39 protein-coding genes, 1 pseudogene and 2 riboswitches are annotated in these 47,971 nt (G+C 69.1%); of the genes and pseudogenes, 16 read left to right on the top strand and 24 right to left on the bottom strand.

Annotated elements, in window-relative coordinates; all coding sequences use genetic code 11:
* Positions 1-83: 83 nt before the first annotated feature.
* The 3 genes from AC3WQY_RS21060 to AC3WQY_RS21050 are packed head-to-tail and all read right to left on the bottom strand — an operon-like array spanning position 84 to position 3,511.
* On the bottom strand, positions 84-1,022 hold the full coding sequence (locus AC3WQY_RS21060) for an MBL fold metallo-hydrolase (protein ID WP_492710501.1): 939 nt from the start codon (positions 1,020-1,022) through the stop codon (positions 84-86).
* Between the two features lie 2 nt (positions 1,023-1,024).
* On the bottom strand, positions 1,025-2,719 hold the full coding sequence (locus AC3WQY_RS21055; protein ID WP_492710500.1) for a long-chain-fatty-acid--CoA ligase: 1,695 nt from the start codon (positions 2,717-2,719) through the stop codon (positions 1,025-1,027).
* A 60-nt stretch (positions 2,720-2,779) separates the two neighbouring features.
* Positions 2,780-3,511: a DUF8198 family protein gene (locus AC3WQY_RS21050; protein ID WP_492710499.1), complete on the bottom strand. Its 732-nt coding sequence runs from the start codon at positions 3,509-3,511 to the stop codon at positions 2,780-2,782.
* A gap of 81 nt (positions 3,512-3,592) precedes the next feature.
* Here AC3WQY_RS21050 and AC3WQY_RS21045 point away from each other — a divergent pair, with 81 nt between their 5' ends.
* Complete coding sequence (locus AC3WQY_RS21045; RefSeq protein WP_492710497.1) at positions 3,593-4,516, top strand: esterase/lipase family protein; 924 nt, start codon at positions 3,593-3,595, stop codon at positions 4,514-4,516.
* A 45-nt stretch (positions 4,517-4,561) separates the two neighbouring features.
* Here the strand turns inward: AC3WQY_RS21045 and hppD are convergent, their stop codons facing one another.
* Complete coding sequence (gene hppD, locus AC3WQY_RS21040) at positions 4,562-5,692, bottom strand: 4-hydroxyphenylpyruvate dioxygenase (protein WP_492710495.1); 1,131 nt, start codon at positions 5,690-5,692, stop codon at positions 4,562-4,564.
* A 122-nt stretch (positions 5,693-5,814) separates the two neighbouring features.
* On the opposite strand from hppD, the gene AC3WQY_RS21035 reads away from it, so the two are divergent.
* Positions 5,815-6,297, top strand: coding sequence for an Lrp/AsnC family transcriptional regulator (locus AC3WQY_RS21035; protein WP_285233903.1), 483 nt, complete (start codon positions 5,815-5,817; stop codon positions 6,295-6,297).
* Between the two features lie 15 nt (positions 6,298-6,312).
* On the opposite strand, the gene AC3WQY_RS21030 is transcribed toward AC3WQY_RS21035, so the two are convergent.
* The 8 genes from AC3WQY_RS21030 to AC3WQY_RS20995 form a co-directional block, all read right to left on the bottom strand.
* Positions 6,313-6,930 carry a methyltransferase domain-containing protein gene (locus tag AC3WQY_RS21030; protein WP_492710494.1) on the bottom strand — a complete coding sequence of 206 codons (618 nt, stop codon included), beginning with the start codon at positions 6,928-6,930 and terminating at the stop codon, positions 6,313-6,315.
* A gap of 9 nt (positions 6,931-6,939) precedes the next feature.
* Positions 6,940-7,779, bottom strand: coding sequence for an HDOD domain-containing protein (locus AC3WQY_RS21025; RefSeq protein WP_285233901.1), 840 nt, complete (start codon positions 7,777-7,779; stop codon positions 6,940-6,942).
* A gap of 130 nt (positions 7,780-7,909) precedes the next feature.
* On the bottom strand, positions 7,910-8,116 hold the full coding sequence (locus AC3WQY_RS21020) for a hypothetical protein (protein WP_492710493.1): 207 nt from the start codon (positions 8,114-8,116) through the stop codon (positions 7,910-7,912).
* Positions 8,097-8,375 carry a hypothetical protein gene (locus tag AC3WQY_RS21015; protein ID WP_285233899.1) on the bottom strand — a complete coding sequence of 93 codons (279 nt, stop codon included), beginning with the start codon at positions 8,373-8,375 and terminating at the stop codon, positions 8,097-8,099. Before AC3WQY_RS21015 ends, AC3WQY_RS21020 begins: the two co-directional genes overlap by 20 nt.
* Before the next feature lie 48 nt (positions 8,376-8,423).
* Entirely contained in the window at positions 8,424-8,606 is a 183-nt protein-coding gene (locus AC3WQY_RS21010; RefSeq protein WP_492710492.1) for a hypothetical protein, read from the bottom strand.
* 378 nt (positions 8,607-8,984) lie between these two features.
* Positions 8,985-9,539 carry a hypothetical protein gene (locus AC3WQY_RS21005; RefSeq protein ID WP_285233897.1) on the bottom strand — a complete coding sequence of 185 codons (555 nt, stop codon included), beginning with the start codon at positions 9,537-9,539 and terminating at the stop codon, positions 8,985-8,987.
* Positions 9,540-9,657: 118 nt separating this feature from the next.
* On the bottom strand, positions 9,658-11,748 hold the full coding sequence (gene fusA / locus AC3WQY_RS21000) for an elongation factor G (RefSeq protein ID WP_492710502.1): 2,091 nt from the start codon (positions 11,746-11,748) through the stop codon (positions 9,658-9,660).
* Positions 11,749-11,870: 122 nt separating this feature from the next.
* The gene (locus tag AC3WQY_RS20995) at positions 11,871-13,163 is read right to left on the bottom strand and encodes a D-amino acid dehydrogenase (protein WP_492710491.1); all 1,293 of its coding nucleotides are present in this window, start codon (positions 13,161-13,163) and stop codon (positions 11,871-11,873) included.
* A gap of 84 nt (positions 13,164-13,247) precedes the next feature.
* A riboswitch (glycine riboswitch) is annotated at positions 13,248-13,361 on the bottom strand.
* Position 13,362: 1 nt separating this feature from the next.
* A riboswitch (glycine riboswitch) is annotated at positions 13,363-13,455 on the bottom strand.
* Positions 13,456-13,528: 73 nt separating this feature from the next.
* Here AC3WQY_RS20995 and AC3WQY_RS20990 point away from each other — a divergent pair.
* Entirely contained in the window at positions 13,529-14,326 is a 798-nt protein-coding gene (locus AC3WQY_RS20990; protein WP_492710490.1) for an alpha/beta hydrolase, read from the top strand.
* A gap of 1 nt (position 14,327) precedes the next feature.
* Here AC3WQY_RS20990 and AC3WQY_RS20985 read toward each other — a convergent pair whose 3' ends face one another.
* Positions 14,328-15,980, bottom strand: a complete 1,653-nt coding sequence (locus AC3WQY_RS20985) for an isovaleryl-CoA dehydrogenase (protein ID WP_492710489.1) — start codon at positions 15,978-15,980, stop codon at positions 14,328-14,330.
* 168 nt (positions 15,981-16,148) lie between these two features.
* Between AC3WQY_RS20985 and AC3WQY_RS20980 the strand changes: the two genes are divergently transcribed.
* The 4 genes from AC3WQY_RS20980 to AC3WQY_RS20965 all read left to right on the top strand — a co-directional run bounded on the left by AC3WQY_RS20980 (position 16,149) and on the right by AC3WQY_RS20965 (position 18,433).
* Entirely contained in the window at positions 16,149-16,361 is a 213-nt protein-coding gene (locus AC3WQY_RS20980; protein ID WP_285233893.1) for a YgaP family membrane protein, read from the top strand.
* Positions 16,362-16,367: 6 nt separating this feature from the next.
* Positions 16,368-16,970, top strand: a complete 603-nt coding sequence (locus tag AC3WQY_RS20975) for an RNA polymerase sigma factor (RefSeq protein WP_492710488.1) — start codon at positions 16,368-16,370, stop codon at positions 16,968-16,970.
* Positions 16,960-17,115, top strand: a complete 156-nt coding sequence (locus AC3WQY_RS20970) for a hypothetical protein (RefSeq protein ID WP_492710487.1) — start codon at positions 16,960-16,962, stop codon at positions 17,113-17,115. The genes AC3WQY_RS20975 and AC3WQY_RS20970 overlap by 11 nt, the downstream gene beginning before the upstream one ends.
* Positions 17,116-17,251: 136 nt before the next feature.
* Complete coding sequence (locus tag AC3WQY_RS20965; protein WP_492710486.1) at positions 17,252-18,433, top strand: serine hydrolase domain-containing protein; 1,182 nt, start codon at positions 17,252-17,254, stop codon at positions 18,431-18,433.
* Between the two features lie 21 nt (positions 18,434-18,454).
* Here AC3WQY_RS20965 and AC3WQY_RS20960 read toward each other — a convergent pair whose 3' ends face one another.
* Positions 18,455-19,447: a GNAT family N-acetyltransferase gene (locus tag AC3WQY_RS20960; protein ID WP_492710485.1), complete on the bottom strand. Its 993-nt coding sequence runs from the start codon at positions 19,445-19,447 to the stop codon at positions 18,455-18,457.
* A gap of 46 nt (positions 19,448-19,493) precedes the next feature.
* Between AC3WQY_RS20960 and AC3WQY_RS20955 the strand changes: the two are divergent.
* Positions 19,494-19,871 (top strand): annotated as a pseudogene (locus tag AC3WQY_RS20955) (helix-turn-helix domain-containing protein); the annotation flags it as partial.
* Positions 19,872-19,884: 13 nt separating this feature from the next.
* Here the strand turns inward: AC3WQY_RS20955 and AC3WQY_RS20950 are convergent.
* Together AC3WQY_RS20950 and AC3WQY_RS20945 are read right to left on the bottom strand one after the other, a co-directional pair.
* Complete coding sequence (locus tag AC3WQY_RS20950) at positions 19,885-20,439, bottom strand: TPM domain-containing protein (protein WP_492710484.1); 555 nt, start codon at positions 20,437-20,439, stop codon at positions 19,885-19,887.
* A gap of 18 nt (positions 20,440-20,457) precedes the next feature.
* Positions 20,458-21,075 (bottom strand): LemA family protein, encoded by a 618-nt coding sequence (locus AC3WQY_RS20945; protein WP_492710483.1) that lies wholly within the window; start codon positions 21,073-21,075, stop codon positions 20,458-20,460.
* Positions 21,076-21,171: 96 nt separating this feature from the next.
* On the opposite strand from AC3WQY_RS20945, the gene hemE reads away from it, so the two are divergent.
* Positions 21,172-22,254 carry a uroporphyrinogen decarboxylase gene (hemE, locus tag AC3WQY_RS20940; RefSeq protein ID WP_492710482.1) on the top strand — a complete coding sequence of 361 codons (1,083 nt, stop codon included), beginning with the start codon at positions 21,172-21,174 and terminating at the stop codon, positions 22,252-22,254.
* A gap of 286 nt (positions 22,255-22,540) precedes the next feature.
* A complete protein-coding gene (locus AC3WQY_RS20935) occupies positions 22,541-24,682 on the top strand; it encodes a primosomal protein N' (RefSeq protein ID WP_492710481.1) in 2,142 nt (713 codons plus the stop codon).
* On the opposite strand, the gene AC3WQY_RS20930 is transcribed toward AC3WQY_RS20935, so the two are convergent.
* Both AC3WQY_RS20930 and AC3WQY_RS20925 read right to left on the bottom strand, forming a co-directional pair.
* The gene (locus tag AC3WQY_RS20930) at positions 24,683-27,103 is read right to left on the bottom strand and encodes an alpha/beta hydrolase family protein (RefSeq protein WP_492710480.1); all 2,421 of its coding nucleotides are present in this window, start codon (positions 27,101-27,103) and stop codon (positions 24,683-24,685) included.
* Positions 27,104-27,118: 15 nt separating this feature from the next.
* Positions 27,119-28,075, bottom strand: a complete 957-nt coding sequence (locus tag AC3WQY_RS20925; protein WP_492710479.1) for an AEC family transporter — start codon at positions 28,073-28,075, stop codon at positions 27,119-27,121.
* An 89-nt stretch (positions 28,076-28,164) separates the two neighbouring features.
* On the opposite strand from AC3WQY_RS20925, the gene AC3WQY_RS20920 reads away from it, so the two are divergent.
* Positions 28,165-29,328, top strand: a complete 1,164-nt coding sequence (locus AC3WQY_RS20920) for a serine/threonine-protein kinase (RefSeq protein ID WP_492710478.1) — start codon at positions 28,165-28,167, stop codon at positions 29,326-29,328.
* Between the two features lie 4 nt (positions 29,329-29,332).
* Here AC3WQY_RS20920 and AC3WQY_RS20915 read toward each other — a convergent pair whose 3' ends face one another.
* Complete coding sequence (locus tag AC3WQY_RS20915; RefSeq protein WP_492710477.1) at positions 29,333-30,856, bottom strand: alkaline phosphatase D family protein; 1,524 nt, start codon at positions 30,854-30,856, stop codon at positions 29,333-29,335.
* A 94-nt stretch (positions 30,857-30,950) separates the two neighbouring features.
* Here AC3WQY_RS20915 and AC3WQY_RS20910 point away from each other — a divergent pair, with 94 nt between their 5' ends.
* From AC3WQY_RS20910 to AC3WQY_RS20890, 5 genes are all read left to right on the top strand, one after another.
* Positions 30,951-33,404 (top strand): hypothetical protein, encoded by a 2,454-nt coding sequence (locus AC3WQY_RS20910; RefSeq protein ID WP_492710476.1) that lies wholly within the window; start codon positions 30,951-30,953, stop codon positions 33,402-33,404.
* A gap of 22 nt (positions 33,405-33,426) precedes the next feature.
* A complete protein-coding gene (locus AC3WQY_RS20905; RefSeq protein WP_492710475.1) occupies positions 33,427-35,487 on the top strand; it encodes an ATP-dependent helicase in 2,061 nt (686 codons plus the stop codon).
* An 85-nt stretch (positions 35,488-35,572) separates the two neighbouring features.
* Positions 35,573-37,534 (top strand): TonB-dependent receptor plug domain-containing protein, encoded by a 1,962-nt coding sequence (locus tag AC3WQY_RS20900; RefSeq protein ID WP_492710474.1) that lies wholly within the window; start codon positions 35,573-35,575, stop codon positions 37,532-37,534.
* A 3-nt stretch (positions 37,535-37,537) separates the two neighbouring features.
* On the top strand, positions 37,538-38,083 hold the full coding sequence (locus AC3WQY_RS20895) for a YfiR family protein (RefSeq protein ID WP_492710473.1): 546 nt from the start codon (positions 37,538-37,540) through the stop codon (positions 38,081-38,083).
* An 8-nt stretch (positions 38,084-38,091) separates the two neighbouring features.
* Positions 38,092-39,984 carry a putative bifunctional diguanylate cyclase/phosphodiesterase gene (locus AC3WQY_RS20890; RefSeq protein WP_492710472.1) on the top strand — a complete coding sequence of 631 codons (1,893 nt, stop codon included), beginning with the start codon at positions 38,092-38,094 and terminating at the stop codon, positions 39,982-39,984.
* A 5-nt stretch (positions 39,985-39,989) separates the two neighbouring features.
* Here the strand turns inward: AC3WQY_RS20890 and AC3WQY_RS20885 are convergent, their stop codons facing one another.
* From AC3WQY_RS20885 to AC3WQY_RS20865, 5 genes are all read right to left on the bottom strand, one after another.
* On the bottom strand, positions 39,990-40,202 hold the full coding sequence (locus tag AC3WQY_RS20885) for a type II toxin-antitoxin system antitoxin (protein WP_285234956.1): 213 nt from the start codon (positions 40,200-40,202) through the stop codon (positions 39,990-39,992).
* A 16-nt stretch (positions 40,203-40,218) separates the two neighbouring features.
* The gene (locus tag AC3WQY_RS20880) at positions 40,219-41,115 is read right to left on the bottom strand and encodes an SPFH domain-containing protein (RefSeq protein WP_339601337.1); all 897 of its coding nucleotides are present in this window, start codon (positions 41,113-41,115) and stop codon (positions 40,219-40,221) included.
* A gap of 58 nt (positions 41,116-41,173) precedes the next feature.
* On the bottom strand, positions 41,174-44,761 hold the full coding sequence (locus AC3WQY_RS20875; protein WP_492710471.1) for an ABC transporter permease/M1 family aminopeptidase: 3,588 nt from the start codon (positions 44,759-44,761) through the stop codon (positions 41,174-41,176).
* Between the two features lie 10 nt (positions 44,762-44,771).
* Positions 44,772-45,662, bottom strand: a complete 891-nt coding sequence (locus tag AC3WQY_RS20870; protein ID WP_492710470.1) for an ABC transporter ATP-binding protein — start codon at positions 45,660-45,662, stop codon at positions 44,772-44,774.
* Between the two features lie 135 nt (positions 45,663-45,797).
* Positions 45,798-47,971 (bottom strand): alkaline phosphatase D family protein (locus AC3WQY_RS20865; RefSeq protein ID WP_492710469.1); only part of this gene is annotated, 2,174 nt, incomplete at its 5' end.

The following is a 47,971-nucleotide window of genomic DNA, read 5'->3' as shown; positions in this document are numbered from 1 at the left end:
GTCATCGTCAGGCTAATATCCAAAGCAAACCCTCCGCCTCCTATGAGTCGGAGGGTTTTTGCTTTTAAGGGCCGCAAATTCGATCAAGCGATCGACAGCCGCTCCTGCTCATCCATGGCCAATACGCCACCCGCCAGCAGCTCGGCAATCACGCGGTCGCACCATGCCTGCATCTGCTGTTCGGAGAAATAGCGCTCCCACATAAGGCGCTGGATCGGGTTTTCTTGCAGCCAGGCCAGCAGATCGGGACGAGACTGCGCGCGCACTTCCAGCATATGGAACATGATCAAGGCCTTGGATGCGTGCTTGGCATGCCGGGCCGGCTCCTTGCGGAAAAAGGCGAGCTTCGAGCGGGCCTCGCTCAGGGCCGCACTCACGTTCTCGAAGACGGCGCCATGGCCGGGTATCACAACGCGGGGATTCAGCTCCTCGATCAGCGTCAACGTGGCGTCCACTTCGTCGAAGGCGCCCTCACCCTCGATTTCCGGGAAGACGATGCCGAAGCCGTGCTCCCACAAGGCGTCGGCCGAAACAAGGGTGCGCGAGTGCTGCTCGAACAGAAGCAGGGAATGCGGGTCATGTCCGGGCGCCGCATGGACCTGCCAGCGCAGCCCCGCGTGCTCGATCAAGGCGCCGGGCTCCAGCATGGCCGTGGGCGTGAAGCGGGGGCATTGCTGGCCGGTGGGGCGATAGCTGAGCTGCGCCTCGTCCCAGTCCAGCGCCGCCTGGTAGTGGCCGGGCGGGATCCAGGCCGGGCAGCCATAGACCGCCATCAGGGCTGCGTTGCCGCCGCAGTGATCGGAGTGCAGATGGGTGTTGATGATGCGACTCAGGCCGCGCGCTTCACCGGCAATCGCCTCGGCGACCAGCGCCAGCGTCTGCTGGGCATGGCTGGCGTAGCCGGTGTCGATCAGGATGGGCCCGGCGCTTGGGTCGCCCAAGAGCAGGATCGAGTTGGACGACAGCCAGCCCCGCTCCAGCACGCGTACTTGGGGCGGTAGCAAGGCGTGCGCGGCCGCCATCGTCAGCTGCGCAATTCGCGCCGCAGTATCTTGCCGACGTTGCTCTTGGGTAGCTCGTCGCGGAACTCGATGTATTTGGGGCGCTTGTAGGCGGTGAGCTGGTCATGGCAGAAGGCGCTGAGGTCTTCCTCCGCCAGGGCGGGGTCGCTCTTCACGACATAGAGCTTGACGGTCTCGCCCGAGCGGGCGTCCGGGATGCCCACGGCGGCGCATTCCAGCACGCCCGGATGCATGTTCACAACCTGCTCGATCTCGGTGGGATAGACGTTGAAGCCGGAGACCAGAATCATGTCCTTCTTGCGGTCGACGATGCGGATGAAGCCCGCGGCGTCCATCACGCCGATGTCGCCGCTCTTGAAGAAGCCGTCCGCATACATGACGTTGGCGGTCTCGTCAGGGCGGTTCCAGTAGCCCGCCATCACCTGCGGGCCGCGGATGCAGATTTCGCCGCGCTCGCCCTGCGGCACGTCCTGCCCGGCGTCGTCGCGGATCGCGATCTCGGTGCTGGGCACGGGCAGGCCGATCGAGCCATTGAAGTCGTGCAGGTCGAGCCGGTTGATGGTGGCGACGGGGGCGGTTTCCGACAGGCCGTAGCCCTCCACCACGGGGCAGCCCGTGATGCTGAGCCACTTCTCCGCCGTGGCCTGTTGCACCGCCATGCCGCCGCCGTTGGAGATCACCAGCTCGCTGAAATCCAGGCGCGCGAACGAGGGCTCGTTGGCCAGGGCGTTGAAGAGCGTGTTGACCGCCGGGAACATATTGACGCGGTACTGCTGCAGCGTCGCGATGAAGCCGGGGATGTCGCGCGGATTGGGGATCAGCAGGTTCATCATGCCCAGCCGCGCGCCCAGCATGTAGCAGGCCGTGAGCGCGAAGATGTGATACAGGGGCAGGGCGCAGACGGTGGTGAGCTGCTTGTTGCCGATGCGGGCCAGCATGGGCCCGAACCAGGCCTCGCTTTGCAGGATGTTGGCCACCACGTTGCGATGTAGCAGCGTGGCGCCCTTGGAGATCCCGGTGGTGCCGCCGGTGTACTGCAGGAAGGCCACGTCGTCGGGGCCCACCTCCACCGGCTTCATGCGCATGCCGCGGCCCTCGTCGAGCGCCTTGTTGAAGCGCGTCACGCTGTGGCCGGCACCGGTGGGCAGGCGGAACTCCGGCACCATCTTGCGCACATGGCGCACCGCGAAATTGATCAGCGGGCCGCGCCACCAGCCCAGCAGGTCGCCCAGCGAGGCCAGCACCACATGCTTGATATCGGTGTGGGCAATCGCCTCTTCCAGCGTGGCGGCAAAGTTCTCCAGCACGATGATGGCTTCGGCCCCCGAGTCCTTCAGCTGGTGCTCCAGCTCGCGCGGCGTGTAGAGCGGATTGACGTTCACCACCACATAGCCGGCGCGCAGGATGGCGGCGATGGCGACCATGTACTGCAGCACATTGGGCATCATGATGGCGACGCGCGCGCCGCGCGCCAGCCCCTTGCCCTGCAGCCAGGCGGCCAGCGCCTGCGACATTTCGTCCACCTCGCCAAAGCTCAGGCGCTGCTCCATGCAGGCGGCCGCGTCGCGCTTGGCATGCTTGCGGAAGGCTTCTTCCAGCAACTGCACCAGTGAACGGTAGGTGTCGGTGCGGATCTCCGCCGGAACGCCCTCGGGGTAGCTCTTCAACCAGGGCTTGTCTGCGAGTACTGCGGCCATGTCTCCTCGTCTTGTAGTCGGCGGCGATCTCCGATGGTCAGCGTTGCAGGCCCTGCGCAGCTAGGGGAGTTGCCCTAGTGGATCGTCACCTGTGGGACAAGCGGGGCGAGATAGTTCGAGCGCGCCCGCGTCGGCAGCGAACAAGGCCCGCGCAAACGCCTCTTCGCGCTTGCGCACGCAGGCCAGGAATTCGCCCGAGCCCTTCATGGCCTTGAAGGTGTCGAAGCCGGTCTCCAGAAAATGCTGCAGCGCCGAGAGGCCGGCCGCGCTGGCCGGGCCCCGCATCATGCGCAAGGCCTGGCGCAGCAGCGGCTTGCGCGTGTAGCCATCCAGGGCCGCGCCGATCGCCATGGTGAGGTCGATCTGCTGCTGCCGGTAGCGCGGCTGGGCCACCGCCTGCCAGGCCCTCACATAGCCCTGGGCCGAGAGCTGGGGCGCGGCCAGCTGGCCCGCCATCGCGCTGTCCAGCTGCTCCGAGATGGCGTGCAGTTCGGCGAGCAGGCGCACCGTCTTCACCACCTCGGCGGGGAACAGCCGCGTCAGCGCCGGCACCACGCGCGCGAACTGCGCATCGCGCTCGCTGAAATCGCCCGGGCCGTAGAGTTCCTCAAGAAAGAAGCGCGCGGCGCCGGCATAGCGCGTGCTGGCCAGCAGGTCGGCATAGCTGCGCGAAAAGCGCGCCTGCTGATAGCTCTTGACGGCCTGCACCCGGGCCTCGAGGGCCGGGTCGGCCGCGCGGCGCAGGCGCTCCGCCTCCACTTGCTGCAGGAAACCCAGGATCTCGGCTTGCATCGACCACCTTCAGAGTCTGGACTCAAATTGTGCCGCTGCCGGCGGCCTACACTGGCTCGCAGCTTAGAGGAGGGCGTCGAGATGGCGGGAGTGAATGCGCGCTGGCAACGCCTGCATCTGGGCTTGCGCCTCATGCTTGCCGCGGCGGCGCTGGCCTGGGCGCTGCCGCGCTGGGGCGTCTGGCAGGGGCTCGGCCTGGCCCTTGCGACCTTGATGCTGCAACAGATCGCGCTGCTGCCGGTGTTCTTCTGGCTGCGCGGCTTGCCGCTTGCCGCGGGCGTGCCGCGCCTGGGGCGCTGGCAGGCCATCGCCGCCTGGTGGCGCGAATGCGGCGCGCTGGAGCGCGTGTTCAGCTGGCAGCAGCCCTTTGCCGACCGGGCCGAGCCCGACCATCTGCCCACCCACAGCGCGCAGCGCGGCGTGCTGCTGCTGCACGGCTTCACCTGCAACCGCGGACTCTGGAATCCCTGGATGCGCCAGTTGCGCGAGCGTGGCCAGCCCTTCATGGCGCTCACGCTGGAGCCGGCGTTCGGCAGCATCGATGCCTATGTGCCGGCCATCGACGCGGCGCTGCGGCGGCTTGAGGCCTGCAGCGGCCGTGCGCCCATCATCGTGGCGCACAGCATGGGTGGGCTGGCCGCACGTGCCTGGTGGCGCCATGCGGGGCATGACGGCAGCCGCGTGCACCGCATCGTCACCCTGGGCTCGCCGCATGCGGGCACGCTGATGGCGCGCTTCTCATCGGCGGCCAATGCCCGACAGATGCGCCGCGACTCGCCGTGGCTGGCGACGCTGGCGCAGCTGGAGCAGGCGCAGCACTACCAGCGCTTCGACTGCTTCTTCAGTCATGCCGACCAGATCGTCTGCCCGGCCGGCACCGCCGCCTTGCCGGGCGCGCGCAATCATCACGTGCAGGCCTGCGGCCATCTCGACCTGCTGTTTCACTCCGGCCTGCGCGCCGCAGTGATGGCCTTGCTGCAGGACGCACAAGAAAAAACGCCTTGAGCGCAGGCCTCAAGGCGTTTCGCGGCGCGGCTCGATCGCCGGCGCTCAGATGGGCTCGTCGACCTTCAGCACGCCACGACGGATCTGGTCCAGCTCGATGCTCTCGAACAGGGCCTTGAAGTTGCCCTCGCCAAAGCCCTCATTGCCCTTGCGCTGGATCAGCTCGAAGAAGATCGGCCCGATCACTTCCTTGGTGAAGATCTGCAGCAGCAGCTCGTGCGGCGCACCTTCGTGAGCGGCGCCGTCGATCAGGATGCGCAGGCGCTTGAGCTCCTCGAGGTTCTCGCCATGCTGGGGCAGGCGCTCGTTCACCAGGTCGTAGTAGGTGGCGATGGTGTCCTGGAACACCACACCGGTCGCCTTCATGCCTTCCACCGTAGCGTAGATGTTGTCGGTGCCCAGCGCCACGTGCTGGATGCCCTCACCATGGTAGAGGTCCAGGTACTCGGCGATCTGGCTCTTGTCGTCGCTGCTCTCGTTGATGGGGATGCGGATCTTGCCGCAGGGGCTGGTCATGGCCTTGGACTTCAGGCCGGTCAGCTTGCCCTCGATGTCGAAGTAGCGCACCTCGCGGAAGTTGAAGAAGCGCTCGTAGAACTCGGCCCATTCCTTCATGCGGCCGCGGAACACGTTGTGCGTCAGGTGGTCGATATAGGTTAGGCCGTGGCCCACCGGCTTGGACGGGACCGGCTTGCCTTCGGCATCCAGCAGGGGCACGAAGTCCACGTCGTAGATGCTGATGTTGCCGATCGCGCCGGCGGGCGCGTCGTTCTTGCCCTGCCAACGGTCGACGAAATAGATCAGCGAATCGCCGATGCCCTTGATGGCCGGGATGTTCAGCTCCATCGGGCCGGCCTTGTTGTCAAAGCCCCAGGCGCCGAGCTCCAGCGCGCGCTGGTAGGCGAAGGCGGCGTCCTTGACGCGGAAGGCGATGGCACAGATCGAGGGGCCGTGCAGGCGCGCAAAGCGCTGGGCAAACGAGTCGCCCTCGGCATTGATGATGAAGTTCACCTCGCCCTGGCGGTACAGGGTCACGTTCTTGTGGCGGTGCTTGGCCACGGCTGTGAAGCCCATGGTTTCGAACAGCTTGCCCAGCGCGGCCGGATCGGGCGCGGCGAACTCGATGAACTCGAAGCCGTCGGTGCCCATTGGGTTGTCCCAGGGGGTGAATGCCATGTTGTCTCCTGCAGCGGATGTCTTGCGATGGGTCAAGACTGTAGGTCCAGGGGCCTGCAGGATTCATGCGATTGGCGCGCGACTTTTGTTTTGGTGCGCAGGAAAACTGCAAAAATGCAGAAATGGACAAGGAAACCCAGCTCGATGCCATTGATAAGCGCATTTTGAGGGCGTTGCAGCTCGACGGGCGCGTGACCTATGACGCCCTCGCGGCGCAGGTCAATCTCTCCGCCTCGGCGGTGCTGCGGCGCGTGCGGCGGCTCGAAGAGGCGGGCGTGATCGCGGCCTATGTGGCCCTGGTGAGCCCCGAGCATGTCGGCCTGGGGCTGACGGCCTATATCAATGTGCGGCTGGAAAAGCACACCGAGAGCCACAAGCGCAACCCCATGGACCTGTTCCGCGCCGCGGTGCAGACCTGGCCTGAGGTGGTGGAATGCGCGGCCCTCACCGGCGAGATGGACTATCTGCTGCGCGTACTGGTGCAGGACATGCAGCATTACTCCCGCTTCATCACCGAGACCCTGCTCAAGCACCCCAGCGTGCAGGACTGCAAGACCAGCTTTGTGCTGGACCGCCTGAAGAACACCACGGCCGTGCCGATCTGAGGCCGGCCGCCGGGCTCAATCGGGGCGGCGCGTCAGCACCACCGCCAGTTCCTGCCAGCCCTGCCCATGGCCCACCGCCGCATAGGGCGGTGCCGGCCAATCCCACAGCGCCTGCGGGAACAGCGCGCGCATCGCGTTGATGTCGCAGTGATAGGGCGGGCCCTCCACCACCCCCTGCGCCGCGCTGTCACGCCGGGCCTGCATGAAGAGCGCGAACAGCCGGCCGCCCGGCTTGACCCAGTGCCGCAGCTGCGCCGCGTAGCGCTGCCAGTGATCGGGATGCAGGGCGCACAGGCAGGTCTGCTCGTAGACGGCATCGACCGGGGCTTCCGGCTGCCACAGCAGCACATCGGCCTGCTCCACGCGGCCGGCAAGCCCGCGTGCGGCGAGGGCCTCGCGGGCCAGCGTCACCGCCGCGGGGGCATAGTCCAGGCCGGTGGCGGTGATGCCCGCCGCGGCCAGCGCCAGCAACTCGTGGCCGCGGCCGCAACCGGGCACCAGCAGCGCCTCGCCGGCCTGCCAGCGGCCTTCGGCCAGCCATTGCAGCAATTGGGGATGTGCGGCGCCGCGATCCCAGGGCGTCTGCCCGGATTCAAAGCGCTGCTGCCAAAACTCGAGGGTGGGTCCTGCCATGGCGCAGGATCATAGTTCGCCGTCGAGTTCCTGCAGCAGCTTGAGCGTGTGGTCCGGGCCCAGATTCAGCAGGCTGCCGATCTCGCGCAGATCGTCGGGCACGGCCGGGTTCTCCCAGCTCTCGGAGGTATGCCGGGCCAGGCGCACGGCCAGCTTGGCGCATTGCACCTGCGGATCGTTGCCGCGCTTGTCGTTGGTGATGTGGGCCAGCAACTCGGGCAGGCGCCAGGCCTGCATCAGCGCCTGTTCCAGATCGCCCAGCTCGATGTTCAGCACGGCGCGCTGCGCCACCGCGCTGCGCAGCGCGGGGTCGAGGCGCTGGCGTTGCTGGATCTCCAGCGCCAGGTCGGGCGCATAGCACCACAGCAGCATCTCGGCGAAGTCATGCAAGAGCGCGGCGCTGTGTATCACCGCCGCATCTGGATCGGTGCGGTGCACGGCAAAGCCCAGCGCAAAGCGCGCGGCACGCTCGGCGCGCCTGAGTACGCGCTGCAGGCCGGCCATCGCATCGGGCCGGTCAGCCAGGCGCTGCTCCACCGTGGGCTGAGGGCCGAAGGCGTTGAAGAAGGGCGTGATGCCCATCAGCACCAGGGCCGCGGTGACGGTTTCGGCATCCGCCAGCAGGCGCGCGGAGCGATGCGCCGAGGCGTAGGCCAGCACTTTCAGCGTCATGAGGGGATCGCAAGCGATCTCCTCGCCCAGGCTGTTGGCGTCCACATCGTCCTCGTTGGCACGCCAGAACTCCAGCTGCTCGGCGCTGCGGGCCAGCACGGGGATTTCCTCGCCACGAAAATGCGCGGTCCAACGTGCCAGGTCCGGCAGGGGCTGGGTGAGCGGCGCGTAGTTCATGGCAGCGACATGTCGATATGAGGTGGCAAGCGCGCCCGCGACATCGCGAGGTTTGCGTTCATCGTATATCGACAGCCCAGTCGCCGGCTTGAGTCCGGGCGTCGGCGCGCCCGGACTCCGGCGACATTCGTCACAGTCTGCGCACCCCGGTGAGCATGCCAACGCGCTGGCCGTTCACAAACAAGGTGCCGCCCTCGGCGCCGCGCTCGGCATGGAACTCCACGATGCTGCGTTCCGGCCTCGGCCGCACCTGCGCCAGGCGCAGTGCGGTACGGGTCAGCAGGGCGCTGCCGCGCAGCAGCAGCCGGGTAGTGGGCTCACGCCAATCCGCGTACATGCTGCCTCCGCGTCTTGCTGCGCTGTCGGGCGCCTGGGTCCTTGGATAGAAGCGGCACCACCAGGGCGCCTTCGGGCGCTGCGGCCTCGGCGTACAACTCCAGCTCGGGCTGGCAATAGGCCGCTTTCACACGGGCCAGCCGGCGCGCGGTGCGCAGCAAGGCGGCGCTGCTCCATTGCAGCAAGGGGGCGAGGCGCTGGCGCCAGGCTTCGTAACTCTGAGCGGCATCTTGCGGGCCGCGCAATTCGGTCAATCTCATGGTGGATCTCCAACCCGACCAGCCTTCTTCAGAGGCTTGCCGGTGAATTCAGGGGCTGCTATCGCTGCTGGCGAGTTGCAGCAGCTGCTTGTGCAGATCGCGGCGTTGGGCCTGGCGCTGATGGCCCAGCGCATGGCGTCCGGCCTGGCGCAGCAGGCTGGGCGCGACGATCGGATTGCGCGGCTTGTTCAGGCGCAGGTTCATGGGGCGCGGTGAGGTGAACTGGGTCATGGGTGCAAAACTCCTGGGCAATGCGGCGGCGCCACTGCGGCGCTGCAGCGTCAACGGGGAACACAAGGGCGATGCCAAGCGCAGCGGCCGGACGGACCACCGGGGCGTCAACTGGGAACGAGAGCACTCAGCCTGGCGCTGAGTTCGGTTTGGGCGCTAGCGTCGCGCGGAGCTGCGGCACATGCGGGGCACGGCGGGCCGGTTCGGACCCGCGGGCGGCATGGTGAGCTCTGGCGAGCGGCACCCGGTCAAGGCGTCAATGGAAAGAGGGGCCTCGCCGCGGTGAACCATCCGCGACTTGCGCAAATGATAAACGATTGATTATCTTGCGCAAGTGTTATTTATCGGATCTGATAAACAAATTAGGGGTCAGCGTTATCAGCGCTTTTTGGGCTTGAGCGGCGCGATGCCTTGCTGCAGGCGGCGCCAGGCGTCCAGCTCATCCGCCGGGCTGGGGGCAGGCACGGGTTTGGGACCCGGCAGGGCCGCCGGCTTGAGACCCGCCACGGGCTTGCCGGCACTGGCCGCGCCGAGCGGTGCCGGCTCGGGCGTCAGCACCTCGCCCAGCAGATCCAGCAAGCGCGTGCGCGCGCGCTGCGGATGGCGGCGGTAATAGGTGAGCACCAGGCCGACGATGAAGCGCTCGTCATCATCCTGCGGCACGCTGGGCGTGCTGTCCTGCGGCGCCGGGCCGGCGGCAGCGGGCTGGCCATGGGCGCCATGCTCCTGGTCCATCCAGCCCTGCGGCTTGTGGCACAAGAGCTCGAACTGGCGCGCCAGGCGTTCGCCGATCTGGCGCGAGCGACCCTTGATCTGGCTCCAATAGCTGGGTTGGATCTGCAAGCGCTCCGCGAAACGCCGCTCCAGACCGCGCAGGGCGGCGGCATCGGCGTGTTTGACGGTGGCGGCAACGAACTCTTCAAACAGGAGCATCGCGTTGTCCAAGCGGATCTGGGCGACGTCCCGGGCAGCGGAACACATTTGCGTATGATAAAGCCGGCTTCACCCCAGTTGCCCAGGGTGAGCAAGATAGTGTCGCGCCAGACCCTGTCTACTCCTCGTCGCTGACCTTGTGCGCCGCCATCAGCTGCGCCTGGGTGTTGGGCGGCACCGCCTCGTAGTGCGAGAGCGCCAGGCTGTAGCGCCCCTGGCCGCTGGTCATGGCATTGAGCCGGCTCTGATAGCTGGCAAGTTCGGCCAGCGGGGCCAGGCCCTGCACGGTGATCAGCCCCGGCACCGCGCTGCGCGTGCCGTTCACCTGGCCGCGGCGCGCCGCCAGGTCGCCGGTGATGTCGCCCATCGCGCTTTCCGGGGTGACGATCTCCACATGCACGATGGGCTCCAGCACCAGGGGCCGGGCCTCCTGCACCGCGGCGATCAGGGCCTTGCGGCCGGCGGTCACGAAGGCCACCTCCTTGGAGTCCACGCTATGGTGCTTGCCGTCGAACACCACCACGCGCAGATCCACCAGCGGATAGCCGGCCACCACGCCGCTGGCCAGGGCCTGGCGCACGCCCTTCTCCACCGCCGGCATGAACTGGCCGGGGATGGTGCCGCCCTTGACCTCGTCGCGGAACTCGAAGCCGGCGCCGCGTTCCAGCGGCTCGATGCGCAGATAGACCTCGCCGAACTGGCCGGCGCCGCCGCTCTGCTTCTTGTGGCGGAAATGGCCCTCGGCCGGGGCCGAGACGGTCTCGCGGTAGGCGATGCGCGGTGGCTGGGTTTTGACCTCGAACTTGTAGCTGTCGCGCAGCCGGTCCAGCAGCATGCGCAGATGCAACTCGCCCAGGCCGTAGACCAGGGTCTCGTTGGTGAGGCCCACATGCTCGACCTTCAGGCAGGGGTCCTCGTCCACCAACCGGCTGAGGATTTCCCACAGGCGCTGCTCGTCGCCATGGCGCGAGGGGCTGATGGCCAGGCCGTGCACGGGGGTGGGGAAGTCCAGCGGCGCGAGGTGGATGTGCTCGTCTTCCTGCGCGTCGTGCAGCACCGCGTCGAAGTGCAGCTCCTCGACCTTGGCGATCGCCACCAGATCACCCGGGATGGCCTGGTCCACCTCCACATGCTCCTTGCCCTGCAGCATGAACAGGTGCGAGACGCGGAAGGGCTTGCGCGCGTGGCCCACGAAGAGCTGGCTGTTGCGTGTCAGCGTGCCCTGGTGCACGCGCAGCACGCCCATCTTGCCGAGGTAGGGGTCGGCATTGATCTTGAAGACATGGGCGATCACATGCTTGCCGGCATCGGGCTCGGCCTGCAGCGGCTTGGCGTCGGCGCCTTCGCCCTCCAGGAACTTGGGCGGATTGGCCTCGAAGGGGTTGGGCAGCAGCTTGGCCACCACATCCAGCAGTTCGCTGATGCCGAGGTCGGACTTCGCGGCGGTAAAGCACACCGGGATCAGATGGCCCTCGCGCAGCGCCTGCTCCAGTGGCGCATGCAGCTCGCTGGCGTCCACGTCGCCCTCGTTCAGATAGCGGTCGACGAAGGCGCTGTCCACCTCCACCACCTGCTCCACCAGGGCGCGGTGCGCGGCTTCCACCGAGCCGAAATCCGACTCCCCCGCGCGGTTGAAGAAGCAGTCGACGATGCGGGTGCCGCCGCCGGCCGGCAGATTGAGCGGCAGGCATTCGCGCCCGAAGGCGGCCTGCAGCTGTTCCAGCAGGGCCGGCAGATTGACGCCGGGGGCGTCGATCTTGTTCACCACGATCATGCGCGTGAGGCCGCGCTGCGCCGCCGCCTCCATCATGCGCGAGGCCATCAGCTCGATGCCGTTCTGCGCATTGATCACCAGTACCGCGCTCTCCACCGCCTCCAGCGCCGGCAGCGCCAGGCCCACGAAGTCGGGTGCGCCGGGGGTGTCGATGGCGTGGATGCGCAGGCCCTGGTGCTTCATGTGCACCAGCGAGGCATAGAGCGAATGCTGCATGCGCTTTTCAAGCACATCGTGGTCGCTGACCGTGTTGCCCTTTTCCACTGAGCCCGGCGCCGTGATGACGCCGCAGTGGTGCAAGAGCGCCTCGATCAGGCTGGTCTTGCCCGCGCCGGCGGGGCCCAGCAGGGCCAGGGTCCGGATCTTGGCGATCTCGGCCTGGGCCGCCGGCCCCCCGGCGCCCCCTCGACTACCGTTGGGGCTGTCGGAGGCCATCGCGCCTCCGTCGTTGTGCATCGATGGGCTCGGGGACATGGCATCCTCCTTCTGGGATGGCCCCAGCGTAGAGGATGCGCTGCCCGGCGGCAAGGGGTCAGATCAAAGCCGCCACATTGTTGTCAGGCGGCCACCGCCTGCAACTGCCGTGGCCTGCATGTCGCGGCGGTGAAGGCGTAATCCAGCGCTGGCTGTCGGCCGCTGACGATGTCGGCGATGGCCGCGCCGGAGCCGCAGGCATGGGTCCAGCCCAGCGTGCCATGGCCCGTGTTGAGGTACAGGCCGGCCACCTTGCTGGCGCCGATATAGGGCAGGTTGGAGGGCGTGGCCGGGCGCAGGCCGGTCCAGTACTGGGCGCCCTGGCCATCGGTCATGTGCGGGAAGAGCTCGCGCGTGCGGCGCACGATGGCCTCGCAGCGCACCAGATTGAGCTCGGTGCTGTAGCCGTTCAGCTCGGCCGTGCCGGCGATGCGCAGGCGGTCGCCCAGGCGCGAAAACACCAGCTTGTACTCGTCGTCGGTGAGCGAGACCTGGTAGCTGTGCGCCGGCGCGATCACCGGCAGCGTGACCGAGTAGCCCTTGGCGGGATAGATGTTGAGCGAGACGCCAAGCTCGCGCGCCAGCTGGCGGCTGAAGGAACCCATGCAGAGCACGAAGCGGTCGGCGCTGCGCCGGCTCACCACGCCCGCGGCGTTGGCGACGATGACGCGCTCCACGCCCTGCCGGCCCTGTTCCAGGCCGAGGATGCGGGTCTCGTACTCGAATCGCACGCCGGCCGCCGCGCAGCGCGCCGCCAGCGCCTGGGTGAAGGCATGGGCATCGCCCGATTCGTCGCTGGGCGTCATGCTGCCGCCGACGATCTTGCCGCGGCATTGCGCCAGCGCCGGCTCGATGGCCACGCAATCGTCGGGCGTCTTCATGTCCAGCTCGCAGCCCTGCTCACGCATGATGCGCGCCGGCTCCTGCGCCGCCTCGAACTCGGCCTCGCTGGTGTAGAAGTGCAGGATGCCCTGGCTGCGCTGGTCGTATTGCAGGCCCAGCTCCTGGCGCAGGCTCTGCAGCTTGGCGCGGCTGTAGAGACCCAGGCTGACGATGTTGCGGATGTTGTGGGCGGTGCGGCCGGGCGTGCATTCGCGCAGGAACTGCAGGCCCCAACGCCATTGCGCGGCGTCGGCGCGCAGGCGGAACAGCAGCGGCGCGTCCTCCTTCATCAGCCATTTCAGGACCTTCAGCGGCGCGCCCGGATTGGCCCAGGGCTCGGCGTGCGAGACCGAGATCTGGCCGCCATTGGCATAGCTGGTTTCCAGGCCAGCGGCGCGCTGGCGTTCGATCACGGTGACCTCATGGCCGGCCGCGCGCAGATACCAGGCGGTGGTGATGCCGGTGACGCCGGCGCCCAGGACGATGACATGCATTGCGAATACTCCGTTCGGGTTGAACGCGCAGGCGTGCAGTCTCTGGCGGAAGTGATGCCAAAAGGGATGCGTGCGCCTGGGCGCGCCGCTCCCGCTGTCCTTGGTGCCTGAGAGATTCGGCGCCGGGCTTGCGGCCCGCGCCTTGCTCCTTCGGCGGCCCCATGCATTGCACATGAGGCACTCTCCAGCATTCGGCTTGAAAGCGGATCCAGTACGGGGCCTGAGCGAGTATGGGAGCTTGCGCCTTCGGCGGCGGCTCGCAGGGCGGGCCGCACTCTCCTGAATCCGGGAGCCAGTGTAGCCCAGGTCTTGCATCCGGCAGGCCGCCGCCTGCGTAGACTGCGGGCAAGCGTGGAGGATGCTGCATGCGCAAGACCATTCTGGGGGCCGGCCTGATGCTGCTGCTGGCCTATGGCGCCGCCATGGCCTGGCTGTACTGGCGCCAGGAGCAGCTGCTGTTCCAGCCCGAGCCGCTGGCCGCCGGCCATCGCTTCGAGCTCGGCGCCGATGTGCAGGACCTGCGGCTGAACGTGCCCGGAGCCACGCTCTCGGCCCTGCATCTGCGCCTGCCCCGGCCCAAGGGCCTGGTGTTCTTTCTGCACGGCAACGCCGGCAATCTGCAGACCTGGTTCGTCAACGCCGATTTCTATCGCCGCGCCGGCTACGACCTCTTCATGCTGGACTACCGCGGCTATGGCAAGAGCAGCGGCCATATCGAGAGCGAGGCGCAGCTGCGCGCCGATGTGCGCGCCGCCTGGGACGCCGTAGCGCCGCAGTACCGCGGGCTCAAGCATGTGATCTATGGGCGCTCGCTGGGCACGGGCCTAGCGGCGGGGCTGGCCGCGGAGGTCGGGCCGGAGCTGACCGTGCTGGTATCGCCCTACGCCAGCATGTCGGCGCTGATGCGCGAGCACTTTCCCTGGGTGCCACCGGGCCTGCTGCGCTACCCGCTGGACACCGGCGCCGACGTGGCCCGGCTGCGCACGCCGCTGCTGCTGGTGCATGGCGGGCAGGACAGCCTCATCGCACCCCAGCACAGCGAGGCCTTGTTGCGGCAGCAAGGGCTGGCCAGGCTGGTGCTGGTGCCCGGTGCGGCGCACAACGACCTGCAGCGCTTCGAGCAATACCAGCAGACCCTGCGCGAGGCGCTCGCCGCGCTCTGACTCAGATCGGCAGCGCGCGCGCCAGCAGCGCATCGATGGCGATGCCGCGCGTGTCCAGCGCACCGAACACGCGCCCGCTCTGCGCGTCCAGCAGGCGGCTGGCGATGAAGGCCTCGGCCACCTCGCCGGGGGCATGCTGGCTCATCAGGCAGGCCTGGGCCAGCAGCACCAGGCGCTGCGCGAACTGGCGCCCCAGGGCCTCGAAGTCGGCGGCCGGGGTGCGCGTGAGCAGGTCGCGCAGGGCGGCGAGTTCGCTGCGCAGCGGCGCGCTGTCGCCGGCGAGCTGCTGCAGCTCGTCCAGCAGGGCATGGGCGGCCTGCGGCTCGCGTGCGATGCCGCGCAGCACGTCCAGGCACATCACATTGCCCGAGCCTTCCCAGATCGAATTCACCGGCGCCTCGCGGTACAGGCGCGCCAGCACGCCTTCCTCCACATAGCCGTTGCCGCCCAGCACCTCCATCGCCTCGCCGCTCAGTTCGACGGCGCGCTTGCAGACCCAGAACTTGGCGGCCGGCGTCATGATGCGCTGCCAGGCGCGCTCGGCGGGAGCGTCGGCGCCGCGCTCGAAGGCCTGGGCCAGCCGCATCATCAGGAGCGCCGCGGCCTCGCTTTCCAGCGCCAGATCGGCCAGCACGCTGCGCATCAGTGGCTGCTCGGCCAGGCGCTTGCCGAAGGCCATGCGCTCGCGCGCATAGTGCAGGGCCTGCACCAGCGCCTGCCGCATGATGCCGGCGCTGCCGATCACGCAGTTCAGCCGCGTGTAGCCGGCCATCTCGATGATGGTGGGAATGCCGCGCCCATCCTCGCCCAGCATCAGGCCCCAGGCATCGGCAAACTCGACCTCGCTGCTGCTGTTGCTGCGGTTGCCCAGCTTGGACTTGAGGCGCTGGATGTGGATGGGGTTCTTCGTGCCATCGGGCCGCCAGCGCGGCACCCAGAAGCAGCTAGGCCCGGCCTCGGTGCGCGCCAGCACCAGATGCGCGTCGCACATCGGCGCGGAGAAGAACCATTTGTGGCCGCGCAGGCTGTACTCGCCGCCGCGGCCGCCCGCGCCCAGGGGGGTGGCCAGCGTGGTGTTGGCGCGCAGGTCCGAGCCGCCCTGTTTCTCGGTCATGCCCATGCCCACCCAGAGGCTGGTCTTCTGTTCCAGCGGCAGGTCGCGCGGGTCGTAGGCGCGGCTGTAGAGCTGGCCACGCAGGCGCTCGAACAGCGCCGCTTCCTTCTGTAGCACCGGGATGCAGGCCTGCGTCATGGTGGCGGGGCAGAGGCTGCCGGCCTCGATCTGGCCATGCAGGTAGAAGCCGGCGGCAAAGGCGCTCCAGCGCCCGCGGCGCTCGGTCTCGAAGGCAAGGCTCACCAGGCCCTGGCCGCGGTACTGCGCCAGGAACTCATGCCAGGCCGGGTGGAACTCCACCTGGTCGACGCGCCGGCCGCGCGCATCATGGCTCCTCAGCTCGGGGCCGTGGCGGTTGGCCAGCTCGGCCTGGGCATAGCTCTCGCGCCGGCCCAGCTGCGCGCCGAAATCGAGCAGGGCCGTCTCGGCCCAGTCGGCGCCGGCGCGCGCCAGCGCCTGCCGCAGGATCGGGTCCGTGGCCAACAGGTTGTAGTCGGCGTAGTCATCGACCTGGTTGCTGATGCTGTGCGTCTGCCACATGCCCGGTCTCCATGCTCTCGCTTTGTTGATGCCGGAAGTAGAGCGCAGTCGCTGGCGCTGCGCCATCCGGGGCGGGCCGGGGGCGGGCGAATTCTTTTCGCAATGCCGAATCCTTTTGAGGCCCTTCGCACTCTAGGTCGGTGTCCATCACTTCCAAACCGAGCCACCATGTTCTTCATCAAACGCAATCTGCCGCACTGGGAGCGCGCCCTGCGCATCCTCATGGGTCTGCTCATGGGCGGGGCCGTCTTCATGGGCTGGTTCGGCGCCGGCCCCTTGAGCTGGATGGCGGGCGCCGCCGCCGCCACCCTGGCCTCGACCGCCCTGGTCGGCTTCTGCCCGGCCTGTGCGATGCTGGGGCGCCGCGCCCTGAAGAACTGAGCCACCATGATCCGTGCCCAAGCCCCGCTGATCGAGGCCGCCACCCGCGGCGACCCGGGTGCGCTCTCCAGCCTGCTGAGCGTTTGCCAGCCCGACCTGAAGCGCTTTGCCCGGCGCACCTGCGCCAGCAGCGAGGACGCCGAGGACGCGGTGCAGATCGCGCTCTGGCAGCTCTACCGCAAGATCGGCGCGCTGCGCACCGTGGCTACCTTCGCGACCTGGCTGTTCCGCATCGTCGAGCGCGAGTGCTACCGGCTCTACCGCGGCCGCGGCAAGACCGAGGATCTGGACGAACTGGCGCCCGCCGAGCAGCCCAGCGCGCCGACCCTGCCCACCGATCTGCGCCTGGATCTGCTGCGCGCGCTGGAGCGGCTCAGCCCGGCCCATCGCGAGGTGCTGCTGCTGCGCGATGTGCATGAGCTGACGGCGCCCGAGGTGGCCGCCCAGCTGGGGCTCAGCCTGGAGGCGGTGAAGAGCCGCCTGCATCGCGCACGCGCCCAGGTGCGCGAGCAGCTGCTGGCAAGCGGCTACTGGATGAAGGACGGTGCGCCCGAGCCCGCGGCTGTCGGCACTGGCAAGGACGAGCAGGAGCGCCACCATGTTCTGTAGGCGCTCGGTGGGTGAGCGCCTGGCGCGGGGCGCCGCCGCGCTGGCCCTGCTGGGCGCCCTCCGGCTGCTGCGCGGCTGCCCCATGAGCTGGCTGATGGGCCTGTTTGAAACCGTCGCCCTGCGGCGCGACCGCAAGTCGATCTAAGCGGCCTGGCCCACGGCGCATCGCCCGCCGCGGCAGTTCATGCCGACGCTTGGGCGCTGCGTCGCTCTGTCACGGCTCGGCCGCTGTCGCATGGGGACACTGCCCAGCCTCTTCTCTGCAAGCGACCCTATCCAAGATGAAAAAACTCACGACCCTGAGCCTGGCCGCGCGCGCCGCCCTCCTGTGCCTTGCTGCCGCTGCCACCACGGCCTGGGCTGGCGACGTGGCCGCCGAAGCGGGCGTCACGCCTGCCAAGCCTGCCGCAACTGCCCAGCCCGCTGCCCCGGCCGTGGGCCTGGACGCCTTGCTGCAGGCCGCCTTGGCCGAACACAAACTGCCCGCCATGGGCGCCGTGCTGATACGCCAGGGGCAGCTGCGCGAGCAAGCCGTGCTGGGTCTGCGCGCGAGTGGATCGGCTGACAAGGTGCAGCCAGGCGATGTGTGGCACCTCGGCTCCAATGGCAAGGCCATGACGGCGGTGATGGTGGCGCGCCTGGTGGAGCGCGGCCTGCTGGCCTGGGATGCGCCCTTGAGCCAATTGCTGCCCGAACTGGCCGCCGACATGCAGCCCAGCTACCGCGCGGCCACGCTGCGCGATCTATTTGCCCACCAGGCTGGCATGCAGCCGGACATTGACGAGTCCTGGGCGCCGGTGTTCCAGAAGGACCGGCGCAGCCTCCACGAGCAGCGCCTGGCCTTTGCCCGCCTGGCCCTGGCCCAGACCCCGGCCTTTGCCGTGGCTAGCGCCGATGGCTATTCCAATAGCGGCGTGCTGATTGCCGGCCTGGTGGCCGAGCGTGCCACCGGCCTGCCCTATGAAACCCTGATGCGGCGTGAGCTGTTCGAGCCGCTCGGCCTGGCGAGCGCGGGCTTTGGTGCCACGCACCGCGGCCAGCCGCTGGGCCACAAGGCCGGCGTGCCGGTGGAAGGGCCCGAAGCCGACAACCCGGCCGTGCTGGCGCCGGCCGGTGGCATCCATATGTCCCTGGCGGACTGGGCGCGTTTTGCTGTCGACCAGATGGCCGGCGAGCAGGGCCGCGGCAAGCTGCTCAAGCCCGAGAGCTATCGCTTCCTGCACCAGGCGGCGCGCGCCGGGGGCAAGTTCGCGCTGGGCTGGCGGCTGCAGGGCAGCATGGCGGGTGTGACGGCACGCCACCTCGCACACACCGGCAGCAACGAGCTTTGGTTCGCGCTCATCGCCATGAAGCCCGACAGCGAGGATGCGGTGCTGGTGGTCAGCAATGCCGGCGAGGACGCCAAGGCCGACAAGGCGGTGCGGGAGGTGGCGGTGCGGGCACTCAAGGCGATGGCGCCCTGAGCCCCGGCGCCAGCTGCATGTCTACAGCTGCTTGAAATAGAGCGCCGTCGGGTGCAGCCTGCCCTCCGGGGTGCTCGCGTAGTCCGGGATGTTGCCGGCATGCTGCCAGCCCAGATGGCGGTAGACCTGCTCGGCCTTGGAGCCGCTCTCGGTGTCCAGCACCAGCAGGCTGCAGCCCGCGGCGCGCGCGAGTTCGTCCGCGCGGCGCAGCAGCAGGCTGGCCAGGCCGCGGCCGCGCGCGCGGCTGTGCACGAACAGTTTCTGTAGCTCGCCGCGATGGCGGCCATTGGGCTTCTGGCACAGCGCCAGCTGCACCGAACCCAGCAGTTGCTGGCCCTCCTGCAACACCAGCAGACGCTGGGCCGGGCCCAGGCTGCGCGCCACCTGCTGCCAGTAGGCCTGCGCCTCGGCCATGCCCAGGGGCTTGAGAAAACCCACCGAGGCGCCCTGCTGCACGCTGTCGATCAGCAGCTCGCAGAGCTGGGCGAGCAGGGGCGCGTCGAGCTGCGCCACCTCGTTGAGCAGCAGCGCCGGTACCAGCGTCTTGCCCAGGCAGATCGAGTCGGGCCGCAGCGCGTAGTCGCCGTAGCTGGCGATCTCCCGATAGCCATGGCGCCGATAGAAGGCGAGGGCGCGCGCGTTGGCAGGCCGCGTTTCCAGCCACAGCTCGCGGTAGCCCAGATCCAGGGCCTGCAGCTCCAGATGGCGCAGCAATGCGCTGCCCACGCCGCGCGTGCCGGCTCGCGCATACATGCGCTTGAGCTCGGCAGCATGGCCCTCGCCCAGCGGGCGCAGGGCCGCGCAGCCCAGGCCCTCGCCCTGCGCGCCCAGGGCCACCATGAAGAGCGCGCGCTCGCCGCGCACCGTGTCCGGATCGAAGCGTGCGGCGCCGCTGTCGCCGCTGATGGCCGCCAGCTCGGCGTTCAAGGCCTGCATCAGTTCGAGGGCTACCGGCGCGGCCGGGTCGAGCGGCAGCAGGCGATGGGCGGTGGGTTCGGCGGCAATCTGTGGCATGGTAGAGCCTGCGGTAAAAATTTATCCAGTGACAAATTATTAACCAATGGTTAGCAAAAACGCAAATCCCACCGCCCGCCCCACCGGCGCCAAGGGCTTGCACCCCAGCACCGGGGTGGTGACGCCCGCACCAGAGGGGGATCGGCCGGCCGCCAAGCCGGTGCCGCGCACGCGCCAGAAATTGGCGAGGCCGGAAGGGCCGCTGAAGCGGCAGGCGCGCAAGAGCGTGGGCGAGGATGCGGCGCCCAGCGCCTCCAAGCTGCGCCGGGCGGCGCACAAGGAGGCGCTCGAGCAGGCCATCCTGGATGCCGCCCGCGCCCTGTTTGCCGAGCGCGGCCACGAGGCCGTCACGCTGCGCGAGGTGGCGGCCGCGGTGGGCTATTCACACGCCACCATCTACAGCTTTTTTGCCGAGAAGCGCAGCCTGCTGGCGCGCCTCAGCGAGGAGGGGGCCGAGCTGCTGCGCGATTGCCTGGCCGGGCAGGCCGGGCCGGGGGGGGGGGCAGGGCCTCGCCGCGGATGCGCGCCGCCAGCGCGTCCACGCCGAGGTTCAGGCCGCCGGCGTAGTCGCCCGCCTTGAAGGCCGGGCTGATCTGGTTCTGGATGATCTGCTTGGCCGCCAGATCCGGCACCGCGCCTTCCAGCGCCTTGGCCACCTCGATGCGCAGCTTGCGATCATCCTTGGCCACCACGATCAGCAGACCGTCGCCCACCTCGCGCCGGCCGATCTTCCAGGCATCGCCGACGCGCTGCGCATAGGCGGCGATGTCCTCGGGCGCGCTGCTGGCCACCATCAGGATCACCAGCTGCGCGCCGCTCTCCTGCTCGAACCTGGCCAGCTTGGCCTCCAGCGCGCTGCGCTGCGCGGCATTGAGCGTGCCGGTCTGGTCGATCACCTGCGCGGTCAGCACCGGCACGGCCTTGAGCTCCTGCGCCCACGCGGGCAGGGCGCAGCAGGCCCAGAGCAGCAGCGGCAGCAGCCAGCGGCGCATGGCGTTCCTCGCTTGCGCTTACTTGGAGGCCGGCTTGTCGAAGCTCACCGTCGGCGCGTTCTTGATCTCGGCCTCGTTCTGCACCTGGAAGTTGGGCTTCACCGCGTAGCCAAACGCCATCGCCGTCAGATTGCTGGGGAAGGAGCGCGTCAGCACGTTGTAGTCGGCTACCGACTTGATGTAGCGGTTGCGCGCCACGGTGATGCGGTTCTCGGTGCCCTCCAGCTGCACGCGCAGATCCTGGAAGCCCTGGTTGGCCTTCAGGTTGGGGTAGTTCTCGCTCACCACCAAGAGGCGCGAGAGCGCGCCGCTCAGCTCGCCCTGGGCGGCCTGGAATTTCTTCAGCGCCTCGGGGTCCTTGGCCAGCTCGGGCGTGACCTGGATGGCGGTGGCCCTGGCACGCGCCTCCACCACCTTGGTGAGCGTCTCCTGCTCGAAATTGGCCTCGCCCTTCACCGTGTTGACGATGTTGGGGATCAGGTCGGCGCGGCGCTGGTACTGGCTCAGCACCTCGGCCCAGCTGGCGCTGACCTGCTCGTCCAGGCGCTGGAATTCGTTGTAGCCACAGCCGCTCAGGCTCAGGGTGGCGGCGGCCAGGCTGCCGATCAGTGCGGCGCGTTTCAGACTCGAACTCATGGCAAGACTCCCGTATGGATTCGATGACGCAGCGGCAGATGGTGCCAACCGTGTCCAGATCAAGGCTGGCCGAGTATCGCAGCGGATAATCACGCCATGAGTGCCACCTTGCAAAACGACACCTTCCTGCGCGCCTGCCTGCGCCAGCCCACCGACTACACCCCCGTCTGGCTGATGCGCCAGGCCGGGCGCTACCTGCCCGAGTACCGCGACACGCGGGCCAAGGCCGGCAGCTTCATGGGTCTGGCCACCAACACCGACTACGCCACCGAGGTGACGTTGCAGCCGCTGGAGCGCTACCCGCTGGATGCGGCCATCCTGTTCAGCGACATCCTCACCGTGCCCGACGCGATGGGCCTGGGCCTCTCCTTCCAGCTCGGCGAGGGTCCCAAGTTTGCGAAAGTGGTGCGCGACGAGGCCGCGGTGGCCGAGCTGGCCGTGCCCGATATGGCCAAGCTGCGCTATGTGTTCGATGCCGTCGGCTCGATCCGCAAGGCCCTGAACGGCCGCGTGCCGCTGATCGGCTTCTCCGGCAGCCCCTGGACCCTGGCCTGCTATATGGTGGAAGGCGGCGGCTCGGACGACTACCGCCAGGTCAAGAGCCTGATGTATGCGCGCCCCGACCTGATGCACCGCATCCTGCAGATCAATGCCGATGCCGTGGCCGCCTACCTGAACACCCAGATCGAGGCCGGCGCCCAGGCGGTGATGCTGTTCGACTCCTGGGGCGGCGTGCTGGCCGACGGCATGTTCCAGCGCTTCAGCCTGGACTACTCGCGCCGCGTGCTGGCGCAGGTGAAGACCGAGCATGAAGGCCAGCGCATCCCGCGCATCCTCTTCACCAAGGGCGGCGCGCTGTGGCTGGATGAGATCGCCGCCGCCGGCGCCGATGTGGTGGGTCAGGACTGGACCGCCAACCTCGGCAAGGCGCGCGCCCAGGTGCAGGACCAGGTGGCCCTGCAGGGCAATCTGGACCCGAACGTGCTGTTCGCCCCGCCCGCGGCGATCCGCGAGCAGGCCCGTGCGGTGCTGGACAGCTTCGGGCGCCCGCAGCGCGCCGATGGGGGCTGGGGCGGCCATGTCTTCAACCTCGGCCATGGCATCAGCCAGCACACCCCGCCGGAGCATGTGCTGCACCTGGTCGACGAGGTGCACAACTACTCGCGCAAGTTGCGCTGAGGCCGGGCTTCGGGCTGCGGCCAGGGTGTGAATTAGGCCCAGCCTGCTCGGACTTATCCCCAATTTGAGGCATGTCACCGGCGCAGGCTTCAGATGCTGCATTGCAGCTTGGGGTTTTCACGATTGAAGCCTAAGTGTTTGATTTCAAAGGGGGCGCCCCGCGGGGCTCTGCCCGGGGCTGGCGGGCCGTGCGCTTAGCGGACGGCAGTGTCGGGAAGAAATTGAATATGTTTCCCACAAAGTTATCCACAGGCTGGTGTGGATTCCCGGAAAGCCCCTTTGAATCATGGACTTAAGCGGCGTTTCTAATCCGATCTGTAGGCTGCGGGTGGCGGTGGACGCGCCCCAGCACAGCGGTATTGGCGCGCCGCTGGACTATCTGAGCGAGCAGGCGCTGCCGCCCGGCAGCCTGGTGCAGGTGCCGCTGGGCAAGCGCGAGCTCACCGGCATCGTCTGGGACCCCTTGCCCGCCGATGCGGATGCCGAGGGTCAGGTCTTGCCGGACACGGCGCTGCGCCCGATCGGCCAGGCCCTGCTGGAGCTGCCACCGCTGACGCTGAACTGGCGCCGCCTGCTGGACTTTGCCGCCAGCTATTACCAGCGCAGCGTCGGCGAGGTGGCGCTCTCGGTGCTGCCGCCGCAGCTGCGCGAGCTGGATGCTAAGCAGCTGCAGGGCCGGCTGAAGAAGCTGCACAAGTGGGTGGAAGCCGAGGCCAAGGACGAGGTGCCAAGCGCGCAGCGCCCCGAGCTGAGCCCGGCCCAGGCCGAGGTGCTGGCGCAGCTGGATGCGCTGTTGCTCGCCGAGCGCGCCAGCGACGCGACCGGATCGGGGTCGGGGCCGGCGCCGGGGCCGGCGCCCGTGCTCCTGCATGGCGTGACCGGCAGCGGCAAGACCGAGGTCTATCTGCGTGCCGCCGAGCATGCGCTGAACCAGGGCCGCCAGGTGCTGGTGCTGGTGCCCGAGATCAACCTGACGCCGCAACTGGAGGCGCGCTTTGCCGAGCGCTTCCAGGGCCATCGCATCGTCTCGCTGCACAGCGGCCTCACGCCCGCGCAGCGCCTGCGCAACTGGCTGGCCGCCCATCTGGGCCAGGCCGAGCTGGTGCTGGGCACGCGGCTGGCGGTGTTCGCCTCGATGCCGCGCCTGGGCCTGATCGTGGTGGACGAGGAGCACGACCCCTCCTACAAGCAGCAGGATGGTGCGCGCTACTCGGCGCGCGACCTGGCGGTGTACCGCGCGCACCTGGAGCGCGTGCCGGTGATCCTGGGCTCGGCCACGCCCTCGCTGGAGAGCTGGCAGCACGCCAATACCGGCCGCTATCGGCGCCTGGCTCTGCCGCAGCGCATTGGTGGCGGGGCCATGCCGCGCCTGCGCATCTACGACATGAACCTGCTGCCGCGCAAGCAAGGCGTCACCACGGCGCTTGCGCAACCGCTGCTGGCGGCGTTGCGCGAGCGCCTGCAGCGCGGCGAGCAGAGCCTGATCTTCCTGAACCGGCGCGGCTATGCGCCGGTGCTGCATTGCGGCGAATGCGGCTGGAAGAGCGAATGCCCGCATTGCAGCGCCTACCGCGTCTTCCACAAGGGCGACCGCACGCTGCGCTGCCACCACTGCGGCTTCAGCGAGCGCGTGCCGCGCGCCTGCCCCGATTGCGGCAACCAGGACATCGCGCCGCTGGGCCAGGGCACCGAGCGGCTGGAGGAGCAACTGGCCGCGGCCCTGCCCGAGGCGCGCGTGGCGCGCATCGATGCCGACTCCACGCGCCTGAAGGGCGCGCTGGAGGCGCAGCTGGGCGCCGTGCACGCGGGCGAGGTGGACATCCTGGTGGGCACGCAGATGATCACCAAGGGCCACGACTTCCGCCGCATCACCCTGGTGGCGGCGGTGAACCCCGATGCGGCCCTGTTCAGCAGCGACTTCCGCGCCCCCGAGCGCCTCTTCGCCCTGCTGATGCAGGCGGCCGGCCGCGCCGGGCGCGATGCCGAAGCGGCCGCGCGCTCCGAGATGTGGCTGCAGACCTGGCATCCGCAGCATGCCCTCTACCAGTCGCTGCTCAGGCATGACTTCGAGGCCTTCGCCAAGAGCCAGCTGGCCGAGCGCGAATCGGCCGGCCTGCCGCCCTATTCACACCTGGCCCTGCTGCGCGCCGAGGCACGCACGGTGCAGGCGGCACAGGGTTTCCTGGAGGCCGCGGCGCGCCATGCCGGCACGCTGCCCGACGCGCAGACCGTGCTGGTCTACCCGCCCGTACCCATGAGCGTGGCGCGAGTGGCGAATGTGGAGCGCCTGCAGATGCTGGTGGAATCGCCCACGCGCGGCGCGCTGCAGCGCCTGCTGTGGCAATGGATGCCCGAGCTGCACGCGCTCAAGCGCGAGCACAAGGGCCTGCTGCGCTGGGCCGTGGACGTCGATCCCTTGGCGATCTGATCAGGGCGCGCGCGGGTCACCCAGATAGGTCTTGAGCCACTGGCTCATCTCCCACTGCACATGGCCCACCGACTCGCGTGCGCTGTAGCCATGCGCCTCGCCGGGCAGCAGCACATAGCGCACCGTACCGCCAGTGCCGGCCAGCGCCAGGTAGAGGCGCTCGCTCTGCATCGGCTGGGTGCCGACGTTGTTGTCGGCCTCGCCGTGGATCAAGAGCAGGGGCTCCTTGATCTGCGGCGCATACATGAAGGGCGAGAGCTTCAGGTACAGCTCCTTGGCCTCCCACAGCGAACGTCGCTCGCTCTGGAAACCGAAGGGCGTGAGAGTGCGGTTGTAGGCGCCGCTGCGCGCGATGCCGGCCTTGAAGAGATCGGTGTGGGCGAGCAGATTGGCGGCCATGAAGGCGCCGTAGCTGTTGCCGCCCACCGCCATGCGCTTGGGGTCGGAGACGCCCAGCTCCTCGGCCTTGTCGATGATGGCGCGGGCGTTCATGGTGATCTGCTCGAGGAAGCCGTCGTTGACGGTCTTCAGATCGCCGACGATAGGCATGGTGGCGTCCTGCAGCACCACAAAGCCGTCCAGCACCAGCAGCAGCGGGCTGCTGCCGGCCACGCTGAGGTAGCGGTTCGCCGAGCCGCTCACCTGGCCGGCGATGGCAGCATCGCTGAACTCCAGCGGGTAGGCCCACACCAGGGTGGGGCGGCGCTCGCCTTCCTTGTAGTCGGGCGGCAGGTACATCCAGAAGGAGAGCTCCACGCCGTCGGCGCGCTTGAAGCTCACCAGCTCGCGTTTCACCTTGCGCAGCTGCGGCGTCGGGTCCTTGCTGCGGGTGAGCGCCTGGGCCGCGCCATAGCCGCTGGCATTGAGTTCGCGCAGCCAGAGGTTGGGCGGCTCGCTGGGGCTTTCGCGCAGCGTCACCAGGTGCTGCGGGTCGAGCAGCAGCAGCGGTTGCTCGTAGGGCGCGTCGGCCGACTGGAACAGGCGCTGCACGCCGCCATCGCGCAGCGAATAGCGGTCCAGGAAGGGGCGATCGCCGCGCGGCGTGGCGCCCTGGCCCTGCAGCAGGATGTTGTCGCCGCCCAGGGTCTGCACCACCTGGTGGCCGTTCGGCAGGGTGCGCATCAGCGGCGTGCCGGGATGGCGGTAGCGCTCGCGCACCGAGTGCTCGAACAGCGGCCGGCTCTGCGTGCCGCGCAGGGGCAGCAGATAGGTGCGGGTCCAGGCGCGCTGGCGGTCCTCCTCGGTCAGGAGGGCATGCTGGCCATCGTCCAGAAAGCGCAGCCGGGTGAAGCGATGCGGCATGCGCTGCACCTCCATGGCTTCGCCGGTGAAGGGCGGGTCCAGGCGCATCACGCGGTCGCGGAAGGCCACGCGCGCATTCGGGTTGCCGCCGTCCAGCGCTTCCACCCAGTAGATCGCCGCGTCCTTGTTGGGCGAGGCATAGAACACGCGCGGCCCGGCCTGCACCGCGTCGATGGCGATGCCGTTGCGCATCGGCACCTTGGCGATCTCGCGCAAGAGCTTGCCGTCGCGGCCGCGCAGCTCCACCACAGTGGGGAAGTCGTCGTAGGTGAGGGTGTAGCTGAAGGGGCGGGTGATGCGCTCGGTCAGCAGGTACTGGCCCTCACCCACGCTGCTGATGCTGGTGAACATCGCGGTGGCCGGCAGGTCGCGGCTCTGCAGGCTGTGCAGGTCCACCCAGGTGAGCGTGGCGCGGGCGTGGAATTCGAACAAGGCCTCGTCATGCGGGGACTTCAGCAGGTCGGCATAGCTGCGCTCGGGCGAGGCGCGGCCCAGGCTCTCCTGCACCACCGGTGCGTTCGGCACGCGCGGGGCGGCCGGCGCGGCGCCGCGGCGGTCGGGGATGGTGGCGAGCACCAGCTCATGCGCGTTCAGCCAGGCCAGTTCGCCCGGCGCCAGCACCTCGCTGGGGCGCAGGCCCGGCACCTGGCGCAGCCGGCCGCTGGCGGTCTCGCCCACCCAGAGCTCGTTGCCGGCGTCGCTGCGCCGTTCGATCAGGAAGCGCTGGCCGTCCGGCGCCCAGCTGAAGCTGTGGATGAGGCCGCCCGCGGGCAGCTCGACGTTGCGCTCCGGCGCCTCGGGATTGAGCAGCGCGCGCAGGCGCAGGCGCTGGATCTGCGGCGTGCCGGCGGGCACGCCGGTGGCGGCGTCGAAACGCAGGCCGGCCAGCTTCAGGGTGGGGCGGGCCAGCTCCTCCAGGCTGCTGTAACGGCGCTGCTCGAGCAGCGCCAGGTGTTGCTTGTCGGGCGAAATCAGATAGCGCGGCAGCGGCGCGGCGTCCAGCAGCTCGCGCACCGCGGGCGAGGGCTGTTGGTAGCCGGTGTGCACCGGCGCCGCCAGGCCGATGATGGGCAGGAGCGCGGCGGCGGCGAGCAGCAGGGAGCGGGCAAGCGTCAGCATGGCCAGCAGTGTGCCTCAGTGCGGCTGCGCCCCGAGCAGCCAGGCCAGGGTGGTGAAGCTGAGGAAGGCCAGCGCGGTGGAGGCCAGGATGATGCGCGCCACGCGGCCGTTGTCGGCGCCATAGCGTTCGGCCAGCAGCGAGACATTGCTGGCGCTGGGCAGGGCCGCCGCCAGGGTCAGCACGGTCAGCTGGAAATCCGACAGCGGGGCGCCCAGCCGGCGCGCCACCAGGCCCAGCGCGAACACCAGCGCCGGGTGCAGCAGCAGCTTGATCAGGGCCACCGGCAGGAAGCGCTGCCAGGGGGTGCGGCGGTGCGCATGCTGGCCGGCGCGCCACAGCACCGCGCCGATCGTGAACAGCGCCACCGGCGTGGCCGCATCGGCCAGCATCTTGATCACCGAGTTCAGCGGACCCGGCAGTTGCAGCCCCAGCAGGGTGCAGCCGGCGCCCAGCGCGATCGACCAGGGCAGCGGGTTGGAGAGCGCGCCGCGCAGCGCCATGCGCAGGGCATCGGCGCCATTGGCGTCGTGTGCGCGCGCCAGCGCGATGCACAGCGAGCTGGTGATGAACAGGTCCGCCAGGATGGTGCAGATCACCGGCCCCGCGGCGGCCTGCCCGAGCAGGGCCACCAGCAGGGGCACGCCCATGAAGCCGGTGTTGGGAAAGGCCGCCACCAGGGCGCCGAAGGCGGCGTCCTTCAGATGCACCGCCTCCGAGAGGCTCACCGCGATGGTGATGCCCACCACGGCCAGCGCCACGAGCAGGTAGATGCCCAGCACCACCGGGTTCAGCAGCTCCAGCAGCGGCGTACTCTGGCCGAAGCGGAACAGCATGCAGGGCAGGGCGAAGAACAGCACGAAGCCATTCAGGCCGGGGATGGCCGATTCCGCCAGCACGCCGCGCTGCGCCGCCAGATAGCCGCACAGCACCAGGGCGAAGAAGGGCAGGGTGACGGCGAGGATGGCTTGCATGGCTGGCGAGTATCGCAAGCCGGGCATGAACGGAAGCTGAAAGCGGGGACCGGCCAGCCAGCCCGGGCGGCTAATATGCGGGGTTCACCATGAGCGACGACTACCTCAGCGACCCCGACCCCGTCAGCCCATCGGCACCGGCCGCCGTGCCCTTGCTGCCGGAGGGCGAGCGCCTGGGCGTCTGGCGCATCGTCCAGCCCTTGCAGGCCTGCGCCTCGGGCCATTGGTACAAGGCCGAGCATGCGCTGGCGATCGATGATCATGCGGCGGTGCTGGTGTTCCACCATGCCGACGATGCCAAGGCCGTGCTGCTGCGCTTCGCCGATGGCCAGGCCGACGGCGGCGAATTCGGCCGGCCCGGCCTGATCGCCACGCTGGACAGCGGCCTCACCCCGGCCGGCCTGCCCTATCTGGTGCTCGCCTGGGTGGAGGGCCAGCCCCTGCTGCCCGCGGCCATGGACCTGCCGCTCAACAAGCGCCTGCAACTGGTGCTGGAGCTGTGCGAGCTGCTCGACAGCGCGCATCAGCAGGGCATGGTGCTGCGCGAGCTCGATCCCAGCATGTTGTGGCTCACGCCGGCCCAGCATCTCTATCTGATGGGCCAGGGCCTGGTGTCGCAGTTCGACGCCGCCGACAACCTGGACGCCCCCTTCTGCAGCGCGGCCCGGCCCTTCGTGGCGCCCGAGCTGGCCGCGGGCCTGCCGCCCAGCGATGCCAGCGAGGCCTTTGCGGTGGGTATGCTGCTGTGCCTGCTGGTGAACGGCCGCCTGCCCAAGCAGGAAACGCAGAACGCCCCGGTGCGCTCGCTCGCCACCTGGCTGTCGCTCACCGGTGCGCAGCGCTACAGCCTGGATGCGCTCTTGCACAAGGCGGTGGCCGAGTCGCTGGCGCAGCGCCACGCATCGCCGCAGGCGCTGGCCCGCGACATCCAGGCCTGGATGGCGGGCGAGAGCCATTCGGCGCTGGCCCACACGCCCGTGCCCACCCTGCTGCCCGAGGCCGAGCCCATGCCCAGCGCGCCCAGCCGGCGGCGCAGGCCGCGGCCCTGGACCCGGTGGCTGGTGGTGCTGGCGGCGATCAGCCTGTGCGCCTCGCTGGCCTGGCTGGCCTATCAGCATCGGCGTGCCAAGCCCGAGCTGCCGCCGCCCGCCTCCAGCGCCAGCGCCGAGGTCTGGCGCGATCTGCAGGAGCGCGCGCAGCCCCGCCTGCTGAGCGCCTTGCCGGCCTCGGCGGCACAGCCGTCGCACGACTGAGCGCTCAGGCCTCCTGCGCGCCGGGCCTGCCGGCCTCCACCGCAAAGCGCGCCTGCACGCGCATCTCGCTGGCCGCGTCCCAGGGCTGCAGCACGCTGCGCAACTCGGCCTCGAGGCGCCCGGGCGTGAGCTGGAACAGCATGTAGCCGCGCTCGTCGCTGCGACCGAGCCGGATATGCGGGTTCTGCGCCAGCGCCCGCTGCACGCGCTCGTTGAGCAGGCCCTGGCTGCTGATCGATGTGCCGCAGAACTCGCTGGCCAGCACCGGCGCCTTGGGGTCGTCGAAATCCAGCTTCAGATCGGCCACGTAGTTGGCATGCACGTCGCCGCCCAGCACCACCGGGTTGCGCGCCCCGGCCGCCCGCATGCCCTGCAGCAGGCGCTGGCGCGCGGCGGGATAGCCGTCCCAGCCATCGGTCCAGTAGCTCGGCTTGGCCGCCGTGCCCCAGTTCATGCGCGTCATCAGGGTTTGCTGGCCCAACAGGTTCCAGGGGCGCTCGGCGTCCCAGCTGCGCGCCAGCCATTGCTCCTGGGCGGCGCCCAGCAGCGTGCGGCCGGGGGCCAGCAAGCTCGGGCAATCCGCTAGCGCCACCGTGTTGGAGCCGCCACGGCCGGGCTTGGGGCAGGCCTGCGGGTCGCGCCACTGCCGATCGTCCAGGGTGATGAGGCGCGCCAGCCGGCCCCAGTCGAGCTGGTCGACGATGCGCAGCTCGGTGTCCTGCGGCCGCAGCGCCTTGGGGAAGGGCTGGTGTTCCCAGTAGGCCTTGGTGGCGTCGGCACGGCGCCGCGCGAAGCCGGGGTCCAGGGTCTGCGACTGGCCGGCGGCATAGTCGTTCTCGATCTCGTGGTCGTCCCAGGTCAGCATCCAGGGCGCGCGCGCATGCATGGCCTGCAGCGCCGGGTCGGACTTGTACTGGGCGTAGCGGGCGCGGTAATCGGCCAGCGTGCGGCAGGGCCCGCCGGCATGGCGGCGCGGCGCATTGCTGGTGAGCGGGCTGGCGTATTCGTAGATGTAGTCGCCCAGGAACAGCACCAGGTCCAGCTCCTGCCCGGCCATGTCGCGCCAGGCGGCGTATGCGCCATGGTCCCAGCGCTGGCAGGAGGCGATCGCAAAACGCAGCGAAGCCACCGCCTCATTGGCCGCCGGCGCGGTGCGCGTGCGCCCCACCGGGCTGCGCGTGCCCAGTGCGCTGAAGCGATACCAATACCAGCGGTCGGGCTTGAGGCCCTGCGGTTCGGCATGCACGCTGTGCGCATCCTCCGCCAGGGCGGTCTCGCTGCCGCGCGCGGCGATGCGGCCGAAGGCCTCGTCCTCGGCCAGCTCCCATTGCACCGGCACGCTGGCCGGCAGATCCTCGCCCATCAGCCGCGTCCACAGCACCAGCCGCTCCGGGCGCGGGCAGCCGGAGGCGATGCCAAGCGCAAAGCGCTGCCCGGCCTCGGCCGCGCCGGCATGGCGGATGAACAGCGGCGCGCTGCCGGCGGCAAGGGCGGCGGCAAGATAGCGGCGGCGGCTGGGATCGTGCATGCAGAGAGTGGGCGCGGAGGCCGCTGCGGCAGGTGGGGGCATCATAGGATGCGGCGGCTGGCTATCATGCGCCGCACAGGAGCTTGGCACGCGCATGAACCCATCCATTCCCATCGGCTCCCAGCGTTGGCGGCTCATGCCCGGGCTGATGGCGCTGGCTTGTCTGCTCGCCGGACTCTGGCTGTCCGGCCATTACCCGCGCTGGCCCGCGCTGGCCGCGGCCTTGCTGCTCTTGAGCAGCGCGGCGGCTTTTCGCTGGGCGGATCGCTGGCCCTGGCTGATGCTGGCGACCATCCCGCTGCTCGGCTTCGCGCCGTGGACGGGCTGGATCAGCTTTGAGGAAATGGACCTGCTGGTGTTGTCGGTGGCGGTGGGTGGCTATCTGGCACGTGCCCGGGTCCGGCCGGGCCTGCATCCCCCCAGCGCGCGTCCGCTGCTGTGGACGCCCGGGCAGGCCTTGCTGTTGCTGGCCTATGCCGCGAGCCTGGCTTTGGCGGCGCAGCGCGGCCTGGAGGACGCTGGCGGCTTCAGCTTCGGTTGGTTCCAGGGCTATCTGGAGCCCATGAACAGCCTGCGTGCGGTGAAGGCCTTTTTCTGGGCGCTGCTGCTGCTGCCGGTGTGGAGTCGCGCGGCGCGCCTGGCCGAGCGGGGCGGGCTTGGCCTGGACCGGCTCGTCATCGCCTCGCTGTGCCTGTACCTGCTGGCCGCCAGCCTGCCTGCGCTGGCGGAGCGCTGGGCCTACACCGGGCTGCTCAACTTCTCGGCCGACTACCGCACCACCGGCAGCTTCTGGGAGATGCATGTGGGCGGCGCCACGCTGGACGGTGCGCTGGCCATGGGCTTTCCCTTTGTGCTGGCGGGCCTGCTGAGGTTTCGCTCGCCACGCCTGTTCGTGCCCCTGCTGTTGCTGGCCCTGCTGGCGGCCTACGCGGTGCTGACCAGCTTCTCGCGCGGGCTTTACTTGGCGGTGTTGCTGGGCGCGTTGCTGCTGCTGGCGCTGTGGTGGCGCACCCATGCCGTGCCGCGCAAGCTGGCGTACAAGGTGGTCGACCTGCGCGGTCTGGCGCTGGTGCTGGCACTGGCTTTGATGGCCGCCTGGCTGCTCTTCCCGACGGGCGGCTATAGGGTGGTGCTGGCCCTGATGCTGAGCCTGATGGCCTTGCTGGGCACGCGCCGCGAGGGCGGCGACTGGACCCCGCAGCAGCGCGGGCTGGTGCTGTTCAGCGGCGCGGTGCTCGGCATCTTTCTGACGCTGGCTTCGGCCGGCGTGGCCGAGCGCGTGCCCAAGTCCGCCTATGTGCTGAGCCTGCTGTCGGCCCTGCTGTGCCTGTTGCTGGGCCTGCGTGCCAAGCGCCTGGGCGTGCTGCGCGAGCTGCTGATGTGGGGCGCCTGGTACTGGAGTCTGGGCCAGGTGGCGGTGGTGGCCTGGAGCTGGTCCGGTGCGGTCGAGCTCGGCACGGTGGCCTGGCCCCTGTTGGGGCTGGCGCTGACGCCGCTGCTGGCGGGGCGGCCGGGCTGGCAACTGGAAGGCCTGTCCTGGCGCGTGCGCAGTGCCGCGCTGGGCGCGCTGCTGCTGGGCGCCATGCTGGTGGGCAGCCTGTTGGGCGGGGCCTATCTGGGCTCGCGCCTGGGCAGCACGGATCGCGACATGGGCACGCGCGAACAGCATTGGCGCCAAGGTCTGGGCTTGCTGGACGGCAGCACCCAGCTGTGGTGGGGGCGCGGCGCGGGGCGCTTTGCCTCGGCCAACTTCCTGGCCTCGGGCGACAAGGAGCGGCCCGGCGACTATCGCGTCGTGACGCAAGAGGGCAAGACGGCGCTGACGCTGACCGGCGGCACCCATACGCTGGGTTGGGGCGAGTTGCTGCGCGTCTCGCAGCGTATCGACGCTCCCGAGGGCCCGATCACCTTGCGCGCCAGGCTGCGCGCCGAACAGGACCTGAGCTTTCACGCCGAGTTGTGCAACAAGCATCTGCTCTATGACGATGGCTGCGTCGAGAAAGACGTGGCGGTGAAGGCCAAGCCGGGTCAATGGCAAGACCTGACACTGATGCTGGGGCAACGCGCGTCCTGGGGCGGGCGCTGGTATGCGCCCGAGTCCGTGGTGTTCTCGGTGGCCCTGGCCAGCCGCGAGCGCATGCTGATGGTGTCGGACCTGCAGCTCAGCGACGCGCAAGGGCGCGAACTGCTGCGCAACGGCGACTTCAGCGAGGAGCTGGCGTACTGGCTGTTTTCCAGCGACAAGCTGCACCTGCCCTGGCATATGAAGAGCCTGCCCCTGCATGTGCTGTTCGAGCAGGGTCTGGTGGGGCTGGGGCTGTGGAGTGCCCTGCTGCTGATGGCGCTCTGGAGGCTCAGCCTGGGGGCGGCGCGCAAGCATGAACTCGCACCGGCCCTGGCGGCGGCCTTGCTGGGCTTTCTGGTGGTGGGTCTGTTCGACAGCCTGGTCGATGCGCCGCGCGCTGCCTTTGTGTTCGAGGCGCTGCTGCTGCTGGGCCTGGGCCTGCAAGCCCCGCCCGATATGATGCGCGGCCGGCGCACCGCCTAGATTTCCCTTTCCCGTTCCCGCCATGGCCGAAACCCTCAATCCCGCCCAGCTCGAGGCGGTGCACCATCTGCACGGCCCCTGCCTGGTGGTGGCCGGCGCCGGTTCGGGCAAGACGCGCGTCATCACCACCAAGATCGCGCGCCTGCTGCAGGCCGGCTACCAGGCCAAGAACATCGCCGCCATCACCTTCACCAACAAGGCGGCGCAGGAGATGCGCGAGCGCGCCAAGCAGCTGGTGGGCGCACGCGCCGCCAAGGACCTGGCGATCTCCACCTTCCACAGCCTGGGCGTGCGGCTCTTGCGCGCCGAAGGCACGCGGGTGGGCCTGAAGGAGCAGTTCTCCATCCTCGACAGCGACGATGTGCTGGGCGTGCTGCGCGATGCCGGCGGCACCACCGATGCCAACCAGGCGCGTTCCTGGCAATGGACCATCTCGCTGTGGAAGAACATGGGCCTGAACGCCGAACAGGCGATGAAGGCCGCCAAGGACGAGAACGAGCGCGTCGCCGCGGTGGTGATGGGCCGCTACCAGGAGCGCCTGGCGGCCTACCAGGCGGTGGACTTCGACGACCTCATCAGCCTGCCGCTCAAGCTGCTCACCGAGGACGCCGAGGCGCGCGGCAAGTGGCAGGATCAGCTGCGCTATGTGCTGGTGGACGAATACCAGGACACCAACGCGGTGCAGTACGACCTGCTCAAGCAGCTGGTGGGCGAGCGTGCCATGTTCACCGCGGTGGGCGACGACGACCAGAGCATCTACGGCTGGCGCGGCGCCACCATCGAAAACCTCAAGCGCCTGCCGCTGGACTTCCCGCAGCTCAAGGTGATCCCGCTGGAGCAGAACTACCGCTCCACCGGCAACATCCTGCGCGCCGCCAACAACGTCATCGCCGTCAACCCCAAGCTGTTCGAGAAGAAGCTCTGGAGCGAGTTCGGCGACGGCGAGCCGGTGGCCCTCTTGGAAGCCGATGGCGAGGAGCACGAGGCCGAGCGCGCGGTGGCACGCATCCAGGCGATCCGTGCCAACCTCGGTGCGGCAGTCAAGTTCGCCGATTTCGCCATCCTCTACCGCGCCAACCACCAGGCGCGCATCTTCGAGCAGGCGCTGCGCCGCGCCGAGATCCCCTACAAGGTCAGCGGCGGCCAGAGCTTCTTCGACAAGAGCGAGATCAAGGACCTGTGCGCCTGGCTGCGCCTGCTGGTGAACCAGGACGACGACCCCGCCTTCCTGCGCGCCATCACCACGCCCAAGCGCGGCATCGGCCACCAGACGCTGGGCTCGCTGAGCCAGTTCGCCGGCAAGTGGAAGGTCAGCATGTACGAGGCGCTGTTCTCCGACTCGCTCATCACCGTGCTGAGCAAGAAGGCGATCGGCTCGCTGCACGAGTTCGGCCGCTACATCAACGACCTCGAGTACAAGGCCCGCCACACCGAGGGCGGCGAGGACGCCAAGGCGCTCTTCATGGAGTGGCTCAAGGACATCGGCTACGAGCAGCATCTCTACGACAACGAAGAGAACGAGAAGGCCGCGGCGGCGCGCTGGAACAATGTGCTGGACTTCGTCGACTGGGTGGCCAAGCGCTGCGGCGGCCACATCACGCAGGACGGCGGCAGCAGCTTCGAAGAGCCCAAGCAGACCGTGCTGCAGGTGGCGCAGACCATCAGCGTGATCCTCTCGCTGGCCGAGCGCGGCGACGAGCAGGACCAGGTCGTGCTCACCACCCTGCATGCGTCCAAGGGCCTGGAATGGCCGCATGTGTTCCTGGCCGGCGTTAACGAGGGGCTCTTGCCCTTCAAGGCCGACGAGGAGGAGATGACCGCGCAGCGCCTCGAGGAAGAACGCCGCCTCATGTATGTGGGCATCACCCGCGCGCGCACCACGCTGGCGGTGAGCACCCTGCGCCGGCGCAAGAAGGCGCGCGAGCTGGTGATGGGCATCCCCAGCCGTTTCATCGCCGAGATGAAGCTGCACGAAAGCAGCATCAAGGAAGACCCGCGCGAGAAACTAAAACGCTTACGTGAATCTTTTGCCGCCAAGGGCGCCGCCAGCAATGCGGCGCAACAGGAACAAAATCGCGGCTGAGCACGCTTCGCGTGTGACATTCCGTAGCGCAGGCCGTAGAGTAGTTGCTCAGCTGCCAAGGGTCCGCTGAGGCCCAAAAAAATCAATGAGACATGCTCTCCTGGGGCTGCTGCGTTTGGGATCGCTGGCCTTGCTGGCGAACACTGCCCAGGCCGCGGCGGACGACGAAGCCGCACTCGAAAGCCTGTTACGCCAAGAGGTGCTCGGACCCTCGCGATTTGCCCAGAGCCTGCTCGATGCGCCGGCCGCGGTGAGCGTGTTCGGGCGCCAGGAGGCGGCGCAGCTGGGCCATGTCACGGTGGCCGACATGCTGGAGCGCCTGCCCGGCATCTATCTGAGCAGCACGCGGCAGTACTCCAGCGTGGGCGTGCGCGGCTTCAACCGGCCGGGCGATTACAACGCGCGCCTGCTGGTGGCGATCGACGGCTTTCGCGTCAACGATGCGCTCTACGACCAGGCCCTGCCCGAGTTCGAGTTCCCCCTGGTGGCCGACTGGGTCAAGCGCGTCGAGCTGGTGCATGGCCCGGGCTCCTCGGTGTACGGCGGCAATGCGCTGTTCGGCGTGGTCAACCTCGTCACCCTGGATGGCGCCGATGCGCCGGGCTGGACGCTGAAGGGCTCGCTGGGCAGCTTTGGCGAGCGCCGCGCCATGCTGCAGTACGGCAGTGCCGAGCTGGGCGGGGGCGACCTTTTCGTGGGCCTGAACCTGCAGCATGCGCGTGGCGAGACCCTGGAGCTGCCCGAGCTGGGCCTGCCCGCCGGCAGCTTGGGCGGCCTGGACGGCCTGTCCTACAGCAGCGCCTTCCTGAAATACCGGCTGGGCGCCTGGCGCGTCTCGGCCGCCAGCATGGTGCGCAGCAAGGCCATCGCGGTGGCGCCCTATGGCACCCTGCCGGGCGCGCCGGGCACCGACTACCGCGACCAGTACCTGTATGGCGAGATCGCCTACGACGGTGCCTGGGTGAGCGATTGGCGCCGCAGCCTGCGCCTCTCGCTGGCGCGCAGCGGTTTCCATGGCCGCTATGTCTATGCCGGCGAGACCGAGGACGCGCCGCTGCTCATCAACCGCGACGAGGCGGTGGCGCGCTGGCTGGGCCTGGAGGCGCGCACGCAATGGCGCGGCTGGCTCAACCATGAGCTGGCACTGGGCGTCGATGCGCGCCTGCTGCGCCATGGCGTGCAGCGCAATTTCGACGAGCAGCCCTACCGCCTGCTGCTGGACAGCGACGAGCCGCTGCGCAGCCTGGGCCTGTTCGCGCAGGACTCCTGGCATCTCTCCGAGCAATGGCAGCTCACCACCGGGCTGCGCCTGGACCGCGTGCAGGACCGCACGGCGCAATGGTCGCCGCGCCTGGCCCTGGTCTACCGGCCGCGCCAGGACGAGTCCATCAAGCTGATGGCCGGGCGCGCCTTCCGGCCCGCCAACCTGGCCGAGCGCTTCTATGCCGACGATGTGTCCCAGCTGGCCCACCCCGGCCTGGCGCCGGAAAAGCTCGGCACGCTGGAGCTGGCCTGGGAGCGTGCGCTGGGCGCCGACCTGGCCTTCAGCCTGAATGCCTATGTCACGCGCATGCGCGACATGATCGAGTTCGTGCCGCTGCAGGGCGACGAGGGCCTGTCGCGCTACGAGAACCTCTCGCGCGTGCGCACCCAGGGCCTGGACCTGGGCCTGGAGCAGCGGCGTGCCTCGGGCTGGCAGTGGCGCGCCAATCTCTCGCTGGCGGACGCGCGCAACCGCGGCGAGCGCCTCAGCAACTCGCCGCGTTGGCTCTTCAAGGGGCATCTGATCGCCCCGCTGCGGCCCGACTGGACGCTCGCGACCGAGTGGCTGGCGATGGACAAGCGCCTCGGCCGCAGCGAGGTGCCGGCGCTGTACAGCCTCAACGCGGTGCTGCGCTACACCGGCTGGCGGGGGCAAGACCTGGCCCTGCGGGTGCTCAACGCCACCGATCGCGCCAACTACGACCCCGCGCCGCCCGACACGCTGTCCACGCGCCTGCCGCGGCCGCGGCGCTCCCTGCATCTGGACTGGCAGATCCGCTTCTGAACCATGGGCTTGTCCGCACTGCGCCTCACCCCCCGCCGGCCGCCGCGCGGATGGGCGCTGCTGTGCGCGCAGCTGCTGGCGATGGCGGCAGCCAGTGCCCAGCCCCTGCCGCCCGAGGAGCTGAAGGCGCAGATCGTGTTCCGCAGCCTGCTGTTCGTGGAATGGCCCGGCACCGCCCTGCCGCAGGGCCAGGCCTTGCAGCTGTGCCTGGCGGATGAGGGGCCGCTGGCCACCGCGCTGGAGGGCCTGGCCGGCCGCCGCGTCAACGGCCATGCGCTGGAGCTGCGGCGCGTGCGCGGCGAGCAGCTGGGCGGCTGCCATGTCGCGCTGGTGGGCGCGGGCTTCGATGCGCCGCGCGCCGCGGTGGCCGACAAACCGGTGCTGCTGGTCACCGAGGCGCCGGCCATGCTGAGCCTGGGCGCGATGCTGAGCCTGCAGATCGAGGACGGCCGCGTGGTCTTCGACATCGGCCTGGAGTCGGCGCGCCGCGCCGGCCTGGAGATCAGCACCAAGCTGCTGCGGCTGGCCCGCTATGTGCGCAAGGCCTGAACCTGACGATGATCAAAAACCTCGACCTGCAGCAGTTCTTCTACCGCCAGCGCGATGCCATGCTGGCGATCGGCGCGCTGCTGACCTTTGCCCTGCTGCTCACGCTGGCGCAATACCTGGCCCTGGCCGAACGCTTCCAGGAGGATCTGCAGACCCAGGTCAATCTGGTGGCGCGCACCGCCTCGGCCGCCATGGTGTTCGACAACCGCGACGACGCGGCCGAGATCCTGAGCGCCTTCGACGATGCGCCCGAGGTCGTCACCGCGGTGCTGTTCCGCCCCGATGGCAGCACGCTGAGCGGCTATCAGCGCGTGCGGCTGGAGCGCGGCTGGCTGGAGCGCATGGCGGGTCAGCAGGAGGTCGTGGCGGCGGTGCAGGCCAACCAGACCAGCGTCGGGCGCCTGGTGGTGCAGGCGCGCCGCGATGGCATCTGGATCGACCTGCTGCGTTTCGTCGGCGTGGCCTCGGGCATGCTGGTGGCGGCGCTGGGCCTGGCCTGGCTGGCCGCGCACCGCCTGCGCGCCGATGTGCGCGAGGCGCAGCGCCGCACCCGCTATCTGGCCCTCAACGACGCCCTCACCGATCTGCCCAACCGCGAGGCCTTCCGGCTTGCGCTGGAGCGCGCGGTGCAGCGCGGCCCGCGCCATGGGCAGGGCCTGGCCCTGCTGGTGATCGACCTCGACAACTTCAAGCAGATCAACGACAACGACGGCCATGCCTGCGGCGATCTGGTGCTGCAGACGGTGGCGCAGCGCCTGCGCAGCCTGGCGCGCTCGGGCGATACCGTGGCGCGCCTGGCGAGCGATGAGTTCGCGATGCTGATGGAGGCGCCGGTGGACGAGGAGCAGGCGCGCCGCATGGCCGGGCAGGTGCTGAGCCTGCTGCCGCAGCCGGTGGGCGACCGCGACAACTGGCTGCGCGTCAGCGCCTCGGTGGGGGTGGCCCTGGTGCCGCGCGATGCCGGCAATGCCACCGAGGCGATGCAATGCGCCGATGCTGCCATGGTGCATGCCAAGCGCCAGGGCAAGGATGGTTATCAGCTCTACTCGCCCGAGTTCGGCGAGGGCGAGCGCGCGCGCCTGCGCCTGGAGCAGGACCTGCGCGAGGCCTTGCAGGCGGGCACGCTGGAGCTGGCATATCAGCCGCTGTTCGATGCCCAGGGCCGGCTGCTCAGCTTCGAGGGCCTGTCGCGCTGGCAGCATGCGCAGCGCGGCTGGGTCTCGCCGGCCGAGTTCATCCCGGTGGCCGAGGCCTCGGGCCTGATCGTCGAGCTGGGCCTGCATGCGTTGCGCGTGCTGCGCCGCGATCTCGACGCCATGCACGCCGCCGGCCTGAACTGCCCGCCGGTGGCGATCAATCTGTCCTCGCGCCAATGCCGGCGCGCCCAGCAGCGCGAGCGCTTTCTGGGCCTGCTCGGCGAGCTGGGCCTGGGGCCGGCCAGCCTCGAGTTCGAGCTCACCGAGTCCTCGGTGTTCGAGGATCTGGACAAGCCCGACTCCATCGTGCTGGCCCTGCAGAGTCAGGGTTATGTGCTGGCGATCGACGACTTCGGCACCGGCTACAGCTCGCTGGCCTATCTGCGCCGCATGCGCTGCCGCAAGCTCAAGATCGACCGGCTCTTCGTCAACGGCCTGGCGGGCAGCCCGGACGGCCGCATGCTGGTGGAGTCCATCATCCGCGTCGCCCATTCGATGCACATGCTGGTGGTGGCCGAGGGCGTGGAGATGGAGGCCGACCGCGACTGCCTGGTGCAGATGGGTTGCGACCAGTTCCAGGGCTTCGGCCTCTCGCGCCCGCTCAATCCGGCGCAGCTGCACGAGCTGCTGCGGCGCCATGCGCAGGGCGAGCTGGTGCGGGTGCAGCCCTGGCAGGCCTGGTACGGCGAGCGGCCGCAGGGCTGAACAGACTAATCCGTTCCGGGTTCGCGCCTTGCGGGCGGGCGTCCGCGCGGGATGCTCTGTGATGCCGGCTTGATGCCGCGCCTGGCCAGCGCGTCGCGCAGCAGGTACTCGATCTGCGCGTTCGCCGAACGCAGCTCCTGGGCGGCCAGGCGCTCGATCTCGGCCCATAGCGCCGGATCGAGGCGCAGCGCAAAGCTCTTCTTGTCGGGGCTGGCCATGCGGGGCTAGGGGCGATCAGTTGTAAAGCGTGCCGGTGTTGACGATGGGCTGCGTCTCCTTGTCGGAGCACAGCACCACCAGCAGATTGGACACCATGGCCGCCTTGCGCTCGTCGTCCAGCACCACGATATCGCGCTCGCTCAGGCCCTTGAGCGCCTCTTCCACCATGCTCACCGCGCCCAGCACGATCTTCTTGCGCGCGCTGATGATGGCGTCGGCCTGCTGGCGGCGCAGCATCACCTGGGCGATCTCGGGTGCATAGGCCAGGTGGGTGATCTTGGCGTCCAGCACGCGCACGCCGGCCTGCTCGAAGCGCTCCTGCAGCTGCGCCACCAGGGCCGCGGCCACCTCGTCCTGGCCGGCGCGCAAGGTGGTTTCGCCGGTATCCAGGTCATCCCCCTCGTCATAGGCGAACTGGGCCGCCAGATGGCGGATCGCGGCCTCGGCCTGGATGCGCACATAGGCCTCGAAATCGTCCACCTCGAAGATGGCGCGTGCGGTGTCCTGCACGCGCCAGACCACCGCGGCGCTGATCTCCACCGGATTGCCGCGCTTGTCGTTGACCTTCAGCGTGGGCGCGTTCAGGTTGCGCGCGCGCAGCGAGAGCTTGCGCTTGAGCTTCAGCGGGTTCGCCCAGCGCAGGCCGTCCTGGCGGTCGGTGCCGCTGTAATGCCCGAACAGGGTGAGGATGCGCGCCTCGTTGGGCTGCTGCATATAGAGCCCGGCGAGGGCGATCGCCGCGGCGATCAGCAGCGCCAGCCCGCCCAGTATCCGGGCCAGCGTGCCGGCCTCAGCGCCGGTGGCCAGCAGCGCCAGGCCGCCGGCAATGCCCAACAGGCCCAGCAGCACGGCCGCATAGCCATTGGCCGTGCTGGCCACTTTCTCGGAACGAATCTCCTGCCGCACTTGCATGTGATCTCTCCCATAAAGGTGATATCACTTTAATGTCATTCGGCAGGGCAGGCAAGCGCTATTGCAAGGCCACCTTGCTGAGGTTGTCGTCCGAGTTGCGATCGATGCGCATGTTGTAGGGATCCACGCCCACCCATTTGGGCTCCTGGTCCACCACCAGGCTGAACAGCTGTTTGCCGGACTTCAGCGCGCGCCGCTCCAGCAACAGCACCGCGCTCTTCTTGAAGCCGGGCTTGCCGGGCTCGGCGCTGAACACGCCGATCTCGAAGCCCTCGTCCAACGGTGCCTCGGTCTCGCGGCCCTTGCCATCGGCGTAGAGCTTCTTGGCCTCGACGCTGAACGTCACCTCGTAGCGGCCATCGGCGCGCTTGCGCGCCTTGGCGTCATTGGCCTTCAGGTCGTAGAGCGTGATGTGCTCGAACAGATCGGCGATCAGCTGTTCATGCTGCGGGCCGGCCTCGGCGCGCAGCAGGCGCAGGAAGTCGCTGGAGGCGGGGTAGGGCGCGGCCTTGAAGGCGTACTGCGCCAGCAGCTTCTGCAGCGCGCGGTTCAGCACCTCCTCGCCCAGCACCTCCTTGAGCCAGTACATCACCAGCGCACCCTTGCGGTAATGCACATAACCCTGGTTTTCCACGCGCGCCAGCGGCAGCTCTTCCACCGTCTCGCCGCCGCGCTCGCGCAGATAGCGGTCCAGCTCGAGCTTGAGGAAGCGGCGCAGCTGCTCGCGGCCGTAGAGCTTCTCCATCACCAGCAGGGCCGAGTATTGGGCGAAGGATTCCGACAGCAGGGTCATGCCCTGCTTGTCGGCGCCCACCACCTGGTGCGCCCACCACTGGTGGCCGAACTCGTGCGCGGTCACATAGCTGACCAGATCGATGTTTTCGTCGGCCTTGTCTTCCTTGAAGTCCTGGATGAAGCCGATCGCCTCCGAGTAGGGCATGGTGTTGGCAAAGGCCTGGGCAAAGCGCTGGTAGGCCGGGAACTCCAGGATGCGGGCCTGGCGGAACTGGTAGTTGGAGAAGGACTGGCTGAACAGCTCCAGCGAGGTGCGCATCGCCGTCAGCATGCGCGGCGCATTGCTGGCATGCGCGGGATGGTGGTAGACGGCCAGCTCCACCGGCTCACGGCCCACCCATTGGTCCCTGAGGATCGCGTAGCGCGCCGATTGCAGCGAGAAGAAATTGTGAATCGGCGCCTCGGTCTTGGTGACCAGGGTGCGGCGGCCGTTGGTGATGGTGTCGCTGACCGTGTAGCCCGGCGCCAGCGGGGTCTGGTCGGCATCGGTGCTGAGGGTGATGTCGGCCGTCACCCAGTCGCTGTCGTGGCGCAGGTAGTGGTGGGCGTTGGCCTCCTGGTCTTCCAGCTTGGCCACGCGCAGCTCGGCCGGCAGGCCGTATTTGCGGCGCTTGCTGCGGTCCTGCAGGAAGATGCGCCGGCTCACGCCCAGCACCGGGGTGAGCTCGAAGTTGTCGAGGAAGCTGCCGTTGGCGACGATGCGGGTGAAGGGCTGGCTGTTGACGAAGCCCGCCTCCTCGCGCAGGAACTCGAAGCGCAGGGCGCGCCGCTCGCCCGGCTGCATCGGCGTGGCCAGGCGGTAGATGCGATAGCCGAAGCGCGGGTATTCCTTGTCCAGCGTGGCGCCGTCCAGTTCCAGCTGCCGTACCTTCAGATTCGGATCGAAGCGCACATGCACGGCGCTCAGGGCCTGGCCGCTGCGGTTCTCCAGCTGGTAGCTGCCCGTGGCGATGGCGCGGATCTGCTGCGGGTAGAGATCGACCTTCAGCGTCACATGGGTGATGGAGGGCTGGGGCAGGTTCTCGAAGGGCAGCAGGGCGCGCTCGGCATCGGCCTGGCGCTGCTCCTCGGCCGGCTGGGTGCGGTACTCGTTGAGGATGTTGGTGTTGAAGTAGATCCAGCCGCCCAGGCCCAGCCAGCTGAGCGTGCTGAGCGCGAGCAGGACGCCCGGCGTGCCCTTGAGCCGCGCCGGTAGGCGCGCCAGGCGCGGGCGCAGGCTGGTCTCGGCGCCGCGGCGCCACAGCAGGTGGGTGAGCACCAGCAGCATCGCCGCGAAGGCCAGCCAGTAGCCCTGGTGCCAGGCCCGGCCGATCCAGAAATGGCCCATGCCATTCATGTCGGAGAGCGGCACGCTGGCGGTGTCGGCGTAGTTGTAGAGCTTGTGCTCGAAGCCCATATTGGCCATGGTGGTGCCCAGCACCGTGTAGACCAGCATCAGCGCCCAGCCGACGAATTTGTGTGGCACCAGGGCCTGCACGAACACCGCCAGCACGCCCAGCAGGAAGGCGGTGATCAGGCTGGGCAGCAGGAACCACAGCAGATAGGCGCCCGGCTCGAAGCGGGTGTAGCCGTGATAGAGCTGGAACAGCATGCCGGTGGCCACGCCCACCACCAGGGTGGCCAGCAGCACCAGCGTGATGGCCAGCACCTTGGGCGCCAGAAAGGCCCAGCTCGGCGCCGCGGTGGCATCGACGATCTCGTGGATGCGGCGCTCGCGGTCGCGCCACACCAGCTCGCCGGCGTAGTAGACGGCGATGATGATGGGGATCAGGGTGAAGCCGCCCAGCAGGCCCTCCACCACCGCGCGCGTCACCGGCAGATAGGCCACGCCGCGCGTCTCGCCGGTGAGCGAGATCGCGCCGATGGCGTTGAACACCCCCAGCGCCAGCAGCACGAAGAAGGCCGGGCTGCGGAACACGAAGGCCATGTCGAAGCGCGTCAGCGCCTTGAACTGCAGCCAGCTCGCGCGGCCGCCCTGGCTGGGGCTGGCGAGCGGTTTGGGCGCGGGCGCCGGGTCGCCGGCCGCCTTGCCGGCGGCGCTGGCCAATTTGGCGCCCTTGGCCTCGAAGCGGAACAGGCCGTAGGCGAGCGCAAACAGCGCCGTGCCCACGCCCAGCCAGAGCAGGCGGTTCCACAGCAGCACGCCCTGCAGGGCGGGCAGCATGCTGTTGCGATCGGCGCTGGTCCAGTACTTGGTGACGCGGCTCAGCGCGCCCACGCCGAAGGGATCGGCCAGCGAGGAGAGCGTGTCCAGCGCCGGGTCGGCCAGCATCACGCGGCTGGTGATGAAGAGCACCATGAAGGCGACCACGCCGACATAGGTCCACATCATCGAGCGCGTGGCGGTGGCCAGGGCAAAGAAGCCGGCGCTCATCACCAGCAGGGTGGGCAGGGTGTAGACCAGCAGCGCCCAGGCATAGTGCGAGAGCACCAGGGGTCCGACCTTCTCGGCGTCCAGCCAGGGCATGGCCGAGCCGACCAGCATCGCCAGCGGCACCGCGCAGCAGACCAGGAAGGCGACGCCGAACGCGCCCAGGAAGCGCCCCAGCAGGTAGTCGAACTTGCTGACGCGGGTGGCGCGCAGGATCGGCGCGAAGTCGGTCTCGTCGTCGCGTATCACCACGTTCGCGACGAAGGCGGTGACGACGAAGATCACCAGCAGATTCATGGTGCCCAGGGTCTGCAGGATGGCGTAGGGCGAGTTGACGTTGACATTGCCCTTGGCGCCGATCTGGATCTCGTCGATCGTCACGGCGCCGAAGGTCAGCAGGAAGAACAGCACAAAGGCCACCGCGAAGAGCGGCGAGCGCAGCTGGTAGCGCGCCTCGAAGGCGGCAATCTTGGCAAGCATCGCGCGCTCCTCAGGCTTGCGGCGCGGTGGCGCGGCGCGATTGCGCCAGCGTGGCGAAGTAGAAATCCTCCAGCCCGCCCTCCACCGGCTCGAAGCCGGCGGCCGGCAGCTGGTCGGCCAGCACATGGATGACGGTCTGGCCGCCGCGCAGGCGGTTCGAGATCACCGTCAGGTCCTGCTGGTAGCCGGCCAGCTGGCTCGACTCGATGGTGCGGCGCCAGACCCGGCCCTTGAGCGTGAGGGTCAGGTCTTGCGGGGCGCCGGTCTGCACGATGCGGCCGGCGCTGATCACCGCCATGCGCGGGCAGAGGTCGGCCACGTCGTCGACGATATGGGTGGAGAGGATCACCACCACGCTCTCGCCGATCTCGGCCAGCAGGTTGTTGAAGCGGTTGCGCTCCTCGGGGTCGAGGCCGGCGGTGGGCTCGTCGACGATGATGAGCTGGGGCTTGCCGATCAGCGCCTGGGCCACGCCGAAGCGCTGGCGCATGCCGCCCGAATAGCCGGCCACCGCCTTCTTGCGCACGTCCCAGAGGTTGACCTGGGCCAGCAGGGTCTCCACCGTGTCGCGGCGCTCGCCGGCGTGGGCGATGCCCTTCAGCACCGCCAGATGGTCCAGCAGCTCATAGGCCGAGACGCGCGGGTAGACGCCGAAGTCCTGCGGCAGATAGCCCAGCGTGGCGCGCAGGCGCTCCGGGGCTTTCAGCACGTCGATGTCGCCGAACTGGATGCTGCCGGCGCTGGGCGTCTGCAGGGTGGCGATGCAGCGCATCAGCGTCGACTTGCCGGCGCCGTTGGGGCCCAGCAGGCCGAACATGCCCTTGGGGATGTCGAGCGTGGCGTTGTCCAGCGCCTTGGTGCCGTTGGCGTAGACATGGGTCAGGCCGGTGAGCTTGAGCATGGGTAAAGAGTCCTCGGTTTGTTTTGATGGCGCCTGAAAGCGCAACGCCGCGCAGTGTCTCCACGGCGCGGCGTTGCGGCGAGCCGCTTGCGAGCAAGCGGCGCTTTGGGCGGCTGGGCTGCAGCCTGGGCGGAATCAGCCGGGCAGCACCTCAGCCTTGCCCGCCAGCACCTTCAGGCGCTTGACGCTGGCCACCGGGGTCAGCGGCGCGCTGCCGGCACTCAGGCGATTCACCTTGCGGAACTCGCACAGCAGCTCGGTCTTGCTGAGGCTCACCACCGCAAAACCCTGGGCCTCGGTGTCGGCGTGGTTGATCCAGGGGTTGTTGGCCGCGGGGGCGGCGCCGGTGGTGCTGTTGGCGAAGGGGTTGAGGCGCTTGACGACCTCGCTGGCGGGCACGAAGCTCACCGGCACGCCCAGCGCGGCGGCCAGCTTCTGTGCGATCAGGCCGTACAGCGTCATCGCCGCGGCCGAGCGCGAGCTCGCCGCCAGGCCGGCGATGGTGCCGGCGATCATGCCGCCCATCTGGCCGGCCAGGGTCTCGTCCAGGGTGTTGATCACCGCCGTGCTCAGGCCCGGGGTGGGCTGCACCGCGGCCAGCGGGATCAGGCCCGCACCCACCGCGGCCACCACCGCGGCCTGGATGGCGGCGGTGTTGCTGAGGTCGGTGACACCGGCGCCCAGCGCGATCGCGGCCGACAGCATCTGGATCGCGATGCCCTCGGCCACCGCCTCGTTGATCTCCACCAGCGGCTGCACCGGCGCGAAGGCGGGCGTGGCGGCGGCGCCGCGCAGATAGCTGAAGAAGCTGTTGCTGGAGATGCCGGCCGTCACCAGGTCCACCATCGCGGGCTTGGGGTTGGCGGCGTTGTAGTCGTCCCAGACCACGCCGGCGAAGAAGGCGTGGATGTCGCCCGTCACCGCCACCACATTGCTGACCTTGTTGGCCACCAGGTGGTTCATCAGCAGCTTGCGCTCGGCGTTGAAGCCGTCCCACTGGTCGGCGTTGACGATGAAGCGCGTCTTGAAGACGGCCGGCGCGCTGGGGATCTTGGCGCCGTCCACGCTCATCTTCAAGAGCGAGGTTTCGTTGCCCCAGATCTTCCAGGTGGCGGTGGAGTTCTTCATGGTGTCCATCCACCATTGGCGCTGCGCCGTGCCCAGCACGCTCACCAGGCTGTAGGGGTCGGGCAAGGCCGCGCCGGCGGCGATCTTCTGCGCCTCCACGCCGTACAGCGAGGTCTCGGGCACCATGTAGCGGGCGCCGATCTGGCCCAGCGGCTGGCCGGTCAGCGGGTTGAGCGCGGCCTCGGGGATCATGTGGTCGGCGCGGTAGAGGCGCTGGTCGGTCATGACCAGATGCATCAGCTTGCCGAACTTCAGGTCGCGGTAGATGCGGATATTGCCGATGCCATAGCCGGGGTCCAGCGTGAAGCTGATCTCGGCCGGCATGTACTCGAACCAGGCCTGGCTGGCGGCGCGGCGGCGCGAGGGCTGGGCGGTGTTGTCGCCGCCGGTGGTGGCCGAGTAGCTGCCGTTGTCGTAGGTCTCGCGGTCCTGCCAGCAATCGTCGGAGAACTCGTGGTCGTCCCAGATCGCCACGAAGGCAAAGCGCTCGTGCAGGGCCTGCAGGCGCGCATCGCTGCGGTAGCGCTTGTAGAGGTAGCGGTAGTCGTCGATCACGGTGGCATAGCGGCCGCCCGAGGGCAGCGGCGTGCCCTGCGGCAGGATCAGCGCGCCGTGCGCCGGCTCCACGCCGCCCTGCTGGTAATCGGCGCCCACGGCCTCGTAGATGTAGTCGCCCAGGTGGACGATGAAGTCCAGGTTCTCCTGCGCCAGCGCGCTCATGCCGGCCCAGTGGTTGACGCTCCAGTCCTGGCAGGTCATGTAGGCGAACTTGAGGCTGTCGATGTCGGCGTCGTTGGCGGGCGCGGTCTTGAAGCGGCCCACCTTGGAGCGCGCGTCGCCGGCGCTGAACTGGTAGTAGTAGACCGTGGCCGGCTTGAGGCCGCTGATGCGGTGGCGCAGCGTGTGGTCATACAGGGCGTAGACCGGCACGTCGGCCTCGGCGTCCATGCTGCCGGCCAATGCGGTGTTGCTGCCCAGCAGTGCGCTCTGGTTGGCGCTGCTGATGCGCAGCTTGACCTGGAAGTTGCCGGCCGCGGGGCTGACGGCGATGTCGTCGGCGCTGGCGGGCAGCACGCGCGCCCACAGCAGGGCGCCATCGGGCTTGGGGTCGCCCGAGGCCACGCTTTGCGGGAACTTGTAGGCGCCGCTGGCCGCCGGGGTGGCGGGGATGGGGGTGTCGG

The organism is Roseateles sp. FW301-B2, from assembly GCF_058788955.1.
This window is presented reverse-complemented; position numbering and strand designations above follow the sequence as displayed.

Excerpts from the sequence above, each read along its gene's own strand:
- AC3WQY_RS21060 (WP_492710501.1), bottom strand. The coding sequence starts at position 1,022 with ATGGCGGCCGCGCACGCCTTGCTACCGCCCCAAGTACGCGTGCTGGAG.
- AC3WQY_RS21055 (WP_492710500.1), bottom strand. The coding sequence starts at position 2,719 with ATGGCCGCAGTACTCGCAGACAAGCCCTGGTTGAAGAGCTACCCCGAG.
- AC3WQY_RS21050 (WP_492710499.1), bottom strand. The coding sequence starts at position 3,511 with ATGCAAGCCGAGATCCTGGGTTTCCTGCAGCAAGTGGAGGCGGAGCGC.
- AC3WQY_RS21045 (WP_492710497.1), top strand. The coding sequence starts at position 3,593 with ATGGCGGGAGTGAATGCGCGCTGGCAACGCCTGCATCTGGGCTTGCGC.
- hppD (WP_492710495.1), bottom strand. The coding sequence starts at position 5,692 with ATGGCATTCACCCCCTGGGACAACCCAATGGGCACCGACGGCTTCGAG.
- AC3WQY_RS21035 (WP_285233903.1), top strand. The coding sequence starts at position 5,815 with ATGGACAAGGAAACCCAGCTCGATGCCATTGATAAGCGCATTTTGAGG.
- AC3WQY_RS21030 (WP_492710494.1), bottom strand. The coding sequence starts at position 6,930 with ATGGCAGGACCCACCCTCGAGTTTTGGCAGCAGCGCTTTGAATCCGGG.
- AC3WQY_RS21025 (WP_285233901.1), bottom strand. The coding sequence starts at position 7,779 with ATGAACTACGCGCCGCTCACCCAGCCCCTGCCGGACCTGGCACGTTGG.
- AC3WQY_RS21020 (WP_492710493.1), bottom strand. The coding sequence starts at position 8,116 with ATGTACGCGGATTGGCGTGAGCCCACTACCCGGCTGCTGCTGCGCGGC.
- AC3WQY_RS21015 (WP_285233899.1), bottom strand. The coding sequence starts at position 8,375 with ATGAGATTGACCGAATTGCGCGGCCCGCAAGATGCCGCTCAGAGTTAC.
- AC3WQY_RS21010 (WP_492710492.1), bottom strand. The coding sequence starts at position 8,606 with ATGACCCAGTTCACCTCACCGCGCCCCATGAACCTGCGCCTGAACAAG.
- AC3WQY_RS21005 (WP_285233897.1), bottom strand. The coding sequence starts at position 9,539 with ATGCTCCTGTTTGAAGAGTTCGTTGCCGCCACCGTCAAACACGCCGAT.
- fusA (WP_492710502.1), bottom strand. The coding sequence starts at position 11,748 with ATGGCCTCCGACAGCCCCAACGGTAGTCGAGGGGGCGCCGGGGGGCCG.
- AC3WQY_RS20995 (WP_492710491.1), bottom strand. The coding sequence starts at position 13,163 with ATGCATGTCATCGTCCTGGGCGCCGGCGTCACCGGCATCACCACCGCC.
- AC3WQY_RS20990 (WP_492710490.1), top strand. The coding sequence starts at position 13,529 with ATGCGCAAGACCATTCTGGGGGCCGGCCTGATGCTGCTGCTGGCCTAT.
- AC3WQY_RS20985 (WP_492710489.1), bottom strand. The coding sequence starts at position 15,980 with ATGTGGCAGACGCACAGCATCAGCAACCAGGTCGATGACTACGCCGAC.
- AC3WQY_RS20980 (WP_285233893.1), top strand. The coding sequence starts at position 16,149 with ATGTTCTTCATCAAACGCAATCTGCCGCACTGGGAGCGCGCCCTGCGC.
- AC3WQY_RS20975 (WP_492710488.1), top strand. The coding sequence starts at position 16,368 with ATGATCCGTGCCCAAGCCCCGCTGATCGAGGCCGCCACCCGCGGCGAC.
- AC3WQY_RS20970 (WP_492710487.1), top strand. The coding sequence starts at position 16,960 with ATGTTCTGTAGGCGCTCGGTGGGTGAGCGCCTGGCGCGGGGCGCCGCC.
- AC3WQY_RS20965 (WP_492710486.1), top strand. The coding sequence starts at position 17,252 with ATGAAAAAACTCACGACCCTGAGCCTGGCCGCGCGCGCCGCCCTCCTG.
- AC3WQY_RS20960 (WP_492710485.1), bottom strand. The coding sequence starts at position 19,447 with ATGCCACAGATTGCCGCCGAACCCACCGCCCATCGCCTGCTGCCGCTC.
- AC3WQY_RS20950 (WP_492710484.1), bottom strand. The coding sequence starts at position 20,439 with ATGCGCCGCTGGCTGCTGCCGCTGCTGCTCTGGGCCTGCTGCGCCCTG.
- AC3WQY_RS20945 (WP_492710483.1), bottom strand. The coding sequence starts at position 21,075 with ATGAGTTCGAGTCTGAAACGCGCCGCACTGATCGGCAGCCTGGCCGCC.
- hemE (WP_492710482.1), top strand. The coding sequence starts at position 21,172 with ATGAGTGCCACCTTGCAAAACGACACCTTCCTGCGCGCCTGCCTGCGC.
- AC3WQY_RS20935 (WP_492710481.1), top strand. The coding sequence starts at position 22,541 with ATGGACTTAAGCGGCGTTTCTAATCCGATCTGTAGGCTGCGGGTGGCG.
- AC3WQY_RS20930 (WP_492710480.1), bottom strand. The coding sequence starts at position 27,103 with ATGCTGACGCTTGCCCGCTCCCTGCTGCTCGCCGCCGCCGCGCTCCTG.
- AC3WQY_RS20925 (WP_492710479.1), bottom strand. The coding sequence starts at position 28,075 with ATGCAAGCCATCCTCGCCGTCACCCTGCCCTTCTTCGCCCTGGTGCTG.
- AC3WQY_RS20920 (WP_492710478.1), top strand. The coding sequence starts at position 28,165 with ATGAGCGACGACTACCTCAGCGACCCCGACCCCGTCAGCCCATCGGCA.
- AC3WQY_RS20915 (WP_492710477.1), bottom strand. The coding sequence starts at position 30,856 with ATGCACGATCCCAGCCGCCGCCGCTATCTTGCCGCCGCCCTTGCCGCC.
- AC3WQY_RS20910 (WP_492710476.1), top strand. The coding sequence starts at position 30,951 with ATGAACCCATCCATTCCCATCGGCTCCCAGCGTTGGCGGCTCATGCCC.
- AC3WQY_RS20905 (WP_492710475.1), top strand. The coding sequence starts at position 33,427 with ATGGCCGAAACCCTCAATCCCGCCCAGCTCGAGGCGGTGCACCATCTG.
- AC3WQY_RS20900 (WP_492710474.1), top strand. The coding sequence starts at position 35,573 with ATGAGACATGCTCTCCTGGGGCTGCTGCGTTTGGGATCGCTGGCCTTG.
- AC3WQY_RS20895 (WP_492710473.1), top strand. The coding sequence starts at position 37,538 with ATGGGCTTGTCCGCACTGCGCCTCACCCCCCGCCGGCCGCCGCGCGGA.
- AC3WQY_RS20890 (WP_492710472.1), top strand. The coding sequence starts at position 38,092 with ATGATCAAAAACCTCGACCTGCAGCAGTTCTTCTACCGCCAGCGCGAT.
- AC3WQY_RS20885 (WP_285234956.1), bottom strand. The coding sequence starts at position 40,202 with ATGGCCAGCCCCGACAAGAAGAGCTTTGCGCTGCGCCTCGATCCGGCG.
- AC3WQY_RS20880 (WP_339601337.1), bottom strand. The coding sequence starts at position 41,115 with ATGCAAGTGCGGCAGGAGATTCGTTCCGAGAAAGTGGCCAGCACGGCC.
- AC3WQY_RS20875 (WP_492710471.1), bottom strand. The coding sequence starts at position 44,761 with ATGCTTGCCAAGATTGCCGCCTTCGAGGCGCGCTACCAGCTGCGCTCG.
- AC3WQY_RS20870 (WP_492710470.1), bottom strand. The coding sequence starts at position 45,662 with ATGCTCAAGCTCACCGGCCTGACCCATGTCTACGCCAACGGCACCAAG.